Below are 56,106 nucleotides of genomic sequence, written 5' to 3'. Positions count from 1 at the left end.
AGGCGGGCATCCACCTCGGTGGAAATACGGCCCGGCACGACTTTGAGGATCTCTTGACCCACTGCTACCGCAAAACGGTCGCTGGCCAGGCCCACATCGCCATTGCAGTCCTTTACGCATTCGTCCAGCAGCTTGGCATAGCCTGGAATCGACGCGGCCTTGAGCAGCAGGGAAGGGTTGGTGGTGGCGTCTTGTGGCTTGAGCTTGGCGAGCGCCGAAAAATCGCCGGTATCGGCAACGACAGTGGTGAATTGCTTGAGTTGTTCCAGCTTGGAAGTCATGGGCGTGCTCTGTCCTATGGGTCTGATGACATTACCCGAGCACCGGCAGGCGCTCAAGGGCGCAAACGCGTTCGAGCGTTTGCGAGGGCGATAACCTGAAAACAGCCGTTTGAATCCTCGGCTCTGCTGCTCAATAGGAGGGCAAAATCGAGGGGAGGTTCAACTGGATTTTATGTGACCCGCTCCCTTGTCATTAAGCTATTGCTATGGGGAATATGCATGTTTTGAAGTTGTGAAAACTTTATTTTTATTGACGTTGATTGTTGCTGTTTCTACCTGTGCTATACCTGACTGGCAAACGCCAAAGTAAGCCGATAAAAACTCTTGTGACATCACCGTCAGCGGCGAAGTGCGTGTGCCTGTTCATTAAACCTGTTTGTTAGTTAGTTGCGAAACAAAGGAGAGATGTAATGAAACGGAATATATCAACGCTATTCGCTGCCATGGGTTTTATATGTTCCACCGCAGCATTTGCCGAGGTAACGGTGCAGCAGGCACTCAGTGCCGGTTGTTACGATACCCAGGAAATGCGCGCAATCATCGACACTGCCAAGGCCGGTAAACCGATAGGGAGCCGCACCCTTGAAAAGGAAAATGAACTGACCTCGACCTACGGAGGCAAGATCACCGATTCCAGAGTGACGGCGCCTGCCACCTGGGTGTATCGCGCGTATGAAAACGCAGACACCAACAATTGGCATGTCCAGAAGCTCAAGGAGGGCGTGATCTACGCCAAGGCCCAGAATGACCTGGAGAAGTTCGTTAAGCGAGGGGGGACGCCCAAAGAGTATTGGGCGGTCGACGGGCCGGACCTGCACCAGCCGGGTTTTAGCAGTGCCACCTACACGACAATGCGACTGCTCGCACTGCAATCGAGCGACACCCCGCAAAGCCAGTTTGTAAGTTTTGCACTGGACTACGCCACCACCGGAACCTTTGGAGAAGCGGTGTATGCACTCCAAGTGAATCCAGACTCGCCCATTCTAGGGCTGGTTAACTGCAAAACCGCAGGCGGTGAAGTTCAAGTCCAAATTCTGGGCGGTACGACATTCAATACGCTATATCGAAAACTTAGAACGGAGAGTGATTGGAAGCGATATGACCGCAATACCGGAAAATGGATAACTGTACCAAACGGAACAGTGCCGTAAAAATTTAGCGCTATAGCAAGGGCCCGCAGCTGAAGCCGAGCCCTTGCACAGTGTGGGAGGGGGCTTGCTCCCGATAGCGGCAGCTCAACCACCCAATCCCCAACTGACACTCACCGCCCTTCCAGCAACTCCCCAGCCTGATCCAACAAAGCCAGCGGGTCAGCCGCCTTATGAATATCCACTGACAACAACTGCCTGAACTTGCGCGCCCCCGGGAACCCGGTGCCCAACCCCAGCACATGCCGCGTAATATGATGCATCGTGCCGCCACTGGCCAAATGCTCAGCAATATAAGGCCGCAACTGCGCCAGCGCCTCGGCCCGGCTGATCACCGGCGCTTCACTGCCAAACAATTGCTGATCCACCTCGGCCAGCAAATACGGATTGTGATAGGCCTCGCGCCCAAGCATCACCCCATCAAACGTCTGTAAATGCTCCCGGCACTGCTCCAGTGTCTTGATGCCGCCGTTGAGATTGATCTCCAGCTCCGGGAAGTCCCGCTTCAACTGCGCCGCCACGTCATAGCGCAACGGCGGAATATCGCGGTTCTCCTTGGGCGACAACCCCTCCAGAATCGCAATCCGCGCATGCACCGTAAAACTGGTGCAGCCCGCATCCCTCACCGTCCCGACGAAATCACACAACTGGGCATAACTGTCGCGCCCATTGATCCCGATACGATGCTTCACCGTCACCGGAATCGACACCGCATCGCGCATCGCCTTCACACACTCGGCCACCAACGCCGGATGCGCCATCAGGATCGCGCCAATCATGTTGTTCTGAACGCGGTCGCTGGGGCAGCCGACATTCAAATTCACCTCATCGTAACCGGCCGCCTCAGCCATGCGCGCACACGCCGCCAGGTCGGCCGGGACGCTGCCGCCCAACTGGAGGGCAAGCGGATGCTCGGCTTCGTCGTGACGCAGGAAGCGCTCATGATCGCCGTGGAGGATCGCCCCGGTGGTGACCATCTCGGTGTAAAGCAGGGCGTGCTTGGAGAGCAGGCGCAGGAAGTAACGACAGTGTCGGTCGGTCCAATCCATCATGGGGGCGACGGAGAAGCGGCGAGACAGGATTTGCGGTGAAGCGGTATTCTGGGGCATCGGCTGGTCTGAGTGAGCAAGGCGTGGATGTTGAGTTTATCAGGAACGTAGCGAGCAGTACGGTGGAGCGTTTTAGATCGAAACTTTAGCTTGGTGGTCCTTTAGGAGGTAGGTATGAAAAAAACTCATTTTTTATAAAAATGTAGTATCAAAAAAAAAATTCATTCACTACTCTAGCGCTAGTGAAATGGCCGCTGAGAGGAATGGTGGCTATAACTAAGTTGGCTATATCAAGGAGCGAAATGTGGCAGCTATATCTGTAAGTCTGATAAATATGAAGGGTGGTGTTGGTAAGACGACACTCGCAGCTCAACTTGCACACGCAGCAGATACAAAACGTTTGAGGATTTTGGCAGTAGACCTCGACCCGCAAGCAAATTTAAGCCAAGCGTTAATGGGTGCTAGAGGGTACGTTGATCATCTAAATCAAAAGCGGCCAACAGTTGTTAATTTATTTGAACAGTATTTACCGCCAACCATTAGTACCCCCAGTCCGACTAAATGCACAATTAGTGATGTAATCATCAAGCAAGCGGGCTATTGGTCGAATACCATGTTGGACTTGATTCCTAGTAGGCTGGAATTGTCCAATACGCTGAAGAACCCAACCGGAAAAGAGAGGAAGCTAGCTAAAGCATTGAGTACTGTGGTAGACGATTATGATTTGATTATCATTGATTGTGCTCCTACGGAATCTATTTTGACGGATGCCGCATACCATGCTAGTAGGTATGCTTTGGTTCCGGTGAAACCAGAATTTTTGGCAACTATTGGTTTGCCATTATTGGCAAACTCAGTTATCGAGTTTAAAGCCGAAAACACAGATCATGCTTTGGATATATGTGGGATTGTTTTTAATCATTCATCTTCCTATTCAGATGGTCCTGAAACAGCGGCTTCGGTCAGAGAGGTAACCAACGAGGCATCTAAGCACGGTTGGCATATATATGATACGCATGTAAGATATTCGCGTTCTTATGCTAAAGCTGCCCGAGAGCGTACGCCGATTGCGTCGACTAGTCACGTTCGAACAAATGTTCCTAGGCAGTTCTCCGCATTTTCCCAAGAGTTTTTCAAATCTATTGGAATAGACTAATTCTATGACGCCTACCGAGATGTTAGATTTAGAGGTTTCGTTGCTTCTTTTGAAATATGGAAAGCAGCGAGTTTTACAGTCAGTTGCCAGGCGGGAAGGGGTGCCCGATATCGTTATTGAGCGAGAGCTCAAGTTGGGCCTATTTTCGAAAGTAAGCTCAGATAAGAGGAGAGCAGCTCCTTCTAAGCCATTTAGTATCGATTCGATTGTAACTGATAATAGCGAAAAGTCTTTGATCTTGCGTGACTTAAATGCAAAGTTTGAAAATCGAAGGTTTCTGCCAGAGTTCAAAGACGTAAAACGGTTTTATGAGCGTTACGGTGGGCGGTCAGCTTTGTTAAAATCGCGAGCCGCATCCCAAACCGGTTTATTTAAGATGTTGTCAAATTTCGAGTTGAGTGAGCTTAAAAAGTTGACTGTCGAACCTCCAGCTCAGAACGAGTTTTCAGATTTGGGTCTTATTTCAGATGAAATTTTAAGACATGGCAAAATTAAAACGAATGATCAGAAAGAATAGTGATTTTAATTTTTTAAGGATTTGTAATTAATTGTTTATGGAGAATTTCAGGGGGAGGGGGCAGATGTTTCTCATGGAAGTGGCGCAGAGGCTGCGCAGGCGGAACAAAATGAAAATGCGTTGGGAGCTTCGCCAATGATGTGACCGAACACTCTGAGAGTTGCATCTTAGATAGAGATTGTTATTTTTCACGCTCCAACGTGATACGAGCGGTGTCGCCGCCAGTGTAGCGAGCATTTTAAAGTGATCGCGCCTAACATATGCAGGATTATACCCTGTCAGTTGGATGCTGCCAACATTCTAGGGAAGTCGCACTCGGGCTGAGCTAGTTTGGAAACTAGTGAGAAGCACATCGGAAGTCGCTAGCGACCGAAGGGTTTCTAATAACTATATACTCAGCCTAGTTTCAGGTTTTTGGAGTGTTCTCTCAAATTGCTCACCTCGAATTTCGAGTCTAGCATCTAGCACGCCTGGCTGATACTTGGTCAGATTGTTCTCGTGTTCTATACTATCAAGCAACATTTCTGTTATGGGTATTCACGGTTTTTTGGTTTAACCAATTTGGCTAAAGAGTTGGACAGAGTTTTTTGGCATATTTTGGTACGATCAATTATGGCGGCGATCTATGGTGGAGTGCTATTGATGTCTTTTATCGTAGGTTGCGATTTAAAATTAACGGGTTGTAGCTGAGTGTGTGGAAGTTGGTTTTTAGTTTTTCTATACTAATTAAAGTTTTGTATCATAATCTGGTCATGATATTTCTATACGTCATAGCAATATCTATTTTTTTTGCTTGAAGCACTCCAGATCGCAGACTGCTTCAAGTAGAAACTAACTATAACTACCATTTTTGTCGGCTATCACATGTGAGCGATGGTCGGCACGATGAATTATTTCTTGGTCGGTAGTGCAGAAAAAGAAAAAAGACTTCGTTGACTCTTAAATTTGAGTATATCATTAGCCGTTATCGTATTTGCTTTTCTCCTCGCCCCACCACCTGGGGTAATGACCTCTATCTCTGAGCTCGCTATTATTGCAGCATGAACATCGTCGGAGTGTGCAGGAGTTTCATTGTAGATGCTTGCATAAAAGTCGCTGACGATAATTGCATCTCCGGACTCCGAAATTAATCTGGGGATGTCTTCCTGGAGCTCATTCTTTGCGTTCTCTCGATCTGCTTCTGCAAATAGATATAACGATCCGTCTTCTGTTGGATCATAAGAAAGCATTTTTAGCCCAGACCTACCGTAGTGTGCCTGAGCATTGCTATTGTCATGCAGGATGTTGTTATACACTTGGCGTGCTTTATATGAAGTTGCAAAGTGTATTAGCCAGTATTTCCATCCCGTAGGGTTATTAATCGAAAATGGGCTTACATACGGAGCGCACTCTTTGAATGCTTGGAAAACTAAACGCTCCGCAATGCTCAGCCAGGTTTTGTTACTCATCTGTCCTTCTAGAGACTTTAGGTCGCTTGCTTCTAAACCCACAGAAGATAACTGAGATAACACCATTTGTGGTTCTGATTTTCTTAGGAATGCTAATAGTGCCTCTATTGCAAATGTATAGAATATCTCTGCCGAGGGGTTGGATCTCGTTATGTCAACTATTGTCCTTCTGTCTACGTGGCTATGCCCACACTGGTCCAGATTAAACAATACGCTTCGGTAGCGTTTTTTTGAAAGTAACTCTTTTATTTTAGGGTAGACTTGTTCAAATGGCTCGCTGAAGTATTCGGTTTTTATTTTTAGATTGGCGCTGTTTTCAGAAATTTCAGCAAGCAAAGGAGCTAAGTTTTCTTTAAGTAATGCGGTTACATCTTTGTCGGCGTCATTTAGGACTAACAAGCACTCAATGGAGACGAGTCCAAGTCCTTGTACTGCACGTTTTATATTTATAGAATGGATTGCTTTTTTAAGTTCTTCTATAAAAATTACTGGAGAGCCAGCAGCGCCGCATTGGTAGCGGCCTCCGCCGGAGAAACCGTCGATAACAGCTAAGCGAAATAAAGTTTGCTGAGGTATCTGGCATCTTACAGTTAAATATTGAAAAAAGTACTCTTTCAATATTTTGTGTTTTTGCCGCGAGTGATCATCTAGGATAGCACCACTGCGCCACTCGTATCGTTTCTCTGCCATGCTCTCTAGAATTCCCTATCTGAATGAGGCTTGCTGCAAAGAGTCTATGATTGTTATAGGCATTTCATCCCATGTTCGCCCACGATACTCTCTACCATTATCTTTCTTGGATCTTTTAGTGTTGTCTTTGCCCCATGCTCCCCACTGCTTGAAGAAAAAAGCGGTTTCGCTAATTAGGCATTGTTCGTAGATCTCATCAATCCATCCTTCCTTGATCGGGCGGGCGTTACGACCGCTTTCACCTCCCACGATTGCCCAGTCAATTCCGTGTAGGTCTACACCTGCGACTGAGTTTATCAATGGTTCAAATGATATAAATCTAATTGCGGCGGGAACTTTGCGTAAGCTTTCAATTCTATCCAGTACTTCAGAACTTTCTACGCTAGTTCCGATCCATACGTTTGGAAGAATGGTCTTGATTTTTTTTGAAATTATCTTCTGCATGCGATCGGGGCGTTTGGTTAGTATCTGATAACTATGCCTAGGCGTTTCACGCATTACATTCCAGACGCGTAAAATAAATTCGTCACTAACTTGCTCATGGAACAAGTCACTCATAGAGTTAACAAAAATCTTCCGTGGTTTTTTCCAGGAATAAGGTATGGCTAAAGACTTTTCATCCTCTTTTACTACACCATTCCAGACAGTACGTTTACCTATCTGTCTGGTTAATCCCGAGTATTTATCAACATGCATAGACTCAAGTCGTTTTGCCATTTCCATGGCATAACAGTTTTTGCATCCATCGCTGATAATTGAACAGCCCGCGACAGGGTTCCATGTGGAATCGGTCCACTCGATTTGGGTCTCAGCCATCTCTACACACCTGCACGATCGATTTTTCATTTCAAAGGCGATGATTGTATCGCGGCAATCTTGAAAAGGTACCTTAGTAGGACTGCTGACAAATGCCTTTTTTAGCCGCCTCAGATGGCATTATGCCTCAACAGTTCCAAGGGGGATATTTAAAGACGGCAACCAGCAGCTCCCCAGGAAATATCCCACAATTTTCTCAGCTTGCCCCTCAGACCCCCATAGCTAACCTTTTCCGGCCGCTGCCAATCCAGCGGCCGGATGTGGAAGTCCGTACCAAGCTAAGACGCAATCGTCATAAACACCTGTCGGCGTTTTTTTACGTCTGTATCATGTGTTTCGGCGGCTGCGCGCGGGGCACTTCGGTGCGCCGGGTCCTTAGCCCTGGTCTTCCACACCTGCGTACAGCTGCCACCCTCATGTGGAAGTGAGTTTGGCAGTTCCTGAATAGTTAAGGAGCTTCGCCATGTACAAGGTCACGCCTAATCCGCCGTATGCTTCAAACGCTGCACCCAATGACGCCAAGCTTCATGCAGCGGCTCAACGAGCGATTCATCATTATTTGCCGGCTTCCGACGACGCAACCCCCACCGATCAACCACCCGGCAACCTATTCCTCGTCAGCCCCAACATCGACACCGAGACCCTCCTGGCCAACGCCTCCGAAAACCTGGAATCCGCCAACCAAATGGCCACCACCCTGGCCTTCGATCTCGAAGACCCCCACCGCGCCATCGTCTTGGGCATCCAGCAACTTATCGACCTGAGCGCGTTACTCGTTGACCGAGCCCAGGAGCAAGCTGCCCCTGCCGCCAGCAAAGCTAACGCCTGACAACTCTTCCCGCCGCCTTACCGCAAGGCGGCAGCCTGAACTCGTGTTGCCCCTTCATTATTTCCTGTGTCTTTGAGGTCTACGGCTCTTCAAGAAAGGACCCTTGAGCCTCAACTGAAAACACCAGCTCCGGATGCCCACAAATAAGTCAGCGAAACTCGCCCATGGCTATGCCCTGCGACTTGACGAACACCGCCGTACGCCGCAAAGCCGCACCTACATCCGGTTTGGCTATCCCATGCCTGCCTGCAAACTCCTCCACCGCCGCCGTATCAAAACGCGTGGTCTGAATGAAGTCCAAAGCCTCCACACTGGTATTCAAAAAACGCGCGACGGGAGGAATCTTCAGCAGCCATTTCAGCAATCGCAGCGGAATGTGATGCCTGGGAGGCTTCAAGCTGATGGCTTGTGCCACCTGTGCCAGAAGTTCGCGCAAGTTGGGCGTCTGGGCATCCAGTGCCAGCAGTTCCTGGCCTTTCATGGCCGGGTCAAAAGCACTGGCCACCACCAACTCGACCAGATAATCCACGGTGACCAGCGGCAGCCAGTGTTCGGCGGTGCCGGGCACGGCGGTCAGCTTTCCCTGCATAAGGCTTCGTATCAGCTCCATCAGTGGCTGACCTTCGAGGATATGACCGGTGCGGCTGTGGCCACACACCGTGGCGGGATGGACGACGGTCACGTCTGCGCCCTTGGCGGACATCAACTCCAGGGTCGCAAAGTGTGCCTCCAGCTTGCTCCCCTCGTAAGCGCCGACGCGCCGGTAGAGGGCGGGCCAATGGGTCAGCTCGGGATGATGAGGATCAATGCCTATGCGTTGCAGGTGTTCATGGTTTTTCAGCATGAAGCCGCCGATCATCACTAACCGGCTTTTTTGCTCCGCCGCCAATAGCGCCACGCGCTTGGCGCCTTCCACATTCACCGCACGTGAATGCTCCAACGAGAGCCCCCAGGCAAAGTGGGCGCCCAGGTGAAATACCACGCGGGCTTGCCTCAGCCTTTCGCGGTCGGCAAGGCTCAGCCCGAGGTTGTCCTGCTCCAGGTCGCCAGCCACGGCCAATACCCGGGACGCGTTCCCTCCCAATTGGTCGACTTGTTCGCGCAGTGCGGCAAGACGCTCTGGCCGGCGCATCAACACCTGTACGGTGTGACCTTTTGCACTCAGGTGCGCCACCAGATGTTGGCCGATGAAGCCGGTACCCCCTGTGACGAAGCACTCCACGCTCATTTCTATGTTCCTTGGGTCAGGTGAGAAATCAAGCGTAAACTGTCGACCCAACTCTACAGTCAAGTGTTGTTTTCATGAAAATAGGCGAACTTGAGGCGCGCAGCGGTGCCAGCCGCCATACGCTGCGTTACTACGAACAGATCGGCTTGATCTCAGCGCAACGGCGAACCAACAATTATCGTATTTATACCGAGCAAACCCTGCAGGACCTGGACTTTATCCAGCGTGCGCAAAGCATGGGGTTTTCCCTCGGGGAAATAGGCGAGATTCTCGATGCGCAGCGCAACCAGCTGATCGATTGTGCTGACGGCGCCAAGTTGATTGAAAAGAAGATGGCGCAGATCCAGCAGAAAATCGCCAACCTCCAAAGCATTTATCAGTATCTGGACCAAGAGCGCGCCAACCTCGAGGCCAGTGCGGCCAGGCAGCTTGAACTTCAGCGACTGAGCAACACTTCCCCTTCAACGCTTGGCGGCTAGATAGCGAAGGCGGCAACCTGAACCCCTGCTGTCGCGCAGTGAAATTTCATCATTCCCCGTGCCTTTGAAGTCTACGATCCTCTTCAAGAGAGGACCCACGCGCCTCCAGCCCACAGGGAACTGAAAACATGATCTCGAACCTCGTCAAAATCGTGATGGTTGCAGGCACGTTGCTGTTGAGCGCGTGTTCGTCAGGGTCGTCCGGCGTGAGTAGCGACCCGTGTTTCTCGGGCGGATGCCAGGCGTTTGGCGACCACAGCCCGAGCAAAGCCGCCAAGATGAATTTTGGCGGCAGTGGGCTGGGGAGCAGTTATGGGGAGTATGGGTCGGGGTTGTTGCATGATGATTGAGGAAGGCGGGGTCAGCCGTTAGTGTGTTGACTGACCCACTGCTCTCGGGAGCAAGCCCCCTCCCACCGTTGGCGTTTCAGTGGCCGCCTTTCATGCGGCGGGCGATGAGGTAGAGGCCCAGGCCGACCAGGGCGGTCGCCGCGCCGATGTAGCCGGTGCTTGTCCAGCCATAACCCGCCGTGATTGCCATGCCGCCGAACCACGGCCCCAGTGCGTTCGCCAGGTTGAACGCGGCATGATTCGACGCCGCCGCCAGGCTCGGGGCTTCGTGGGCGATGTCCATCAGACGGATCTGCAGCGGTGCCGCCAGGGCCACCATGGTGCCGACCAATCCCATGCTCAGCAGTACGCTCCACAGTGACGCCGCCGCGAAGGGGAAGAACAGCAACACGGCCATCGACCACACCAATATCAAGCCCACCGCACGAAACTGCAGGCGGTCAAACAGCTTGCCGCCGGCAATGTTGCCGATGATCCCGCCCACGCCAAACGCTGCCAGCCCGAACGGAATCCACTGTGGCGACACTCGGGTCACTTCGAGCATGGTCGGGGCGAGGTAGCTGAATACGCAGAACATCCCGGCAAACCCGATGGCGCCAATCGACAGCGCCATCCACACCTGCGGTTTGGTGAACGCGCGCATCTCCTTGCGCGGGTCGCTGCGTTGTTCATCGTGGCGGTGCGGCACGAATTGCCAGACCAGCGCGATGGTGCACAAGGCAATCACGCTGACCAGCCCGAACGCCGAGCGCCAACCCAGGTGCTGGCCGAGGAAGGTGGCGATGGGGTTGCCCAGCAGCATGGCCAGGGTCAGGCCCATCATCACGCGGGCGACCGCGCCGGCGCGTTTGTCGTTGGGCACCATGCTGGAGGCGACCACGGCGGCAATCCCGAAGTAGGCACCGTGGGGCAGGCCGCTGATGAAGCGGAAGGCCACCAGCGAGCCGAAGGTCGGGGTGAAGGCGGTGGCGAGGTTGCCCAGGGCATACAGGCCCATCAGTAACAGCAACATGTGTTTGCGCAGCAACTTGGCGCCGAGAATCGCCAGCAATGGGGCGCCGACCATGACGCCCAGGGCGTAGGCGCTGATGGCGTGGCCGACTTGCGGTTCACTCAAATTCAAATTGTGGGCGATATCGGGCATCAAGCCCATGATGGCGAATTCGCCGGTGCCGATCGCGAAAGCGCCCACGGCCATGGCCGCTTCCATTTTGGCGGCGCTACGCGCGGGCAGCACATGCCCGGGTGTTTGCTGGATAGTCATGGGTAACTCTAGTTGGGATGGAACGCACGAAGGAGAGCCGTCGATGCTACGCAAGCGGCGGCGAAACTGTCTAGAACAGCCTTTTGCGTAAACGTTCCAACCCTGTGACTCCACGTCGCGCCTGCCAGGCTTGACACGCGCGCGCCAAAACCGGCGATTTAGAGCTGTCAATTGGCCAAACGACGCATAAACACTGTTCAGCGTGATATTCTGCGCGCCGTCTTGGTCTAGTCTTGCCCTGGTGCGTACACCCGTATACGTCCCGGCGGTTGGCTGTCGCCCAGGTAGCTGAAGCCAATAATGATAAGAAGTCAGCGCAGAAGGGACATAACAGTGAGGCCGATCCAATCGGCCTTGTGTGCCCACCCTGCGGTCCTCATGTGATTGTGCGAACCCCGCGTTACGTTGCCTGACGTAGCGTGATCGAGGGTTGCCCAGGATCAGGGGCGGCGGGGCGGATGGCGTTTTATCATAGGTGCTACAGATGTTTAAGAAAGTAAACACTGCCCTGCTGGGGCTGGCTTTGTCGATGGGGATCACGTCCGTTCAAGCGGAAGAGGCAAAGAAAGTCGATGTGCTGCTGATCGGCGGCGGCATCATGAGTGCGACCCTGGGTGTCTGGCTCAACGAGCTGGAGCCGGGCTGGTCGATGGAGATGGTCGAGCGTCTTGATGGCGTGGCCGAAGAAAGCTCCAACGGCTGGAACAACGCCGGTACCGGTCACTCGGCCCTGGCTGAGCTGAACTACACCCCGGAAAACAAGGACGGCGTTGTTGAGATCCCGAAAGCGATCGAGATCAACGAAGCGTTCCAGATTTCCCGTCAGTTCTGGTCCTGGCAGGTCCAGCAGGGCGTGCTGAAGAACCCACGTTCGTTCATCAACTCCACACCACACATGAGCTTTGTGTGGGGCGATGACAACATCAAGTTCCTCAAGAAGCGCTACGAAGCCCTGAAGGCGAGCCCGTTGTTCGCCGGCATGCAGTACTCCGAAGACCCGGCGCAGATCGCCAAATGGGTTCCGCTGATGATGGAAGGGCGTGACCCGAACCAGAAAATCGCGGCCACCTGGTCTCCGATCGGTACCGACATGAACTTCGGCGAGATCACCCGCCAGTTTGTTGCCCACCTGCAAACCACGCCGAAGTTCGACCTGAAACTGTCGAGCGAAGTGCAGGACATCACCAAGAACGCCGACGGTTCGTGGCGTGTGAGCTACAAAAACCTGAAAGACGGCACCAAGACTGAAACCGACGCCAAGTTCGTGTTCATCGGCGCTGGTGGCGGTGCACTGCACCTGCTGCAGAAGTCGGGCATTCCTGAAGCCAAGGAATACGCAGGCTTCCCAGTGGGTGGCTCGTTCCTGGTGACCGATAACCCAGCCGTGGCCGAGCAGCACCTGGCCAAGGCTTACGGTAAAGCCTCGGTAGGTTCGCCGCCGATGTCGGTTCCGCACCTGGACACCCGCGTGCTGGATGGCAAGCGCGTGATCCTGTTTGGCCCATTTGCAACCTTCTCGACCAAGTTCCTCAAGGAAGGCTCGTACCTGGACCTGCTGACCAGCACCACCACCCACAACATCTGGCCAATGACCAAAGTCGGTATTCGTGAATACCCACTGGTCGAGTACCTTGCCGGCCAGCTGATGCTGTCGGACGACGACCGCTTCAAGGCACTGCAAGAGTACTTCCCGAACGCCAAGAAAGAAGACTGGCGCCTGTGGCAAGCCGGTCAGCGCGTGCAGATCATCAAGCGTGACGAAGAGCAGGGCGGCGTCCTGAAACTCGGTACCGAAGTGGTCAGTTCCGAAGACAACACCATCGCCGGCCTGTTGGGTGCATCGCCAGGCGCGTCCACCGCGGCTCCGATCATGCTGACCGTGCTGCAGAAAGTGTTCAAGGACAAGGTGGCGACCCCTGAGTGGCAGGCCAAGCTGCATCAGATCGTACCGAGCTACGGTACCAAGCTGAATGACAGCCCTGAGGCGGTTGCCAAGGAATGGGCCTACACGGCCGGCGTCCTGCAACTGACCCCTCCGCCAGCCATCCCGCAACTGGCCGCACCAAAGGCCACCGAGGCTGCCAAGCCTGCGGCTGAGCCGAGCAAGCCTGCATCCGACCTGGCGCTGTAAGCCAAGCCTGATGTAAACAGCCCGCTGAACCGGTGACGGTCAGCGGGCTTTTTTGTGCACGGGCGTTTACCGGCGGGTGCGTTCGACGGCAGGCAGTTCAACGGTACGTTCGGCCTTGGCCAGCGCGGCTTCCAGGCCCGCCTTATCAAGCGGGATGCAGTACGCGGGTTTACCCCGTTCAAAGCGCCAACTGTCATCCAGCCCGCCGGCATCCACAGCATCGAAGCCGAGTTCGTCGAGCAACCTAATCACCTGCGCCTTGGCGGCCGTGTCGTCCGCAGCGACCGGCAGGGCACGCCGGTCCGACGCACCGTGGGGGCGAGCGTCCTGGGTCAGGTCGGGGGCAAATATCGCGTTGAACACCTTCACCACCTGCGCGTGCGGCAGGTGCTCGGCGAGCAGCCGGCTGGTGGTGGTTTCAAAGCGGTCTAGCGCCGGGATATGCCCGTCACGGTTCGGGTAGTAGTTATTGGCGTCCATCACCACCTTGCCCTCCAGCCATTTCGCCGGGACGCTGCGGTAGTGCTCCAGGGGGATGGCCACCAGCACCACATCGCCAAATCGGGCGGCATCCTCCGCGCTGCCCACCTGCACGCCCGGAATACCGCTGGGCACGCTGCTCATGGTCTGCGGGCCACGAGAGTTGCTCAACATCACCTCATGCCCGGCGGCCAGGGCCAATTCGGCCACGGCCCGTCCGATAAAGCCTGCGCCTATTACGCCAATCTTCATGTCCTTGCTCCTGTGAACGGGGGAGCGGTTATGATGATTGGCAACCAACTGTCGATAAATGAGCATTTTGGTGTCGATGTTGTTACTGGGAGTAGGCAATGATGGACCGTCTTTCAAGCATGCACGCCTTTGTCATGGCCGCCGAGTCGGGCTCCTATGCACGTGCTGCCGAGCGTTTGAATATGTCGCCGCAAATGGTCGCCAAGCATGTCACCGCGCTGGAGCAGCGCCTGGGTGCGCGCCTGCTTAACCGCACCACACGCCGGCAAAGCCTGACGGAACTGGGGAGTGCGTACTACGAGCGTTGCAAGCACATCCTCACCGAAGCCGACGCCGCCGACTCGCTCGCGCAGATCATGAACGACACGCCGCGTGGCAAGCTGAGGATCACCGCCCCGGTAACGTTTGGCTCCTATAGCCTGATGCCACTGATCACGGCGTTCCTGCGTGACCACCCAGAGGTGGAAATCGACCTGCACCTGACAGACCGTTTCGTCGACCTGGTGGAGGAAGGTTATGAGGTGGCCTTTCGCATCGGCCCGCTGGCCACCACCAGCCTCACGGCGAGGCCTTTGGCACCTTATCGCCTGGTGGTCTGCGCGGCACCGGCTTACCTCGCGGCACGCGGTACACCGCTGATACCGGCAGACCTTGAGCAGCATGAATGCCTGGGCTACGCCTACTGGTCGCGCCCGGCAGATCGCAAATGGCTGTTTCACCAAGGTGCGGCCACTCACGAGGTGGCGGTCTCCAGCCGTTTGCGGATCAATGAAAGCCGGGCCTTGATGTCGGCTGCGCTGGATGGTTTTGGTATTGTCCTGGGCCCCGAGGATTTCTTGCGTACGGCGCTGGCCAGAGGCGAGCTGGTGCGTGTATTGCCGGCCTTCGACGCACCGAGTCGCCCGATGCACCTGGTCTACACCGCAAACCGGCAACGCACGGCCAAGCTACGGTGTTTTGTCGAAGCCGTGGTGCAACGTTTTGGCCCGCCTTAAGGTGCCCGCCGTTCAGCCCGCCGACAGACACTACCTGTTAAAAAGAACTCAGAGCCAAGCAGGAGCGAGGCTGTAGGAAGGGGGAATTTTCAGTGTGTTTGTGGGGCGACAACGCCCGAGGGTTTTTTATGTTGCTACGTTATGCGGCATTGGCGGCAGTCGTCGTCGCGGCGTCCGGGTGTGTGCAAGAGCGTGTGGTGCATGAGCGCGGGCAGGTACAACGTGAGTATGTCGAGGTCGTTGCGCCGCAACCGCCGCCGGTTCAAGTGATCGAGGTCGAGCCGCCGGCACGTTACGGCTATGTCTGGTCGCGCGGTTACTGGCGTTGGCAGGGCGGGCGTTACGTGGCGGTGCATGGCCACTGGGAGCCGGTTCGCGAAGGCTACCGCTATGTGCATCCGCACTGGGTGCAACGTAGTGACGGCTACCACTGGCAGGGTGGTGGCTGGGTCCGCTAAGCCTTGGCTAGCTCGGCTTCTGGGTGCCTAGAAGCCGAACCTCGCGCAGCAATGCGGCGCCGAGCTGGTCGGTGCCCAGTTCCCTGTATCCCACGGCCTTGATGTCGCCGTTTTCTTCGGCCTGGATGATGATCACCGGCGTTTCCTTGCCGGTGGCCTCGTCGACGTGCAAGGCGTACTGCGGGATATCCAGTTTGATCGGCGTACCCGCTGCCTTGCCTTTCACGTTGATCAGGAAGGCCGCACAGCCCGTATCGACATCTACGCTGGTGGCAGAACGGCCGCTGACGAAACAGCTTTGCGGCAGATCGGGCCAGGTGATGCTGTCGGCAATGGCCAGTGCAGGGGCCATGCTCAAGATTGCGAAAAGCAGCTTGCGCACGTGAGTGTTTCTCTTGATCAGGTCTGAACGCGGTTTTACCAAAGCCTGGGCGCTACCGCAACGCGATGGCTCAGTTCAGGCGTTTCATCCCGGTGGCCTTGGCTGCATCCAGATCAAATGTAGCGGTGTATTCACACCCTGCCGAATGGGCGCAGCGCTCGATCAGGCAGTCGGCAAAATCGGCCTTGCTCGCGGTGAATCGCCGCAGTGCCTGCCAAACGATTTCCGCCTGTTCGATGATCAATTCGCGGGTGCGCAACAGCGTCTCCAGAACCGTCACCAATTCACTTTTGGTGCATTGGTAGCAGCTTTGTAAAACCCACACCAATTCCACTACTGACACCAGGCCGACAAAGCCTGGCGAAAGCGTGGTGAGCGATTCGATCAACTCGCATGCCTTGGGGGATTGCACGGGGTCATCCTGGGTGACGTAGCGCACCAGCACATTGGTATCCAGGCCGATCATCCGGCTTTTGCTCCTTGCGTGGCGATGGCGCGGTTCATTTCTTCGATCGAGACCGCCTTGGCAGGTTTGCGGACCAGGCCCTTGAGGTCGTGTACGGTTTTGCTGGCGGCAATAATGGAAAACCGGCCGTCTTCCATTTCGACGAACTCTACGCGGTCTCCGGTTTCCAGCCCCAGGGCTGTTCTGACCTGGACCGGAATGGTGATTTGCCCTTTTGAGGTCAGTGTGGCGGTTGCCATATTGAATATCTCCATCGTTATGCTCCTTACCTTAGGGTAAGGAATTATGGAGGACAAGATCCGTTGGTCCATAGGTGCTCTGCTGGTGTGAGTTGATCGGGACAGTTAAAAAACCATAGCCCGATTTATTCGGTCGACACGCCCGAAAACGCCTGCAAAGAGATACAGCATATGACCGACCGCCTTTTCCCACGCGGGCATTGCGCCCTGGACCACGGCCGGGGTGGCCGAACTGGCGCACCCCGGCCCGCGGGTGGAAATCAAGGGTGTGGCGATGCTGCGCGGATTACTCAGCCAGCTTTTTATTGAACCACGCGATAACACGGCACATACGCCGCGCCACCCGGTAGTTTCATGCGGTGTTGGGCTACGAATGCCTTCAACAGCTCATCCAGCGGTTTCATGATGGCCGGGTCACCATGGATCTCGTAAGGACCGTTCTGTTCGATCAGGCGGATGCCTTTGTCCTTGACGTTGCCGGCCACGATCCCGGAAAACGCGCGGCGCAGGTTGGCGGCCAGTTCATGCGGCGGCAGCGCGTGGCTCAGTTGCAGGCTGGCCATGTTGGCGTGGGTCGGGTCGAACGGGCGCTGGAAGCCTTCGTCGATCTTCAGCAGCCAGTTGAAGTGGAACGCGTCGTTGCGTTCGCGGCGGAACTGCTTCACGGCCTTGAGGCCGGCGGTCATCTGCCGTGCCACTTCGGCTGGGTTGTCGATGATGATCTGGTAGTGCTTCTGCGCCGCCTCGCCGAGGGTGGCACCGACGAACGCGTGCAATTGTTCCAGGTAGGGCGCGGCGTGTTTCGGCCCGGTGAGGATCACCGGGAACGGCAGGTCCTGGTTGTCCGGGTGCATCAGGATGCCCAGCAGGTACAGGAACTCTTCGGCCGTACCGGCGCCGCCCGGGAAGATGATGATGCCGTGGCCGACGCGCACGAAGGCTTCCAGGCGTTTTTCGATGTCCGGCAGGATCACCAGCTCGTTGACGATCGGGTTCGGCGCTTCGGCGGCGATGATGCCGGGCTCGGTCAGGCCCAGGTAACGGCCGTTGATGATGCGTTGCTTGGCGTGGGAAATGGTCGCGCCTTTCATCGGGCCTTTCATTACGCCGGGGCCGCAGCCGGTGCACACGTCAAGGCTGCGCAGGCCCAGTTCGTGCCCGACTTTCTTGGTGTATTTGTATTCTTCGGTGTTGATGGAGTGGCCGCCCCAGCACACCACGATCTTCGGTTCGACCCCGGCGCGCAGCGTACGGGCGTTGCGTAGCAGGTGGAATACGTAATCGGTGATGCCTTGGGAGTTGCTCAGGTCGATGCGCTGGCTGTCCAGCTCGTTCTCGGTGTAGATGATGTCACGCAGGGCGCTGAACAGCATCTCACGGGTGCTGGCGATCATTTCGCCATCAACGAATGCGTCGGCCGGTGCATTCAGCAGCTCCAGGCGCACGCCGCGATCCTGCTGGTGGATGCGCACTTCAAAGTCTTTGTAGGCGTCGAGGATGGTCTTGGCGTTGTCGATATGCGCGCCGGTGTTGAGGATGGCCAGGGCGCATTGGCGGAACAGGGTGTAGATGCTGCCGGTGCCGGCTTCACTCAGTTGTTGCACTTCACGTTGGGACAGGGTTTCGAGGCTGCCCTTGGGGCTGACGGAGGCATTGATGACTTGACGTTGGGGCATTCTGATTCCTTGAAAGCACAGCCATCGCCTGCCACGGGAGCGGCGATGGCCTGAGAATGGTGGGCGCCCGAATTCGGTCGCACTGGACAGTTATTCTGGCCGCCTCACAGGCTGGGCGCAAACACCGTCCGGCACCATCATGCCGCAGAACTTACTGAATCAGCTTCCAGTTTTTGTAGAAAACCCGACGCAGGGTGAAGACCAGGCCGGCAAAGCCCGAGATCACGGCGTTGAGCACGCCCGGCAGCGGGGTCGGCCGCACGATGTCGATGAACAGGCAGTAGCGTTTTGCATCGTTTTTGTTGAAGGACGCATGCATCAGCGTGTCATCGAAAATAAACAGCGGGTCGTCGTGCCAGTAGTGCTTGTGCTTGCCCACCTGGATGTAGACGCCTTCATGGTGCGGTGCCGGTGCCATGTTGTAGAGCACGCGGAACATCATGCGCAGGGGGCCGAAGTGGAAGGAGGTCGAGCGGTTCTCGTTGAATACCGAGACGCCGATGGTCTTCACAAATGGCAGTTTCTTGCGCAACTGCGGGATATCCAGGGTGGTTTCGATCGGTCGGCCGTACCATTGGAAGAACAACATGCCGCGTTTCTTCTCGGCCATGCGCTCATCCAGATAGCTGATGATTTCATCCTTGTTGGCCATGGCGTCATCGATCACCTGCTGCAGGTCCTCACGCCAGGCCGGCGGCAGGTCGCGCATGGTGTAGACGTGGCGGTTGCGGCTGCTCAACAGGTCGAACAAGGTGTTGAACGGGGCCAATATCCACGTATTGCGGCCGTTGCCGATGAAATACTTCTTGATGGTGTCGCGGTCATACAGGCCGTTGCGCAGGAAATCGTACAGGCCGCAGAACACCACCAGCAGCAGGAATACCAGGCTGGTGCGCGGGAAACAGTAGATAAACAGCAGAACGCCAAGCACCCAGGCAACTGATACCAGCTTTTTGCGAACAGCACTTTTACTCATGAAACATGGCTCCGGACCCGAAACAAAACGAAACAATCCGTCATGATAGGACTTTATAGCGGCGCCTGGCGGTTTAAATATTGCGAATTTGTGAAGCCCCGGTACATTTTTTTACAAGTGCGCTGGCCTTTATGCATTGAATTTTGAGAACAGAAGATTTGCGTCTATCGTGACGCTTCGGTTTTTCGGACGTCATAGACCGGTACGATTGAAGTTGAATGGCCACCATTGGCCTTCGGCACCTTGGAAGAGGCAGAATTTTTATGATCATCAAACCGCGGGTTCGTGGCTTTATCTGTGTGACCGCTCATCCTGTTGGCTGTGAAGCGAACGTCAAACAGCAGATCGACTACGTAACCCAGCACGGCACCATTGAAGGCGGCCCAAAAAAGGTGCTGGTCCTCGGCTCCTCCACCGGTTACGGCCTGGCCGCGCGTATCAGTGCTGCGTTTGGTTGCGGCGCCGCCACCCTGGGCGTGTTTTTTGAGAAAGAAGGCGAAGACGGCAAGTTGAGCTCCGCCGGCTGGTACAACAGCGCCGCGTTCGAGAAGTTTGCCGTCGAAAAAGGCCTGTACGCCAAGAGCATCAACGGCGACGCGTTCTCCGACGAGATCAAGCGCCTGACCATCGAAACCATCAAGAAAGACCTGGGCAAGATCGACCTGGTGGTCTACAGCCTGGCCGCGCCACGCCGTACCGACCCGCAAGGCGTGGTGCACAACTCCACCCTCAAGCCCATCGGCAAGGCAGTGACCCTGCGCGGGATCAACACCGACAAAGGCGTTGTCGTCGACACCACCCTTGAGCCTGCCACTCAGGAAGAAATCGACGGCACCGTGAAAGTCATGGGCGGCGAAGACTGGCAGCTGTGGATCGACGCCCTGCGTGACGCCGATGTGCTGGCCGAAGGCGCCAAGACCACGGCCTTCACTTACCTCGGTGAGAAGCTGACCCAGGACATCTACTGGAACGGCTCTATCGGCGAAGCCAAGAAAGACCTGGACAAGAAAGTCCTGACCCTGCGTGACAACCTCGCTGCGCTGAAGGGCGACGCCCGTGTGTCGGTACTCAAGGCCGTGGTCACCCAGGCCAGCTCGGCCATCCCGATCATGCCGCTGTACCTGTCGCTGCTGTTCAAAGTGATGAAAGAGCAGGGCACTCACGAAGGGTGCATCGAGCAGGTCTATGGCCTGTTCAAGGACAGCCTGTACGGCAAAGAGCCTAAGCTGGACGCCGACGGCCGCCTGCGCGCCGACCTGGCCGAGCTGGAACCGAAAGTCCAGGACGCCGTGGCGGCCCTGTGGAACCAGGTCACTGATGAAAACGTCAACGAGATCAGCGATTTTGCCGGCTACAAGGCGGAATTCCTGCGCTTGTTCGGCTTTGAAATCGACGGCGTGGATTACGAAGCCGACGTGAACCCGACTGTGAAGATCAATGGCCTGATTCAAGCCTGAGACGCAGTCTGAAAGCGGGAGGGGGCGTACCCCTCCCGCTTTTCCTTGTCTGAAATTGGAAGTTTCCTACCTTCGCTCGCGCTCCCCCCCTTGCTCACAATCTGCCAGACTCCTACGGCTATCAAGCCACGCTAACGGAGGATCTGATGACGATTCGTGCAGTCGTTTTTGATTTTGGCGGTGTCCTGTTCGACTGGAGCCCGCTGCATCTGTACCGCAAGCTGATTGCCGACGATCAAGAACGGCAATGGTTTCTCGACAACATCTGCACCCAAGCCTGGAACACCGAGCAAGACGCTGGTCGTACCCTGGCGGAGGGCACCCGCAGCCTGATCAGCCAATACCCTCAACATGAACCCCTGATCCAGGCCTACTACGATCGCTGGCACGAGATGTTGCGCGGCCCGCTGCCGGAAGGCGTGGCGATTCTCGAAGCGCTGCATGCAGCCGGCATGCCGTTGTTCGGGCTTACCAACTGGTCCGCCGAAACCTTCCCGTATGCGCGCGCCAACTACCCGTTCCTGCAACGTTTTCGCGACATCGTGGTGTAGAACCGTAGACATCGTTTACATCTGAAACCGGGGACATCGTTTACACATTTGAAGCTTGGACGCGAGTCATTCCCCGTCCAAGCCTCCCCAAGGGATAGTCACACAGGTAAAGATCCCAGGCATCATCTTCAGTCTCTTTCAGCCCTATTCGCTCTCCAGCTAGCGCTTCGCTAACAAATACCAGCTTGCCCTTCCACATTATCGAACCGTTCTGCCTGACGCTTCGAACCAACATTTCCGCCGGGTATTCCAAATCCGGCAAACGGCCGGGATAGGGTCGACTAGATGGCACATACAGCTCTCCAGGACGTTTCATACCGAGTGCTTCATGAGGCCGCACGTAATTGAACTCATGCCTGAAGTGCTCCAGCAAAAGCTGCTGCTCTATCAAGTTTTTCCCTAACGGCAACTCAAGTTTCAAGCTACGGTGCATTCGCTCATGGCGACCATTCTGGGCGGGTCTTCCCGGCATCGTTCGTTCCGGATAGATACCTAATCGGATCCACCAAACTGCCAAGGTGGACATTCTTGCCAAGCCCGGAGAGGCGAAGGGAACACCGTTGTCAGTACGAATGACGTCCGGCATTCCATATTCCTGAAAAAGCCTCTCAAAGGCCTGTTTTACAGGCTTGGTCATGATCTTGGGATGGGCCCTGCACGCCAAAATCATGCGGGAGGCGTGGTCTGTAACGGTCAAAGGGAAGCACATCTGTGCGTCGAGCATCTTGAATTGCCCTTTGTAGTCAGCACACCACGTCTTATTGGGTTCGTTTGCTTCTCGCATTTCTCTGTGAGAGGTGCCGTGTCGGCGCTTGAAGCGCCGTTTACTGACTAACCCGAGCCGTTCAAGCCATTGACCTGCCGTACTTGGAGAGGGCCAGGCGGTGCAAGGGTCATCGATTCGTAATAGCTCGATAATCTTCTTCGGCCCCCATTTATCGTGAGCGTCTTTCATTGCCACGATGCGGGCCAATATCTCGTCGTCAGTTTTGTTTGGGCTGTGATGGGGACGCCGGGAAAGCTCGGCCAACGACTTTAAATCGCCGTCAACATGCCGAGAAATCCATTTATCCACGGTCGGCCGACTAACGTTGAAGCGGCGTGCCAGCTGGCTTTTTGTGTAATCGCCAGAAAGCCAGTCGACGACCAGCTTGATTCGTTGGTTCATAGGGGACTCTTGGTTCCAGGGCATGATCAGTTACCTCCTGATCATGCGTGATAGCCTGTAAACCATGTCCCCGGTTAGAAATGTAAACGATGTCCCCGGTTTGTACCTGGTGTCAGGCGAGTTGAAGCAGATCAAGCCGGATGCGGCGATCTATCACGCCAGCCTGGACCAGGTGCGTGCGCATCTGCCGGATATCCAGCCAGGCGAAGTGGTGTTTATCGATGATGTCGCCGGCAATGCCGAGGCGGCTGTTGCACTCGGCTGGCAGGGCATTCACCACGTGTCGGCCGAGCGCACGGCTGCGCGTCTGCGTGAGTTGGGTGTGGCGTTCTAGCGCGCCCACTTTTCCATGACGAAGTCGACGAACGCGCGCAGTTTGGGCAGGCGATAGCGATCCTGGCGGTAAAGCAGGTGCATGGGGCGGCAGGGCAGTTGATAGTCGGTCAACAGCGCCACCAGTTTTCCGGCCTGCAGGTCGGGTTGTACGAGGGCATCAGGCAGCATCACGATGCCCATGCCCTGGACCGCCGCCTGGTGCAGGCCTTGGGAGCTGTTGATCGTCAGCGAGCCGGACACGGCAACTTCCACTTCGCCTTCCTGGCCGGTCATTCGCCATAGCTTGTCGGCATTGCGCCAGTCGTCGGTCGAGGGGTAGGCGAACGCCAGGCAATCGTGCTGTCGCAGGTCCTCGGGCACCCGCGGCGTACCGCGTCGCGCCAGGTAAATGGGTGAGGCACAGAGGGTCAGGGTGTAGTCGCGCATGGGCCTGGCGATCAGGCTTGAGGGTTCCAGCTCGCCCAGGCGAATCGCCACGTCGAAACCGCTGTCGACCAGGTCCATCCGTTGATTGTTCAGGACCACGTACAGGTTGATCAGCGGGTAGCGTTGGGAAAACTCGCTCAAGGCCGGCGACAGTCGTTCGGTGCCGAACACCGGGGGGGCGGTGATGCGCAAGGTGCCTTTGGGGACGTCGCTATGGGCTTGTTCCGCCCACTGCTCCGAGTCAGCCACCAGCCCGAGCACTTCCAGGCAACGCTGGTAATACTGCCCGCCGAATTCCGTGAGGCTCTGTTTGCGCGTGGTGCGTTTGAGCAGGCTAACCCCCAGCCTTTGTTCCAGGGCGCGCAAGTGGTTGCCGACCATGGTGGTCGACATGCCGCAGGCGTGGGCGGCGGCGGTCATGCTGCCGGCCTCCACCACCTTCACGTACACCGTCATTGCCTGGAACAGATCCATTATCAAGCCCTGATTTAAAGTCCTTGCACGATTGCACAGTTTATCCAGCATGAGTGGCTAACGATACTGCATCCATCACAATGATGCACTGGAGCCTGCCACCATGACCGCCGCCTGCCTGATGGACACTTACCAACCCTTGGCCCTGAGTTTCACCCGTGGCCTGGGCACGCGCCTGTGGGACCAGCAGGGCCGTGAATACCTGGATGCGGTGGCCGGTGTGGCGGTGACCAATGTCGGGCACTCCCACCCGAAACTGGTGACGGCCATCCGTGAACAAGCCGGTTTGTTGCTGCACACCTCCAACCTCTACAGCATCGACTGGCAACAACAGCTGGCGCGGCGCCTGGCCCAGTTGTCCGGCCTGGACCGTGCATTCTTCAACAACTCCGGCGCCGAAGCCAACGAGACGGCGCTGAAGCTGGCGCGGCTGCATGGCTGGAAAAAGGGCATAGAGCAGCCGTTGGTGGTGGTGATGGAAAACGCCTTTCATGGGCGTACCCTCGGCACCATGGCGGCCAGCGATGGGCCATCGGTGCGCTTGGGTTTCCAGCGCTTGCCGGGGGATTTTCTCAAAGTGGGCTTTGGCGACATGGCGGCCCTGGAAGCGCTTACTCAACAGTTCGGCCCGCGTATCTCGGCCGTCTTGCTGGAGCCGATCCAGGGCGAAAGCGGCGTAATGCCTGCCCCGCGCGGCTACCTGAAAGCCCTGCGTGAGCACTGCACGCGCCAGGGTTGGCTGATGATGCTCGATGAAATCCAGACTGGCATCGGCCGTACCGGCACCTGGTTTGCCTTCCAGCATGAAGGCATTACCCCGGACGTGATGACCCTGGCCAAAGGCCTGGGCAACGGCGTGCCCATCGGTGCTTGCCTGGCGCGTGCCGCCGTGGCTCAGTTGTTCACCCCGGGCAGCCATGGCAGTACCTTTGGGGGGAACCCGTTGGCCTGCCGTGTGGGCTGCACCGTGCTGGATATTATTGAAGAGCAAGGCTTGCTGCAGAACGCCGCGCAACAGGGCGAACGCTTGTTGGCGCGGCTGCGGGTGGAGTTGAGCGAACACCCGCAGGTGCTGGCCATTCGCGGGCAGGGCTTGATGATTGGTATCGAACTGGCTCGCCCTTATCGCGACCTGGCCCAGCGCGCCGCCCAGGAACATGGGCTGTTGATCAACGTGACGCGGGGCAAGATCATCCGCCTGTTGCCGCCATTGACCCTGGCGGGCAAGGAGGTCGATATGATCGTGCGGGCGATCAGCCGCCTGTTGGCTTGAAATACCATCGGCCTGTGGGAGGGGGCTTGCTCCCGATAGCGGTGGGTCATTCAGCTTGTGTGTCGACTGAAGCACTGCTATCGGGAGCAAGCCCCCTCCCACAGGGGACCGTCGCCCTCTTCAAAGGTCGTGCCCGTTGAGCCACTCCTGGTTCAGGGTCTCGGTATCGCCCAGGTACTCCAGCAGCCACGCCATGGCCGGCGACAGTTTGTTCTGGGCCCAGGCCACGCACGATGGGCTGGCCGGGAACGGTCGGCGCAGTTGCAGCGCGACCAGTTCGCCGCGTTCGATCCACGGCAATACCTGATGCGCCGGCGCCATGCCCACGCACAGGCCGTCACGCAGGCAATCGAGCGCCGAGGCCCAGTTGGGGACCACCAGGCGCCGTTGGTTATCCAGGGTCCAGGTGTCGCGCTTGGGCAGGTTGCGCGAAGTGTCGGTCATGCACAGTGAGGCGAACGGGCGCAATTGATCGTCACTGAGCAAGCCCTCAATCGCCGCCAACGGGTGCCTGGCGCTGGCCACGCACAACCAGTTCAACAAGCCCATGTCGCGAAAGGTGAAGTGGCTGGCCACCGGCACCGCACTAGTGGCGCCGATCACAATGTCGGTGCGTTCATCGGCCAGGGCGTCCCACACGCCGTTATACACTTCGTACTCCAACAGCAATTCCACCTCGGGAAACTGCCGGTAAAAGTCCAGCACCAATTGACGGCAGCGCTGGGGTTTGACGATGGAGTCCACGGCGACTTTCAACTGGCCGCTCCAGCCATTCGCCACTTGCTGGCACAGACGCCGGGTGCCGAGCATTTTTTTCATCACACCACGAGCTTCGTCGATGAACAGCCGACCAGCCGGGGTCAGTTCGACATCGCGATGGCGTCGCACAAACAGCGGCACCGCCAGCCACTCTTCAATCTGACGCACCGTGTAGCTGATGGCCGACGGTACGCGGTGCAATTCCTGGGCGGCGGCGCTGAAGCTGCCATGGCGTGCCACAGCATCGACGACATCCAGGGAGTATTCGGACCACATGGGAATTGCCTTCAAAAATATTGATATGAGTGTCCAATTATTATCGCTTCACAGCAAAACTGTCAGCTTCATAATGGACGCCGGTCAACAAATAGTTTGATGGCAAGTTCTTAAAGGTTTCGATGAAAAATTCGTTGGGTTTTACTGGGTATCTGGCGGGGCTGAGCATGCTCGGTTATCTCGCCATGGATATGTATTTGCCGGCGTTCGGCGCCATGGGCGAGCAGTTGCAGATTGGTGCGGGGGCCGTGGGCGCCAGCTTGAGTATTTTCCTCGCCGGTTTTGCCGTGGGGCAATTGCTGTGGGGGCCGTTGTCTGACCGCCTGGGGCGCAAGCCCATCCTGCTCACGGGCCTTGGCCTGTTTGTGTTGGGCTGCCTGGGCATGTTCTGGGTCGAGACCGCGCCGCAGTTGCTGGCATTACGCTTTATCCAGGCGATTGGCGTGTGTTCCGCCGCCGTGAGTTGGCAGGCCCTGGTGATCGACCGCTATCCGGCTGACCAGGCTCACCGTGTGTTCGCCAGCATCATGCCGCTGATGTCGCTGTCGCCGGCCCTGGCGCCCTTGTTGGGGGCCGTGGTGCTGAATCACTTTGGCTGGCAGGCGATCTTCGGGGTCTTGCTGGGGGTGTCGCTGTTGTTGCTGCTGCCGACGCTGTTCCTGCGCAAGATGCCGACACATCAGACAGGGCAGGGTGAGCCTTCACGCCTTGGCTACGGCCAACTGCTGACCTCCCGTGTGTTCACCGGCAACGTGATGATCTTCGCCGCGTGTTCCGCCAGTTTCTTCGCCTGGCTGACCGCTTCCCCCTTCATCCTTGGCGGCATGGGCTATAGCCCGAATGACATTGGCCTGAGCTATGTGCTGCCGACCTTGGCGTTTCTGATCGGTGGCTACAGCTGCCGCAGTGCACTGCAGCGTTACCAGGGTAAAACCCTGCTGCCCTGGTTGCTGCTGGCCTATTGCATCAGCATGGCGGCGTTGTACCTGGTCGCTACGTTGACGGGGCCGACCCTCACCACGCTGTTGATTCCGTTCTGCCTGATGGCGCTGGTCAACGGTGCCAGTTACCCCATCGTGGTGGCGAATGCGCTGATGCCGTTTGCGGAAAATTCCGGCAAGGCGGCAGCCCTGCAAAACGCCCTGCAATTGGGGCTGTGCTTTCTCAGCAGCCTGCTGGTCTCGTCGATGCTTGAACAGCCGCTGCTGATTACCGTGATCGTGATGCTGGCGACCGCACCGCTGGCGGTGTTGGGTTACTGGCTGGCGCGGCGCAAGACGGATGATTCGGAATTGGCCAGTGCTTGAGCTGGGTTCCTTCCGTTAGAACGTCACTTCCATATTCAGCGTCGGCGTGGATGTGCGGCTACCCCTGCCGCCGTCTACGCCGAATTTGTTGTACCAGTACTCGTAGCCCACCCCGAGATACAGGTTTGGCTTGACGCTTTTGCCCGGCCGCACCGCCACCATCAGCGCCGTGCGCATCAAGGCTTCCGGGGCGGTGTCGCGGCCGTGGTAGTCCTCGCCTTTTTCCCCGACGTAATTGATGAAACCCTGGAATTTGGCCGCGTGGCTGGCGACTTCAAACGGGCGCATCCACGCAAGGTTGAGCATGTAGGTATCGTCGAAGGTGTGATTGGATTCTTTCGCGCCGGGGATGCCGGTGTGGTTCCTTTCCTTGTAGTACATCAGGCTCAGGTCCAGCACGCCGACGGTGTTGAATTTCAAGGTCGGGCCGATCACCAGCGCGCGCTTCCTGGCCGAGGCGAAGTTGTTGTTGCGGTTGGCATCGAAGCCCAGGGTCAATGCGTAGTCCTTGACCAACCCGGTGCCGAGCGGCACGTCGAATACCCGTGAAGCGTACAACTGGTGGCGGTAGACGGCATACACCTCACTGCCACCCTGGTCGGTGCCCTTGCGTGGATCGCGGCTGTCGGAAAGGAACACATCGAGATTCAGGTAGTTGCTGCCGTACTGGTAGCCGCTGGCGTGGGTGAAGCTGTAGATGCGCTTGCTGAAATCATCGGGGTTGTTCGGGTTGGTGAAGTGTTCACCGTAGCGAAATCCCACGCTGTTGTTCATCCATTCCAACGCCACGGCCTCCCCGCCGCCGAGGAGGGTGAGGGCAACGGTGGCGCCTTGCAGTGTTTTTTTCATTGTTATAGGTCCTGTGGCGTTCAGGCTCGTGACGGCCGGATTATTTTTGTAACGCCGTTGGAGGGTATCTTGTTCGATTGATTGTATACAACTCTATGGACATCCAGTCCTAACATTGCATACAGTGCTCGCACAACAAAAACAGAGAACCCCTCACCATGACTATCCCGAAGGCGTCATCGCAGCGGCCGGAAGATGAAAATCTCGGCGTCGCCGCCAACATGGCTTACGGCCTGCAGCACGTGCTCACCATGTACGGCGGCATTGTCGCGGTACCGTTGATCGTCGGTCAGGCAGCCGGGTTATCCCCGGCAGATATCGGTCTGCTGATCGCGGCATCCTTGTTTGCCGGTGGTCTGGCGACCTTGTTGCAAACCCTTGGCCTGCCGTTTTTCGGTTGTCAGCTGCCGCTGGTGCAGGGTGTGTCGTTCGCCGGTGTGGCGACGATGGTGGCGATTGTTGGCAGTGATGGCGCCGGTGGCGTGCCGGCGATTCTCGGGGCGGTGATGGCCGCATCGTTTATCGGGTTGTTGATCACCCCGGTGTTCTCAAGGATCACCAAGTTCTTCCCGCCGCTGGTGACGGGCATTGTCATCACCACCATCGGTCTGACCCTGATGCCCGTTGCGGCGCGGTGGGCCATGGGCGGCAATAGCCGTGCAGCCGATTTCGGCAGCATGGCGAACATCGGCCTGGCCGCGCTGACCCTGGTTCTGGTGCTGCTGCTGAGCAAGATCGGCAGTGCGACCATTTCGCGCCTGTCGATCCTGCTGGCGATGGTCATCGGCACCGTCATCGCGGTATTGCTTGGCATGGCGGATTTTTCCGGGGTGACCCAGGGGCCGATGTTCGGTTTCCCGGCACCTTTCCATTTCGGCGTACCGACTTTCCATGTGGCCGCGATCATCTCCATGTGCATTGTGGTCATGGTGACGTTGGTGGAGACCTCGGCGGATATCCTCGCCGTGGGCGAGATCATCGATACCAAAGTCGACTCCAAGCGTCTCGGTAATGGCCTGCGGGCTGACATGCTGTCGAGCATGTTCGCGCCGATTTTCGGTTCTTTCACGCAGAGCGCGTTCGCACAGAATGTCGGGCTGGTGGCGGTGACCGGTGTGAAAAGTCGTTTTGTGGTGGCCACGGGCGGGGTATTCCTGGTGGTACTCGGCTTGCTGCCCTTCATGGGGCGGGTGATCGCAGCCGTGCCGACCTCGGTACTGGGAGGCGCTGGTATTGTGCTTTTCGGTACCGTGGCGGCCAGTGGTATTCGCACCTTGTCCAAGGTCGACTATCGCAACAACATGAACCTGATCATCGTCGCCACTTCGATCGGCTTCGGCATGATCCCCATCGCCGCGCCGAGTTTCTACGATCACTTTCCTGCCTGGTTCGCGACGATTTTCCATTCGGGGATCAGTTCGTCAGCGATCATGGCGATTTTGTTGAACCTGGCGTTCAACCACTTCACCGCCGGCAACTCGGACCAGCAATCGGTGTTCGTGGCGGGGACGGAGCGCAGTTTGTGCTTCCACGATGTGGCGGCGTTGCGCGATGGGGATTACTTCAGTGGCGGCAAGTTATTTGACGCTGAAGGGAAGGAGATTCCGTTGGTGGCCGATGCCCCCAGGAAGGCCGTAAGACCTGAAGCCACCAACGTGTGATGTAGTGAGCGGGCTTGCCCCGCGCTGGGGGGCGAAGCCGCCCTAAACCTTGCCGCTGCGGTGTTTCAGGAAGACAGCGGTGTTTGGTTTTGGGGCGGCTTTGCCACCCAGCGCGAGGCAAGCCCGCTCACTACAAGGGTGGGGGCAAAGCCCGCTCCCACATTTGGATCTCAACTGGCTTTCAGTACGTTGTGCGGCACCGAACACGCCTCATCCAGGAACTTCACCACGGTCCCCATGCACGCCTGGCGTTCTTCCACGTGGGGCATGTGGCTGGAATCTTCGAACAGTGCCCAGCGCACGTCTGCGATTTCATCCAGGAACGGCTTGACCACCAGCGGCGTGGCCTCGTCGTGCCGGCCGGAGATCACCAGCGTCGGTACGTTGATCGCCGACAGGCGGCCGATCACGTTCCAGTCTTTCAAGCTTCCGATGACGTGAAACTCGGTCGGGCCGCTCATGGCGTGGTACACCGTCGGGTCTGAATCGACCTGGGCGAAGGTACGCGCCACTTCTTCCGGCCATGGGTTGACCCGGCATACGTGCTGGTCATAGAAAATCCGCGAAGCGGCCACATATTCCGGGTCCAGGTAGCTGCCGGCCTGTTCATGCTTGAGCAGGGTTTCATGCACGCCTTCCGGCAACAATTTGCGCAAGCGGTTGGCCTCGCTGACCCAGGTACGCATGCAGGTCGGCGAGTTGGCCGGGATAAAGGCACGCAGGCCCTTGGGTTGCAAGATCGCGTGTTCGCTGCCGAGCATACCGCCCCAGGATTGGCCGAGGATCGCGTAGTTATCGCTGATTTGCAGGTGGTCCAGCAGGTTGTTCAGCTCCTCGAGGAACAGGCTGATGGTCCAGAACGACGGGTCTTTGTCGGGCAAGTGGGTGGAGCGGCCATTGCCCAGTTGGTCGTAGTGAATGACCGCGTGGCCGCTGGCGGCGACGTCCTTGAAGGCGTCGACATAGTCATGGGTGCAACCGGGGCCGCCATGGATGACCACCAAGGGAGTGCGGCCGCTGCTCAGGTCGCCGGTGACGCGATACCAGGTCTGGTAGGCGCCAAAGGTTGCATAGCCTTCGCGGACTTTGTCGATGAATTCCATTTCGTACCCTGCTGTGAAAAAAAGGATCAGGGACACGATAGTCTGCACGCAAAATTTAGGTAACTAGCAAAACAGATAGGTTTTTGCCGGCGGCTCAATCTTCGAGCAGGCGGTAATGGGTGGCGCGTACCACCGCCTGCACACGGTTCTTGGCCCCCAATTTGTGCATGGCTGAAGTCAGGTGCAGGGTGACCACCGCCAATGAGCGGCTCAGTTGCTTGGCGATTTCGGCGGCGGTCAAGCCGTCGGCGGCCCATTTCAGGCACTCGCGTTCACGCTTGGTCAAATGGATGTGCGGGTAGGTGCGTAGCTCCTTGCTGAACAGCGGGTAGGCCGCCTCCTGCAGGGCATGGGTAATCAGGCTGAAATCCGTCAGGGTTTGCTGGGCATCCTTCAGCACCGTGTGTGCCTTTCCGGTGCGCAGGCCGGTCAGGGAGGCAAAACCGCCACGGGGCAAATGGATAGGCACGCTGACCCCGCAGGTCAGTTGCTGTTCATGCAGGTAGGACGATACCGGCGCGTGGCAGGGGTCGATGATTTTCTGCAAGGCCGTCTCGGCTTTTGCCTCGTAGGACCAGACAAACGGCGACACCGTGCTCAGTGCCAGATGCTGCACCGGGTCAATCTGGTAAAACCCTTCGCTGCACCACAAGGCCTGCCAGTCGTTGGGCGTGTTGCGCAGTTGCAGCACCGAGGGGGTGATGAGCGTGCCATTGAGGTCGATGGGCACCGGGGTGTAGTCATACACCAGTGCATCGAAGCCCAATTGTTGGGCGAGGATGAAAGTGTTGTCCATCTGTTCATCCAGGCTCCTGCCCGGCATGAGGCGATTATTGAAGGCGGTCAGCTTGGCCAGCATCCGTTCTGCTCCCGAATTCATTTGAATCTCGACTTGCTGCAAGTAGAATGCCACGCCCCGGCGAAGGACTGCCAGGCCAAACCTATAAGAAATACCAGGTTATGGCCGCGTGGCATCCTCGGTAGTGTTGGCCTGATCAGCGGCCGCTACCCGCCAGGCCGATACAACACAAGGAATGTATGCATGTGGCGTGAAATTGCCCCCGACCAGCAGTACAACGTGCAAGTCGATGGCCATAACCTCGTGGCCTACAGCTTTGGGGACGGCGATGAGGTGCTCTTGTGTCTCAACGGCGGTCCCGGCTTGCCGTGTGATTACTTGCGCGACGCCCATGGCTGGCTCAAGGACCATAACCTGCGAGTGGTTGCATTCGACCAGCTTGGCACGGGCGCATCAGCCAGACCGACCGATGTTTCCCTGTGGGAAATCCGCCGTTATGTGGAAGAAGTCGAAACCGTGCGCCAAACCCTGGGTCTGGGCCGTGTGCACTTGCTGGGGCATTCCTGGGGCGGCTGGCTGGGCATCGAATACGCCATTCACTACCCCGATGCGCTGAAAAGCCTGATCCTGGAAAACACCGTCGGCGACATCCCGCACCTGTCCCTGGAGCTTGACCGCCTGCGCGGTGCTCTGGGCAGCGAAACCGTGGCCATGATGCAGCGCCACGAAGCCATGGGCACCCTCGAGCACCCGCAGTACCAGGCGGCAATCACCTTGCTCAACTACCGCCACGTGTGCCGCCTGGACGAATGGCCCGAGCCGGTCAAGCGCTCCCTCGGCGACTGGAACATGGGCCCGTACGAAACCATGCAAGGCCCCAACGAGTTCCTGTATATCGGCAATCTCAAGGACTGGAACCGCATCCCCGAGATGGCCGAGTTCAAGATGCCGATATTGATCACCACCGGCCAGCATGACGAGCTGACCCCGGCCTGCGCGATGCGCATGAAGCAAGCCGCCAGGCACGCCGAGTTGCACGTTTTTCCCAACAGCAGCCATATGCCGTTTTATGAGGAGCCCCAAGCGTACTTCCCGGTGTTGCTGGACTTCCTCGCTCGCCACCGAGGCTGACGGATGAACCTGGCGCGCTATCGCTTTGTGCTCTCCCGGCCGCTGCAATTGCTGCCGGTGTTGTTCGGCATCAGCCTGATCACCTTCGTGCTGGTGCGTTCCATTCCCGGCGACCCGGCGCGGGCCTTGCTCGGCTCGCGCAGCACGCCGGATGCGCTGCTGAAAATCCGCGCCCAGTACGGTCTTGATCAGCCTCTGTGGCTGCAGTATTTCTACTTCCTCAAGAACCTGCTCAAGGGCGATCTCGGCCAGTCGTTGTTGTACAAGGTCGATGCCCTGAAGCTGATCGTCACCCGCATCGAACCGACCTTGGTACTGGTGCTGGGCAGCGTGGTGCTGGCGCTGCTGATTGCGCTGCCGCTGGCGACGCTGGCGGCACGCAATAAAGGCGGGTGGGTGGACAACCTGATCCGCGTGTTCACGACGGTCGGCCTGGGCATGCCGGCATTCTGGCTGGGCTTGATGTTGATCCTGTTGTTGAGTGTGCAGTGGGGCTTGTTCCCGGTGTCCGGCTATGGGCGGACCTGGCTGGATAAGGCTCACCATATGCTGCTGCCATGCCTGACCATCGCACTGGCGCTGTCGGCGGTGCTGGTACGCAACCTGCGGGCGAGCATGTTGATGGAGCTGCAGGCCGATCACGTCACCGCCGCGCGCGCGCGTGGACTGTCGGAGGCGGCCGTATTTCGCCGGCATGTGCTGCCCAATTCGCTGGTGCCGGCGGTCAACCTGCTGGCCGTCAACATCGGCTGGCTGATCAGCGGCACGGTGGTGATCGAGAGCCTGTTTGCGATTCCGGGCATTGGCCAATTGTTGGTGCGCGGGATCTTTACCCGCGATTACATGGTGGTGCAGGGCGTGGCTATGGTGCTGGCCTGTGCGACGGTGGTGGTCAACTTCCTTGCCGATGTGGTGACGGTGGCCCTCGACCCGCGAGTGAAGATGCAATGAGCAGTCGCCCACTGATCGCTCCGTGGCGCGTGCGCCTGCGTTTTGGTTTTCGCAATGGTCGGCTGACTGCGGCGTGGGGCCTGTTGATACTGTTCGGCTGGTTTGCCCTGGCGCTGTGCGCACCCTGGGTTGCGCCGTATGACCCGATTGCGCAGCACACTGACCTCAGTTTGCTGGCGCCGAGCCTGGCCCATCCGTTCGGCACGGACAACTATGGCCGAGACATCCTTTCACGGGTGATCTGGGGCGCGCGCATCGACTTGCAATTGGCCGTCGTCGGGGTGATTTTTCCATTCATGATCGGCACATTCATCGGCGCGGTTTCCGGCTATATCGGCGGGCGCTTCGACAGCGTTTGCATGCGCGTGATCGACGTGATCCTGGCATTCCCGTTCCTGGTGTTGATGCTGGCGATCATGGCCATCCTCGGCCCGGGCCTGAAGAGTTTTTATATCGCCATGGCGCTGGTGGGCTGGGTGTCGTATGCGCGGCTGATCCGCTCGCAGATCCTGGTACTCAAGGAAAGCGACTTTGCCTTGGCCGCCAAGAGCCTGGGCTTCGGCCATGGGCGCATCCTGTTCAGGCACCTGCTGCCCAACGCAATGTTCGGTTCGATCGTGTTTTCCATGTCTGACGCAGTGCTGGTGCTGCTCAACGGTGCCGCAGTGAGTTACCTGGGCCTGGGCGTGCAGCCGCCGACGGCTGAGTGGGGGACGATGGTGGCCGAAGGGCAAGCGTTTATCACCACCGCGTGGTGGATCTGCACCTTTCCGGGGTTGGCCATTGTGACGCTGGCCATGGGCTTCAGCCTGTTGGCCGATGGCGTGGCGCAAGTGTTGGGGGATCGCTCATGAGCCTGTTGCAGGTCAAGGATCTCAGCGTGATCGCGCATAACGCCGGGCGGGATGTCGCGCTGGTTGATCGCGTGTCTTTCGGTTTGGCTGAAGGCGAAGTCCTCGGCCTGGTGGGGGAGAGCGGTTCCGGCAAGACCCTGACGTGTCGCGGGTTGATGCGGTTGCTGCCGTCGCCCAGCCTGCGTGTGCAGGGCGGTAGCGTGCGCTTGGCCGGGCAGGACTTGTTGTCATTGGACGATGCCGGGATGCGTGCCGTGCGCGGTGGCCAGCTAGGCATGATCTTCCAGAACCCCAGCAGCCACCTGGACCCCTTGATGCGTATCGGCGAGCAGATAGGCGAAGGCATCCGCTTGCATCAAGGTGCATCGAAAAAAGACGCCCGCCGGCAAGCTATCGAGGTGCTGCGTCAGGTGGGCATTCCCGATCCCCAGACGCGGGTCGACAACTATCCTCACGAGTTTTCCGGCGGCATGCGCCAGCGCGCGATGATCGCCGTGGCGTTGGGCTGCAACCCGAAAGTATTGATTGCCGATGAGCCGACCACCGCTCTGGATGTGACGGTGCAGGCGCAAATCCTGCGCTTGTTGCTGGACCTGCGCGACCAGCGTGGCCTGTCGATCATCATGATCACCCATGATCTGGGGGTGGTGGCGCAGACCTGTGACTCCATCGCCGTGATGTATGCCGGGCGCCTGTGCGAGCACGGCAGCAAGTACGACTTGCTGGCCCATCCGCAGCATCCTTACACCGCCGGCCTGATCGATTGCCAGCCGGCCCACAGCAGCGGCCACGCCTTGCTGCGCACCATCCCCGGCCAGCCGCCTTTGCTGGATGCATTGCCGGACGGTTGTCGCTTCAACCCGCGTTGCCCGCAGGTGGGCGCGTTGTGCTTCGAGCGGCTGCCCGAAGGCGCGCAAGTGGCGTGTCACTATCCGTTGGGAGGCCGTCCGTGAGCCTGTTGCAGATCAAGGATCTTGAGGTGCGCTTTGCCGCATCCGGTACGGGGTTGTTCGGCCTGAACCGGCAGTGGGTGAGGGCGGTCAACGGGGTTTCGCTGAACCTGGCCGCCGGCGAGACCCTCGGTTTGGTGGGCGAATCCGGCAGCGGAAAAAGCACCCTGGGGCGCGCGATCCTGCACCTCAACCCGATCAGTGCCGGCCAGGTGTTGTTCGATGGCATCGACATGGCCCACGGCAGCGCCATTGACATTGCGCGCTTGCGCCATGAAACCGCGATGATCTTCCAGGACCCGTACGCCGCGCTGAACCCGCGCCACACGGTGGGCGAAACCCTTGCCGAAGTGCTGCGGGTACAGCGCAAAGTCGCACCGGCCGGGATTCCACGCCGCGTTGATGAACTGCTCGAGCTGGTCGGCCTGCGCCCCGAGCTGGCCAGCCGCAAGCCCGGCTCCCTCAGCGGCGGCCAGTGCCAGCGCGTCGGTATCGCCCGCGCCCTGGCGGTGGAGCCGCGCTTGATCATCGCCGATGAGTGCGTGGCGGCATTGGATGTCTCGATTCAGGGCCAGATCATCAACCTGTTGCTGGAACTGCAGCAGCGCATGAACCTGGCGATCCTGTTTATCGCCCATGACTTGGCCATCGTGCGGCGCCTGTGCGACCGCGTGGCGGTGATGTACCTGGGCAAGATCGTCGAAGAAGGGCCGGTGGAAGCGGTGTTCAGCGCGCCGCGCCATCCGTATACCGCGGCATTGATCGAGGCGATTCCCGAGATCGACCCGCATCGGCCGTTGCCTGCGCAGCTTCTGCCGGGCGAGCCGCCCAGCCCGTTGAATTTACCGGCCGGTTGCGCCTTTCACCCGCGTTGCCGCCATGCCCGGACGGAGTGTTCCGTGGTGTTGCCGCCGACCCATTTCCTGCACGAGCATCGGTACAGTTGCGTGCTTGAACAGCCCTTGAACCTTTCCTGCCATTCATGAACAAGGAGTTATGGACATGCAATCCCGTCACTTGAAGTTGCTCGCCGCCGCTACGCTCACCGCGTGGTCCCTGACAGCCGGGTTGGCACACGCCGCCGGCGTGCTGACCATTGGCTGCCGTGAAGACAGCACCACGTTCGACCCGATCAAAAGCGCGCAAAACCGCGACACCTGGGTATTCGCCAACGTCTACGACACCCTGGTGCGGGTGGATAACCTGGGCACCAAGATGGAACCGGGGCTGGCCGAAAGCTGGGACATTTCCAAGGACGGCCTGACCTATACGTTCAAGCTGCGTGATGCGAAGTTCTCCGATGGCTCGTCAATCACCGCCGACGATGCCGCGTTCAGCCTGTTGCGTATCCGCGACAATAAAGCCTCGCTGTGGAGCGATCCGTTCAGCCTGATCAATACCGCCAAGGCAACGGACGCCAAGACCCTGGTGGTGACCCTGAAAACACCGGCCGTGGCTTTCCTCTCGCAATTGGCGTCGCCGACCGTCTCGATCCTGTCGGAAAAGGCCATGACCCAGATGGGCGAAGACGCTTACTCGGAAAAACCGGTGACCTCGGGCGCGTTTACCGTGGATGAGTGGCGCAAGGGCGATCGGGTGATCCTGAAGAAAAACCCGAACTTCTGGCAAGCCAAGAGCGTCAGCCTGGATGGCGTGGAATGGGTGTCCGTGACCGATGACAACACCCGTATGCGCATGGTGCAGAACAACGAGCTGGACACCGCGATCTTCGTGCCGTTTTCGCGGGTGGAAGAGCTGAAAAAAGACCAGAACGTCGTGATCCACTCCGACCCGTCCACCCGTGAAGACCACCTGCTGATCAACCACGCCCACGGCCTGCTGGCCAAGCAGGAAGTGCGCGAGGCGCTGGACATGGCCATCGATAAGCAATCGTTGGTCAAGACCGCTACTTACGGTCAAGGCACCGTGGCCTATTCCTACATCCCGAAAGGCTCGCTGTACCACTACGCCAACAACCTGCAGCGCCCGTACGACCCGACGGCGGCCAAGAAGCTGTTGGAGCAGGCCGGCGCCAAGGACTTGAAGCTCAACTACGTGGTCAATGCCGGCAACGAAGCCGATGAGCAGATCGCGGTGATCATCAAGGACCAACTGGCCAAGGTCGGCGTGACCGCCAACCTGCAAAAGGTCGACCCGACCCAGAGCTGGCAGATGCTGGTGGACGGTGACTACGATATCTCGGTGATGTACTGGACCAACGACATTCTCGACCCGGACCAGAAAACCACCTTCGTCCTGGGCCACGACACCAACCAGAACTACATGACCCGCTACAAGAACGACAAGGTCAAGGACCTGGTGGCGGCGGCACGTATCGAGGCGGACCCGGCCAAGCGTGAGCAGATGTATGTCGAACTGCAGAAGTTGGCGAAACAGGACGTCAACTGGATCGACCTGTACTACAGCCCGTACATCAACATCTCACGCAAGAATGTGAGCAACTTCCTGCAAAACCCGTTGGGCCGCTTCACCCTCGAAGAAGTGGTGAAAAACTAAAGAGCACCGCAATAAAAAATGTGGGAGGGGGCTTGCTCCCGATGGCGGTGGGTCAGCAAAGAAATAGCTGACTGACACACTGCTATCGGGAGCAAGTCGAATCGTCGCACCGCCCCTCCCACATTTTGCTTTCCCGGCGTTTCAGTTACTGCGCATCGAACGCCTGGCCATTGATGCCGGCACTGTCCGGCCCCATCAGGTACAGGTACACCGGCATGATCTCTTCCGGTGCAGGCCGTTCCATCGGGTTCTCCCCTGGGTACGCCTGGGCCCGCATGCTCGTGCGTGTGCCGCCGGGGTTGATGCTGTTGGCGCGGACTGCGGCCACGTCTTCCAGCTCATCGGCCAGGGTCTGCATCAAACCTTCAGTGGCGAATTTCGACACGCCATAAGCGCCCCAATACGCCCGACCCTTGCGCCCGACACTGCTGGAGGTGAACACCACCGAGGCATCCTGGGACAGCTTGAGCAGCGGCAGCAGGGTGCTGGTCAGCATGAACATCGCATTGACGTTCACGTGCATCACCCGCATGAAGTTCTCGCCGGACAACTGCTCGATCGGCGTGCGTGGGCCGATGATCGAAGCGTTGTGCAGCAGGCCGTCGAGGTGGCCGAATTCCTTTTCGATCATGGCCGCCAGTTCATCGTATTGATGGGGCAGGGCGGTCTCCAGGTTGAACGGAATCACCACCGGCTGAGGCTGGCCTGCGGCTTCGATTTCGTCATACACCTGGGCCAGGTTGGCTTCGGTCTTGCCCAGCAGGAGCACGGTAGCGCCATGGGCGGCATAGGTTTTCGCCGCCGCCGCGCCGATCCCGCGACCGGCGCCGGTTACCAGGATGACCCGGCCTTTGAGCAGGTCCGGTCGTGCAGAGTAATCAAACATAAACAACCTCGACAAAAGTTAACTGGCTGCCAACGCCGATCCCCTGTGGAAGGGGCTTGGTGGGAGGGGCGGTGCGACGATTCGACTTGCTCCCGATGGCGGCGGTCCAGTCAATGAATGTGTTGAATGACACACTGCAATCGGGAGCAAGTCGAATCGTCGCACCGCCCCTCCCACATTGATCTTCAGCAAGTCATCAATCAGCAACTGCACAGCGCGTTATCCAGTACCTTGCGCAGTTCCAGCGGGTGATCCACTACCACATCGGCACCCCAGTGACGTGGGTTATCGTCCGGGTGGATATAGCCGAATGTGACCGCTGCGGTGCGGGTGCCGGCGTCGCGGCCGGACTCGATGTCACGCAGGTCATCGCCCACGAACAGTACGCTGGCCGGGTCCAGGTCGAGCATCTTGCACGCCAGGATCAAGGGTTCCGGGTCCGGCTTGCTGTTCTTCACGTGGTCCGGGCAAATCAGCAGTGCCGAACGTTCGGCCAGGCCCAATTGCTGCATGATCGGCTCGGCAAAGCGCAGCGGCTTGTTGGTGACCACACCCCAGATCAGCTTGGATTTTTCGATGTCATCCAGCAGCTCGCCCATGCCGTCGAACAGTTTGCTGTGGATTGCACAGCCCTTGAGGTAGCGCTCGAGGAATTCCAGGCGCAGTTCTTCAAAACCAGGCGACTCCGGGTCCATCGAGAACGTCACGGCGACCATTGCCCGTGCACCGCCGGAGATTTCATCGCGAATGTGCTGGTCATTGATCGGCGCCAGCCCACGGTCGGCGCGCATGGCCTGGCAGATGGCGATAAAGTCCGGCGCCGTGTCCAGCAGGGTGCCGTCCATATCGAAGAGAACTGCTCGCAACTTCACAGGCTTACTCCTCGCGCAGGGTCTGGATCATGTAGTTGACGTCAACGTCGTTGGCCAGCTTGTAGTGCTTGGTCAGCGGGTTGTAGGTCAGGCCGATGATGTCCTTGACGGTCAGCCCGGCCTGGCGGCTCCAGGCGCCCAGTTCGGAGGGGCGGATGAATTTCTTGAAGTCATGGGTGCCGCGTGGCAGCAGCTTCATGATGTATTCGGCGCCGATGATCGCGAACAGGTAAGCCTTGGGGTTGCGGTTGATGGTGGAGAAAAACACCTGGCCGCCCGGCTTGACCATACGAAAGCACGCGCGGATCACGGAAGACGGGTCTGGCACGTGCTCCAGCATTTCCAGGCAGGTGACCACGTCGAATTGCTCCGGCATCTCTTCGGCCAGGGCTTCGGCGGTAATCTGGCGATATTCCACGCTGACGCCGGATTCCAGTTGGTGCAGTTGAGCCACGGCCAGCGGGGCTTCGCCCATGTCGATGCCCATCACGGTGGCGCCGCGCACGGCCATCGCTTCGCTGAGGATGCCGCCGCCGCAACCGACGTCCAATACTTTCTTGCCGGCCAGGTTGACGCGTTCGTCAATCCAGTTGACCCGCAGCGGGTTGATGTCGTGCAAGGGCTTGAATTCGCTTTCGCGGTCCCACCAGCGGTGAGCCAGGGCTTCGAATTTGGCGATTTCGGCGTGGTCGACGTTGCTCATGGTGAATCCTCTAAAACTGATAAATCGGTTTGCAGGCTTTGAACGCAGGGGTTCAAAACCGACGTTATTCGTGTCGCCCGCTGATGCGCCGGCCCCACTCGATCGCCGAGGCGACCAGTTCCGGTTCGTTCATACGGGTCAATCGCCGGTCGTCGAGCAACTGCTTGCCGGCGACCCAAAGGTGTTTCACACAATCGCGCCCGGTGGCATATATAAGCTGTGAGACCGGGTCATAGATCGGTTGTTGCGCCAGGCCGGACAGATCGAAGGCCACCATGTCGGCGGCCTTGCCGACTTCCAGCGAGCCAATTTCGCTCTCCAGGCCCATGGCCCGGGCGCCGTTCAGGGTGGCCATGCGTAGCGCGCGATGGGCATCCAGGGCGGTGGCCGACCCGGCGACCGCCTTGGCCAACATGGCGGCAGTGCGAGTTTCACCCAACAGGTCCAGGTCATTATTGCTGGCGGCGCCGTCGGTGCCGATTGCTACATTGATACCGGCTTGCCACAGACGTTCCACCGGGCAGAAGCCGCTGGCCAATTTCAGGTTCGATTCCGGGCAGTGGATGATGCTGGTGTTGCTTTCTACCAGCAAAGCCAGGTCATCTTCGCTGATTTGCGTCATATGAACGGCCTGGAAGCGCGGGCCCAGCAAGCCCAGGCGGCCCAGGCGCGCCAATGGGCGTTCCCCGGTCTGGTCCACGGCCTGCAGCACTTCGGAGGCGGTTTCGTGTACATGCATATGGATCGAAGCATCCAGTTCTTCGGCGATTATGCGGATTTTTTCCAGGTTCGCATCGCACACGGTGTAGGGCGCGTGGGGGCCGAAGGTGATTTTGATGCGCGGATGATGCTTGAGGTCGCCGAACAGCTCGATCCCCTGGCGAATCGCCTCATCGGCGCTGGCGGCACCGGGAATCGGGAAGTCGAGGATTGGAATGGCGATCTGCGCGCGCATCCCGCTGTTGTGTACGCAGTCGCTGGCGACCTTGGGAAAGAAGTACATGTCGGAGAAGCAAGTGATGCCGCCCTTGAGCTGCTCGGCAATGGCCAGGTCGGTGCCGTCGCGGACAAAGGCTTCGTCGACCCATTTGGCCTCGGCGGGCCAGATGTGCTTTTCCAGCCAGGTCATCAACGGCAGGTCGTCGGCCATGCCGCGAAACAGGCTCATTGCCGCATGGCCGTGGGCGTTGATCAGGCCTGGGCTGAGCAACATGCCCGGCAGTTCACGCGTCTCTTTGCTGGCGAGTTTCAAGGCGGCTTCGCGAGGCCCGATAAAAGCGATTCGCCCGTCGCGAATGCCCAGGCCATGTGCCTTGAGCACCACGCCGGCGGGTTCGACGGGTACCAGCCAGCTTGGCAGTAACAGTAAGTCGAGGGGGGCGGCAGTGGCGGTCATCGCGGGCTTCTTCCCAGGCAACTATAAAAGAAGGGCGAAGTATACCCGAGCGTCCTGGCTGGCGGATCGCTATAATCGGCGGCTTTTGTTCATGAGTGCGGGGTAAGGGATGCGCGACCGACTGTTGGCTGCCGAGAAAGTAAAGGCCATCGATTGGCGTGATGGCGCGCTGCATCTGCTCGATCAGCGTGCGCTGCCGTCCCGGGAAAGCTGGGTAACCTGTACCACGGTCGATGAGGTGGCCCAGGCCATTCGCTCAATGGTGGTACGGGGCGCGTCAGCGATCGGCATCAGTGCTGCCTATGGGTTGGTGCTGGCCGCCCGCTCTCGACTCGCAGAGGGCGGTGACTGGCAGGCTGCGTGGGAAGAGGACTACGCACTGTTAGCCGATTCGCGCCCCACCGCGGCGAATTTGTTCTGGGCCCTGCAGCGCATGCGTGACCGTCTGGATCGCCTCAAAAAGCCTGCCGATCCTTTGGCGGCGCTGGAGGCCGAGGCCATTGCGATTCATGAGAGCGACCGGGAAGCCAATCTCGTCATGGCCCAGCTGGGTGTCGAGCGGATCCGCAGGCACCAGGGCAACGCCCAGGCGATCCTCACTCATGGCAATGCCGGTGCCTTGTCGACAGGCGGTGTGGGCACGGCGCTGGGGGTGATTCGCGCGGCGTTCCTGGAGGGGCTGGTCGAGCAGGTCTACGTCAACGAAACCCGCCCCTGGCTGCAGGGGTCGCGGCTGACTGCCTGGGAACTGGCGGGCGAGGGCGTTCCGGTGACGGTCAATGCCGACTCCGCCGGCGCGCATATTCTCAAGACCAAAGGCGTGACCTGGGTCGTCGTCGGTGCCGACTGCATTGCCGCCAATGGTGATGTGATCGGCAAGATCGGCACTTATCAGCTGGCGGTATGCGCCATGCATCATGGTGTGCGCTTCATGGTGGTGGCCCCCAGTTCCACCCTCGACCTGATGATGGCGACGGGGGAGGATGTCGCCCTGGAAGAGCGTGATCCGGACGAGTTGCGTGACATCGTCGGGCAGCGCTTAGAGGTGGATACGTACAATCCGGTGTTTGATGTGACGCCGGCCGACCTGATCGATGTGATCGTGACGGAAAAGGGCATCGTCGAGCGGCCGGATGCGGCGAAGCTGGCGAAGTTGATGTGCCGCAAGCGTCTGCATTGACGAGGGATGGCCCCCGATTGGCCCTGGAAGTCAATAAAAGCCTCGGATTTACCCTCAAAAAATAACCCCAACCCAGCTCTGAGCCCCTCTCGTCGCCCTCAAGCCTGTCATCCGTCAACTTACTACGCTCCATGCGCATCAGGGGGATAGGTGCGTGGCGGCGATTGTGATAACATCCGGCGGTTTCCAGGGCCACCCCGAGGGGTGGCCTATAACGCGCAGATCCGTGTCATAACTCGTTGATTTGTCGTAAGTCGTTGTCAGGCACCCTGTCGGCAGCGGCGAGCTTCGTTCGTCCCATATGGATGTGACGAGGTTTCACCCGAAAAAGGAATCAGGCTTCTCATGGGCGAACTGGCCAAAGAAATCCTCCCGGTCAATATCGAAGACGAGCTGAAACAGTCCTACCTCGACTACGCGATGAGCGTAATTGTCGGTCGGGCACTGCCTGATGCGCGCGATGGCTTGAAGCCCGTGCACCGGCGTGTGCTGTTCGCGATGAGCGAGCTGGGTAACGACTGGAACAAGCCGTACAAGAAATCTGCCCGTGTTGTCGGTGACGTGATCGGTAAGTATCACCCTCACGGCGACACTGCGGTGTACGACACCATCGTTCGGATGGCCCAGCCGTTTTCCCTGCGCTACCTGCTGGTAGACGGCCAGGGTAACTTCGGTTCGGTCGATGGCGACAACGCCGCGGCGATGCGATACACCGAAGTGCGCATGACCAAGCTGGCGCACGAGCTGCTGGCCGACCTGCACAAAGAAACCGTGGACTGGGTGCCGAACTACGACGGCACCGAAATGATCCCGGCTGTCATGCCGACCAAGATCCCCAACCTGCTGGTCAACGGTTCCAGCGGTATCGCCGTAGGCATGGCCACCAACATCCCGCCGCACAACCTCGGTGAAGTCATCGACGGTTGCCTGGCCCTTATCGACAACCCTGAGCTGACCGTCGATGAGCTGATGCAATATATCCCCGGTCCGGACTTCCCGACCGCCGCGATCATCAACGGTCGCGCCGGTATCATCGAAGCCTACCGCACCGGTCGTGGCCGTATTTACATGCGTGCCCGTTCGATCATCGAGGACATCGACAAGGTCGGTGGCCGTCAGCAGATCGTCATCACCGAGCTCCCGTACCAGTTGAACAAGGCGCGTCTGATCGAGAAGATCGCCGAGCTGGTCAAGGAGAAGAAGCTCGAAGGCATCACCGAGCTGCGCGACGAGTCCGACAAGGACGGTATGCGCGTGGTGATCGAGTTGCGTCGTGGCGAAGTGCCTGAGGTGATCCTCAACAACCTCTACGCCCAGACCCAGCTGCAAAGCGTGTTTGGTATCAACGTCGTGGCCCTGATCGATGGTCGCCCGCGCATCCTGAACCTCAAGGATCTGCTGGAAGCGTTCGTGCGTCACCGCCGCGAAGTGGTGACCCGTCGTACCGTGTTCGAGCTGCGCAAGGCCCGTGAACGCGGGCATATCCTGGAAGGCCAGGCGGTTGCGCTGTCGAACATCGACCCGGTGATTGCGCTGATCAAGGCTTCGCCAACGCCGTCGGAAGCCAAGGAAGCGCTGGTCAGCACGCCTTGGGAATCCAGCGCCGTGGTGGCCATGGTCGAGCGCGCCGGTGCCGACTCCTGCCGTCCCGAGACCCTGGACCCGCAATACGGTCTGCGCGAAGGCAAGTACTTCCTGTCGCCGGAACAGGCCCAGGCCATCCTGGAACTGCGGCTGCACCGCCTGACGGGCCTGGAGCACGAGAAGCTGCTGGCCGAGTACCAGGAGATCCTCAACCAGATCGGCGAACTGATCCGTATCCTCAGCAGCGCCGTGCGCCTGATGGAAGTGATCCGCGAAGAGCTGGAAGTGATCCGTGCCGAATACGGCGACGTGCGCCGCACCGAAATCCTCGATGCCCGCCTCGACCTGACCCTGGGTGACATGATCCCGGAAGAAGAGCGCGTGGTGACCATCTCCCACGGCGGCTACGCCAAGACCCAGCCTCTGGCTGCGTACCAGGCCCAGCGTCGTGGTGGTAAAGGTAAATCGGCTACCGGCGTCAAAGATGAGGACTACATTGCTCACCTGCTGGTCGCCAACAGCCACACCACGCTGCTGCTGTTCTCCAGCAAGGGCAAGGTGTACTGGCTGAAAACCTACGAAATCCCGGAAGCTTCCCGCGCCGCCCGTGGTCGCCCACTGGTCAACCTGCTGCCGCTGGACAGTGATGAGTACATCACCACCATGCTGCCGGTCGAGGAATACACCGAAGGTCACTTCATCTTCATGGCGACCGCCAAAGGCACCGTGAAGAAGACCCCGCTGGAATCCTTCAGCCGTCAGCGCAGCGTGGGCCTGATCGCCCTGGAACTGGATGAAGGCGACGTGCTGATCTCCGCAGCCATCACCGATGGCGAGCGTGAAGTGATGCTGTTCTCCGACGGCGGCAAGGTGACGCGTTTCAAGGAATCCGACGTTCGCGCCATGGGCCGTACCGCCCGCGGTGTGCGCGGTATGCGCCTGCCGGAAGGGCAGAAGCTGATTTCGATGCTGATCCCGGAAGAAGGCAGCCAGATTCTCACTGCCTCCGAGCGTGGTTATGGCAAGCGCACGGCCATCAGCGAGTTCCCTGAGTACAAGCGTGGCGGCCAGGGCGTGATCGCCATGGTCAGCAACGAGCGTAACGGCCGTCTGGTCGGTGCGGTCCAGGTGCTCGATGGGGAGGAGATCATGCTGATTTCAGACCAGGGCACCCTGGTACGTACCCGTGTGGCTGAAGTCTCGAGCCTGGGCCGTAACACTCAGGGCGTGACCCTGATCAAGCTGGCCAAGGACGAGAAACTGGTCGGCCTGGAACGTGTCCAGGAGCCGTCGGAAGTCGAAGGCGAAGAGTTGGAAGGCGAGGAGTTTGATGGCGAAGTGATCGCAACCGGCGATGACAACGTCGACGAGCCAACCCTCGACGCTGCCGCAGACGACGAAGAACCGCAGGAATAAGCGGACATACAGGGGGCGGATGAAGATTCGCCCCCTTGTTGTTTGTCCGGATGGAAATATCGACAACCATGGAGATCCCTTGTGGGAACGGGCTTGCTCGCGAAGGCGGACTGACATTCACTCCAGATGTCGGCTGTTGGATCGCTTTCGCGAGCAAGCCCGCTCCCACACCGGGTCCGGTGTCGGCTGATATGTTTGCGTGACTACCACCAGATCAGAGTGAGATTGGATGTGAGCAAGAGAGCCTATAACTTCTGTGCCGGTCCCGCGGCGCTTCCTGAAGCAGTCCTGCAGCGTGCGCAGGGTGAACTCCTCGACTGGCATGGAAAAGGCCTCTCCGTGATGGAAATGAGCCATCGCAGCGATGAGTTCGTGTCCATCGCCACCAAGGCCGAGCAGGATCTGCGCGACTTGCTGGACATCCCATCCAACTACAAAGTGCTGTTCCTGCAGGGCGGCGCGAGCCAGCAGTTCGCCCAGATCCCACTGAACCTGCTGCCCGAAGAGGGCACTGCCGACTATATCGACACCGGTATCTGGGGGCAGAAGGCCATTGAAGAGGCCTCCCGTTACGGTCACGTCAATGTAGCGGGCACCGCCAAGCCTTACGACTACTTCGCCATTCCGGGTCAGAACGAATGGAAGCTGTCGAAGGATGCTGCCTACGTGCACTACGTCGCGAACGAAACCATCGGTGGCCTCCAATTCGACTGGGTGCCGGAAGTGGGCGACGTACCGCTGGTGTGCGACATGTCCTCGGATATTCTTTCGCGCCCGATCGATGTGTCCAGGTACGGCATGATCTACGCCGGCGCGCAGAAGAACATCGGCCCAAGTGGCATCCTGGTCAACATCGTCCGCGAAGACTTGCTGGGTCGTGCCCGTTCGGTGTGCCCGACCATGCTCAACTACAAGGTCGCGGCGGATAACGGCTCGATGTACAACACCCCGCCGGCCTTCGCCTGGTACCTGTCGGGCCTGGTGTTCGAATGGCTCAAGGAGCAGGGCGGCGTGGCGGCCATGGCCAAGCTCAACGAAGAGAAGAAGCGCGTCCTATACGACTTCATCGACGCCAGCGGCCTGTACAGCAACCCGATCAACCTGACTGACCGCTCGTGGATGAACGTGCCGTTCCGTCTGGCTGACGACCGTCTGGACAAGCCGTTCCTGGCCGGTGCCGACGAGCGCGGCCTGCTGAACCTCAAGGGCCACCGCTCGGTGGGTGGCATGCGCGCCTCCATCTACAACGCTGTCGACATCCACGCGATCAACGCACTGGTTGCCTACATGGCAGAGTTCGAAAAGGAACACGGCTAATGTCTGAACAAGAGCTCAAGGCCCTGCGCGTCCGCATTGACAGCCTGGACGAGAAAGTCCTGGAACTGATCAGTGAGCGTGCGCGCTGTGCCCAGGAAGTGGCACGGGTGAAGATGGCGTCCCTGGCGGAAGGCGAGGTGCCGGTGTTCTACCGTCCCGAGCGTGAGGCCCAGGTACTCAAGCGCGTGATGGAGCGCAACAAGGGCCCGCTGGGCAATGAAGAAATGGCGCGATTGTTCCGCGAAATCATGTCTTCGTGCCTGGCCCTGGAGCAGCCGCTGAAAGTGGCCTACCTGGGGCCTGAAGGCACCTTCACCCAAGCGGCGGCCATGAAGCACTTCGGCCACGCGGTGATCAGCAAACCGATGGCGGCCATCGACGAAGTGTTCCGCGAAGTGGCGGCCGGTGCGGTGAATTTTGGTGTAGTACCGGTGGAAAACTCCACCGAAGGTGCCGTCAACCACACGCTGGACAGCTTCCTTGAGCACGACATGGTGATCTGCGGTGAAGTCGAGCTGCGTATTCACCACCACCTGCTGGTGGGCGAGAACACCAAGACCGACAGCATCAGCCGTATCTACTCCCACGCCCAGTCCCTGGCCCAGTGCCGCAAGTGGCTGGACGCCCATTACCCGAATGTCGAGCGTGTTGCGGTGTCCAGCAATGCCGAAGCGGCCAAGCGGGTCAAGGGTGAGTGGAACTCGGCGGCCATCGCCGGTGATATGGCGGCGGGCTTGTATGGTCTGACGCGCCTGGCCGAGAAGATCGAGGACCGCCCGGACAACTCCACGCGCTTCCTGATGATCGGCAGCCAGGAAGTGCCGCCGACCGGCGACGACAAGACCTCGATCATCGTCTCCATGAGCAACAAGCCGGGCGCGCTGCATGAGCTACTGGTGCCGTTCCACGATAACGGGATTGACCTGACGCGCATCGAGACGCGCCCTTCGCGCAGCGGTAAATGGACCTATGTGTTCTTTATCGATTTCGTCGGCCATCACCGCGACCCGCTGGTCAAGGGCGTGCTGGAGAAGATCAGTCAGGAAGCCGTGGCACTCAAGGTGCTGGGCTCTTACCCGAAAGCGGTTTTGTGAGGCTTTAACATGAGTGGCAACTTTCTCGCCCTGGCGCAGCCGGGCGTGCAACAACTGTCGCCTTACGTTCCGGGCAAGCCTGTGGACGAGTTGGCGCGTGAGTTGGATCTGGACCCCTCCAATATCGTCAAGCTGGCGAGTAACGAGAACCCATTGGGCCCAAGCCCTAAAGTGCTGGCGGCGATTCGTGAAGAGCTGGCCGAGCTGACGCGTTATCCCGACGGCAACGGCTTTGCCCTCAAGTCACTGTTGGCGCAAAAGTGCGGTGTCGAACTGAACCAGGTGACCCTGGGCAACGGTTCCAACGATATTCTTGAGCTGGTCGGCCGCGCTTACCTGGCTCCGGGCTTGAACGCCGTGTTCAGTGAGCATGCGTTTGCGGTCTATCCGATCGTCACTCAGGCGGTGGGCGCTGATGCGAGAGTGATTCCGGCCAAGGACTGGGGGCATGATCTGCCGGCCATGCTGGCGGCGATCGATGCGCAAACGCGTGTGGTGTTTATCGCCAACCCGAACAATCCGACCGGCACCTGGTTCGATGCCCAGGCGTTGGAAAACTTCCTGCAAGATGTGCCTGCGCACGTGCTGGTGGTACTGGACGAGGCGTATATCGAGTACGCCGAAGGCAGCGACCTGCCGGACGGCCTGGATTTCCTGGCAGCCTATCCGAACCTGTTGGTCTCGCGCACGTTCTCCAAGGCTTACGGCCTGGCCTCGCTGCGGGTTGGCTACGGCCTGTCCACGGCGGTGGTTGCCGATGTGCTGAACCGCGTGCGCCAGCCGTTCAACGTCAACAGCCTCGCCCTGGCGGCAGCCTGTGCGGCGGTAAAGGATGTCGAGCACCTGGAAGAAGGCCGCCGCATCAACGAAAGCGGCATGCTGCAGTTGCAGGAAGGTTTCCGTGAGTTGGGCCTGGGCTGGATTCCATCCAAGGGCAACTTCATTTGCGTCGATCTGGCTCAGGTGGCCGCCCCGGTATTCCAGGGCTTGCTGCGCGAAGGCGTGATCGTGCGTCCGGTGGCCAACTACGGCATGCCGAACCATTTGCGTATCACCATCGGTTTGCCGGCTGAAAACAGCCGCTTCCTGGAGGCGTTGGCCAAGGTCTTGGCCCGTGGTTGATGTCACCGCATTGCAACCTGTTGTGCCTATGATCGGTCGCCTGGTGGTGGTGGGCCTGGGGTTGATCGGGGGCTCCTTCGCCAAGGGCCTGCGTGAAAGCGGGCTGTGCGGCGAAGTGGTCGGTGTGGACCTGGACCCGCAATCGCGCAAGCTCGCGGTTGAGCTGGGGGTGGTCGATCGCTGTGAGGCGGACCTGGCGCTCGCGTGCCAGGGCGCCGATGTGATCCAGCTCGCCGTGCCGATCCTGGCGATGGAGAAGTTGCTGGCGGTGCTCGCCGGTATGGATTTGGGGCAGGCTATCCTGACGGACGTCGGCAGTGCCAAGGGTAATGTGGTGCGCGCAGCGCAACTGGCCTTTGGCGGTATGCCGGCGCGCTTTGTGCCGGGCCATCCGATTGCCGGTTCCGAGCAGAGTGGGGTAGAGGCGTCCAATGCGCAGCTGTTCCGCCGCCACAAGGTGATCCTGACGCCGCTTGAGCAAACCGATCCGGCAGCCCTGGCTGTAGTCGATCGTCTTTGGCGCGAGCTGGGTGCGGATGTCGAACATATGCAGGTCGAGCGCCACGACGAAGTGCTGGCGGCAACCAGTCATTTGCCCCATCTGCTGGCTTTTGGCCTGGTGGACTCTTTGGCCAAGCGTAACGAGAACCTCGATATTTTCCGTTACGCCGCGGGTGGTTTCCGTGATTTCACGCGCATTGCCGGCAGTGACCCGGTGATGTGGCACGACATCTTCCTGGCCAACCGCGAAGCGGTGCTGCGCACCCTTGACACTTTCCGCAGTGATCTCGACGCCTTGCGCGACGCGGTTGATGCGGGGGATGGTCATCAATTATTGGGCGTGTTTACCCGCGCGCGGGTGGCGCGTGAGCATTTCAGCAAGATCCTGGCTCGCCGGGCTTACATGGATGCGGCTGTGAACACTGATGAGCTGACGTTTCTGGCCGACCCGGGCGGCCGCTTGAGCGGCAGTATCCGGGTGCCGGGCGACAAGTCGATTTCCCATCGGTCGATCATGCTGGGTTCATTGGCTGAAGGCGTGACGGAAGTCGAAGGTTTCCTTGAGGGCGAAGATGCCCTGGCGACCTTGCAGGCTTTTCGTGACATGGGCGTGGTCATTGAAGGGCCGCACCATGGGCGCGTGACCATTCATGGTGTCGGCTTGCATGGCCTGAAGCCTGCGCCGGGGCCGATCTACCTGGGGAATTCGGGGACGTCGATGCGCCTGCTGTCCGGGCTGCTGGCGGCGCAAAGCTTCGACAGTGTGTTGACGGGTGACGCCTCCCTGTCGAAGCGCCCAATGAGTCGCGTGGCCACGCCGCTGCGGGAGATGGGCGCGGTAATCGAGACCGGGCCGCAAGGCTGTCCGCCGCTGACCATTCATGGTGGTCAGGTGCTCAAGGGCGTGGCCTATTCAATGCCAATGGCCAGTGCGCAGGTCAAGTCCTGCCTGCTGCTGGCAGGTCTGTATGCCGAGGGTCAGACTTCGGTGACCGAGCCGGCGCCAACCCGTGATCACACCGAGCGCATGCTGCGCGGTTTTGGCTATCCGTTGTCGGTGGCAGGGGCTACGGCATCGGTAGAGTCGGGCCATGCGCTGGTTGCAACCCGTATCGAAGTGCCGGGGGATATTTCCTCGGCGGCGTTTTTCCTGGTGGCGGCTTCGATTGCCGAGGGTTCCGAGCTGTTGCTGGAGCATGTCGGCGTCAATCCGACGCGTACCGGGGTGATCGATATCCTGCGGTTAATGGGGGCGGACATCACCCTGGAAAATCCGCGTGAAGTCGGTGGTGAACCGGTTGCTGACCTGCGTGTGCGTTCGGCTGCACTCAAGGGGATCGAGATTCCCGAGGCGTTGGTGCCGCTGGCTATCGATGAGTTTCCGGTGCTGTTTATCGCGGCGGCCTGCGCCGAAGGGCGAACCGTGTTGCGCGGTGCGCAGGAGCTGCGCGTGAAAGAGTCTGATCGCATTCAGGTCATGGCCGACGGTCTGCTTGCGCTGGGGGTGAAGTGTGAACCGACCCCCGATGGGATTATCATTGACGCAGGTTTGATGGGTGGTGGTGAAGTGCATGCCCAGGGCGATCATCGGATTGCAATGGCGTTCAGTGTGGCTTCCTTACGGGCGGCCGCACCGATTCGTATCCGTGACTGCGCCAACGTTGCTACATCTTTTCCGAATTTTCTTACATTGTGTGCCCAAGTCGGCATCCGTGTTGCCCAAGAGGCTCAATTGTGAATATCAAAGCACCGGTGATTACCATCGACGGGCCAAGTGGCTCGGGCAAAGGCACGATCGCTGGCATCCTGGCCAAGCGGCTGGGCTGGTGCCTGCTGGATTCCGGCGCGCTGTACCGCTTGCTGGCGTTTGCTGCACGCAACCATGGCGTCGACCTGACCAACGAAGAATCCTTGAAGCTGCTGGCGGCGCACCTTGATGTGCAGTTCGTCGGCGCGACGGAGGGGCATCCCCAGCGGATCATCCTGGAAGGGGATGATGTGACCGACGACCTGCGTAACGAGCAGGTAGGTTCCTGGGCCTCCCAGGTTGCCGCGTTGCCGGCAGTGCGTGATGCATTGCTCCAGCGCCAGCGGGCGTTTCAAGAGCCCCCGGGCCTGGTGGCCGACGGCCGTGACATGGGCACGGTAGTATTTCCCGAGGCGCCGCTGAAGATTTTCCTGACTGCCAGCGCCGAGGAGCGGGCTCGTCGGCGCTACTTGCAGTTGAAGGGAAAAGTCGATGGTGTTAGTCTGTCGAGTCTGCTAGATGAGATCCGTGCGCGCGATGAGCGTGATACCCAGCGTGCAGTAGCCCCGCTCAAGCCGGCGGCTGATGCAATACAGCTGGATTCCACGGAGTTGTCCATCGAGCAGGTGCTGGAACGCATCTTGAGTGAAATCGCCATTCGCGATATCGCCGGGTGACCAAGAAGGCTGCAGGGGACCAGTCATAGTCCTGTAGTGCTTCTTTTAATTGAAACTGACCCACACCGTCTGGGGTGTGGAGATGGGCGTATTCTTCGCCCTTATCAACAGGAATTAAAATGAGCGAAAGCTTTGCGGAACTCTTTGAAGAAAGCCTAAAAACCCTGAACCTTCAGGCAGGCTCCATCATCACCGGTGTTATCGTTGATATCGATTACCAAGCTCGCTGGGTAACCGTTCACGCTGGTCTGAAGTCTGAAGCTCTGATCCCGCTGGAACAGTTCTACAACGATGCTGGTGACCTGACTATCAATGTCGGTGACGAAGTTCACGTTGCTCTGGACTCGGTTGAAGACGGTTTCGGTGAAACCAAGCTGTCCCGTGAAAAAGCCAAGCGCGCTGAATGCTGGATTGTTCTCGAAGCAGCCTTCGCAGCTGAAGAAGTGGTCAAGGGCGTTATCAACGGTAAGGTTAAAGGCGGCTTCACTGTCGACGTTAACGGCATCCGTGCGTTCCTGCCAGGTTCTTTGGTCGACGTTCGTCCAGTGCGCGACACCACGCACCTGGAAGGCAAAGAACTCGAATTCAAGGTCATCAAACTCGACCAGAAGCGCAACAACGTTGTCGTTTCCCGTCGCAGCGTCCTGGAAGCAGAGAACTCCGCCGAGCGTGAAGCTCTGCTGGAATCCCTGCAGGAAGGCCAGCAAGTCAAAGGTATCGTCAAGAACCTCACCGATTACGGCGCATTCGTCGATCTGGGTGGCGTCGATGGCCTGCTGCACATTACCGACATGGCTTGGAAGCGTATCAAGCATCCTTCCGAAATCGTCAATGTTGGCGACGAGATCGATGTCAAGGTTCTGAAGTACGATCGTGAGCGTAACCGCGTTTCCCTGGGCTTGAAGCAGCTGGGCGAAGATCCATGGGTTGCTATCAAAGCTCGTTACCCAGAAAGCACTCGCGTAACCGCGCGTGTAACCAACCTGACCGACTACGGCTGCTTCGCTGAGCTGGAAGAAGGCGTGGAAGGCCTGGTACACGTTTCCGAAATGGACTGGACCAACAAGAACATCCACCCTTCGAAAGTCGTACAAGTCGGCGACGAAGTGGAAGTTATGGTTCTGGACATCGACGAAGAGCGTCGTCGTATCTCCCTGGGCATCAAGCAGTGCAAATCTAACCCATGGGAAGATTTCTCTGGCCAGTTCAACAAGGGCGATAAAATCTCCGGCACCATCAAGTCGATCACCGATTTCGGTATCTTCATTGGTCTGGACGGCGGCATCGACGGCCTGGTTCACCTGTCCGACATCTCCTGGAACGAAGTGGGCGAAGAAGCTGTTCGTCGTTTCAAGAAGGGCGACGAGCTGGACACCGTTATCCTGTCGGTTGACCCAGAGCGCGAGCGCATCTCCTTGGGTATCAAGCAACTGGAAAGCGACCCGTTCTCTGAATACGTTCAGGACAACGACAAAGGCGCGATCGTTAAAGGCACTGTGAAAGAAGTTGACGCCAAAGGCGCCATCATCGTTCTGGCCGACGACATCGAAGCGACTCTGAAAGCCTCCGAAATCAGCCGTGACCGCGTTGAAGACGCGCGCAACGTTCTGAAAGAAGGCCAGGAAGTAGAAGCCAAGATCATCAGCGTTGACCGCAAGAGCCGCGTGATCCAGCTCTCCATCAAGTCGAAAGACGATGCTGAAGAGAAAGAAGCGATCCAGAACTTGAAAGCTGCTCCAGAAGCTGAAAGTACTGACACCACCATGGCGGCACTGCTGCGCCAGGCAATGGCTAAGCAGAACTAAGTTCTGTAAAGCTATAGAAAAAGGGCGACTTCGGTCGCCCTTTTTTGTGCCTGAAATTCGTTGAATCAACAACAGAGAGTTGAGGTCTACAGCTCAGGATGGGAACTGGCTATAGTTTTCAGGAGTATGACTGTTCTGTTGTTTTTTCAATAAGGAATTAAATGAAGAGGCTGATCGTAGTGCTTGCGGTAGCGATGCTCGTGGGGTGTTCTGCCACCAGCGCCAAGACTCACGCCAAGCGCGGGGTGAGTGGCATAGAGATCGACTGCTCAGGGCTTGGTTCTGGCTGGGACAAGTGCGAAAAGCGCGCTGCGCGCGAGTGTAAGGCGCAAGGCTACAAGGTCGTCACTCGGTCCAGTGATGCCAAGGACGAAGAGGGTGACTACCTGTTTGGGTGGAACCCTGCCGGCGCGGTAACGCGTACCATGCTGGTCATCTGCAACTGAGGTCGTAAGGTGTGTTTGCAGGTATCCGTACCTGGATATAAGTCATCGTATGGGCTGTTCAAATTCATCAAGTCATGCTAAAACCTTCGGAGCGCTTTTCCTAGCTGCTTGAAAAAGAAGGGAAAAATATGACGAAGTCGGAGTTGATCGAACGTATTGTCACCCATCAAGGGCTGCTCTCATCCAAGGATGTGGAGTTGGCCATCAAGACCATGCTTGAGCAAATGTCCCAGTGCCTGGCTACCGGAGATCGTATCGAGATCCGAGGCTTTGGCAGTTTCTCATTGCACTACCGTGCGCCGCGTGTTGGCCGTAACCCAAAGACCGGTCAGTCCGTCAGTCTCGACGGTAAGTTTGTTCCCCATTTCAAACCGGGCAAGGAATTGCGCGATCGGGTGAACGAAGAAGAGGAAGAAGGCGTCTGAGTCTTTTTGGGGTTAGGAGAAGGTTATGCGTGGGTTTAAGCGCGTTGTGCTGCTATTGGTTGTACTGGTTGCAGTCCTAGCTGTCTTGGGTTTTGTGCTGGAAAACCAGCAAGGTGTTTCTCTCTCATTCCTAGGCTGGGCAACTGTGCAGATGCCGGTAGCGGTATTTGTCGTGTTGGCATTGATTGCTGGGATGCTGATAGGGCCGCTATTGGGGGTTGTGGTTGGTGGTCGCCGACGTAAAGCGGTGCCTGCGGAGCGTGGCTAAGAGCGATTCTTTTGCTTTTATGCGTTCGGCATGTCGGGCTTAGGCGCCGTCTGTCAGAAAATCTTCTTCATGCATTTTGATTGTCGCGCGGTCTCGTGATTTTGCCGGGCTGGTAGGTTGCTAGTCGGGTCGCGATATTGTGCGCTTGTCTCCTCGCTTGATGTCTCTCTTTGCTCCGGGCCTAGTTTTCCTACAAGCTTATGAACTGTATCTCTCGCCAGTCAGGAATCATCCTACGGCTCTGTCAAGACTTGTAATATGTCAGGGAGATGGCAGAATGGAATCTGTTCTCGATAACGGGCATTTTGTGCGCTCAAAATTTGGCAGAGACGCCGGGTTTTGACGGTCATATAACTAAAATAATAAATACATAAAATTGTCTGCATAACGAGCCCGCAGTTTCTCTTTGAAGGCAGGTTTTTGTTGTGAGTAGTAGTTTTCGCGCGCCCTCGCTTTATCCCTCTGACGAAATAAATCTCGTCGCGCTTTTTCAGACTGTCAAGCAGCAAAAAAAG

At 58.3% G+C, this 56,106-nt stretch carries 53 protein-coding genes and 2 pseudogenes (2 of these 55 cut by a window edge); 33 read left to right on the top strand and 22 right to left on the bottom strand.

The window, feature by feature from the left end:
* A protein-coding gene (gene tal / locus MJP36_RS22375) for a transaldolase (protein WP_244384027.1) crosses the window boundary here: on the bottom strand, positions 1–281 show its 5' portion. The gene continues 646 nt to the left of window position 1, outside the view; only the first 281 of its 927 coding nucleotides appear in the window; it begins with the start codon at positions 279–281; its stop codon lies beyond the left edge, outside the window.
* A 410-nt stretch (positions 282–691) separates the two neighbouring features.
* On the opposite strand from tal, the gene MJP36_RS22370 reads away from it, so the two are divergent.
* The gene (locus MJP36_RS22370; RefSeq protein ID WP_244384026.1) at positions 692–1,432 is read left to right on the top strand and encodes a hypothetical protein; all 741 of its coding nucleotides are present in this window, start codon (positions 692–694) and stop codon (positions 1,430–1,432) included.
* A 110-nt stretch (positions 1,433–1,542) separates the two neighbouring features.
* On the opposite strand, the gene dusA is transcribed toward MJP36_RS22370, so the two are convergent.
* Positions 1,543–2,538: a tRNA dihydrouridine(20/20a) synthase DusA gene (dusA, locus tag MJP36_RS22365; protein ID WP_244384025.1), complete on the bottom strand. Its 996-nt coding sequence runs from the start codon at positions 2,536–2,538 to the stop codon at positions 1,543–1,545.
* 244 nt (positions 2,539–2,782) lie between these two features.
* Here dusA and MJP36_RS22360 point away from each other — a divergent pair, with 244 nt between their 5' ends.
* Positions 2,783–3,634 (top strand): ParA family protein, encoded by an 852-nt coding sequence (locus MJP36_RS22360; protein WP_244384024.1) that lies wholly within the window; start codon positions 2,783–2,785, stop codon positions 3,632–3,634.
* 4 nt (positions 3,635–3,638) lie between these two features.
* Positions 3,639–4,151: a hypothetical protein gene (locus tag MJP36_RS22355; RefSeq protein ID WP_244384023.1), complete on the top strand. Its 513-nt coding sequence runs from the start codon at positions 3,639–3,641 to the stop codon at positions 4,149–4,151.
* 890 nt (positions 4,152–5,041) lie between these two features.
* Here MJP36_RS22355 and MJP36_RS22350 read toward each other — a convergent pair.
* Both MJP36_RS22350 and MJP36_RS22345 read right to left on the bottom strand, forming a co-directional pair.
* Positions 5,042–6,289, bottom strand: a complete 1,248-nt coding sequence (locus tag MJP36_RS22350; RefSeq protein ID WP_244384022.1) for a three-Cys-motif partner protein TcmP — start codon at positions 6,287–6,289, stop codon at positions 5,042–5,044.
* Positions 6,290–6,304: 15 nt separating this feature from the next.
* Entirely contained in the window at positions 6,305–7,105 is an 801-nt protein-coding gene (locus tag MJP36_RS22345; RefSeq protein WP_244384021.1) for a DUF5131 family protein, read from the bottom strand.
* 463 nt (positions 7,106–7,568) lie between these two features.
* Here MJP36_RS22345 and MJP36_RS22340 point away from each other — a divergent pair, with 463 nt between their 5' ends.
* Positions 7,569–7,934, top strand: coding sequence for a DUF6124 family protein (locus MJP36_RS22340; RefSeq protein ID WP_244384020.1), 366 nt, complete (start codon positions 7,569–7,571; stop codon positions 7,932–7,934).
* A gap of 148 nt (positions 7,935–8,082) precedes the next feature.
* Here the strand turns inward: MJP36_RS22340 and MJP36_RS22335 are convergent, their stop codons facing one another.
* Positions 8,083–9,162: an SDR family oxidoreductase gene (locus tag MJP36_RS22335; RefSeq protein WP_244384019.1), complete on the bottom strand. Its 1,080-nt coding sequence runs from the start codon at positions 9,160–9,162 to the stop codon at positions 8,083–8,085.
* A gap of 74 nt (positions 9,163–9,236) precedes the next feature.
* Between MJP36_RS22335 and MJP36_RS22330 the strand changes: the two genes are divergently transcribed.
* Positions 9,237–9,641, top strand: coding sequence for a MerR family transcriptional regulator (locus tag MJP36_RS22330; protein WP_060753175.1), 405 nt, complete (start codon positions 9,237–9,239; stop codon positions 9,639–9,641).
* Positions 9,642–9,769: 128 nt separating this feature from the next.
* A complete protein-coding gene (locus MJP36_RS22325) occupies positions 9,770–9,991 on the top strand; it encodes a hypothetical protein (RefSeq protein ID WP_060753176.1) in 222 nt (73 codons plus the stop codon).
* A gap of 76 nt (positions 9,992–10,067) precedes the next feature.
* Here MJP36_RS22325 and MJP36_RS22320 read toward each other — a convergent pair whose 3' ends face one another.
* Positions 10,068–11,255 (bottom strand): MFS transporter, encoded by a 1,188-nt coding sequence (locus tag MJP36_RS22320; protein WP_090366124.1) that lies wholly within the window; start codon positions 11,253–11,255, stop codon positions 10,068–10,070.
* Positions 11,256–11,739: 484 nt separating this feature from the next.
* Between MJP36_RS22320 and mqo the strand changes: the two genes are divergently transcribed.
* Positions 11,740–13,386: a malate dehydrogenase (quinone) gene (gene mqo / locus MJP36_RS22315; protein WP_090366123.1), complete on the top strand. Its 1,647-nt coding sequence runs from the start codon at positions 11,740–11,742 to the stop codon at positions 13,384–13,386.
* Between the two features lie 66 nt (positions 13,387–13,452).
* On the opposite strand, the gene MJP36_RS22310 is transcribed toward mqo, so the two are convergent.
* A complete protein-coding gene (locus tag MJP36_RS22310) occupies positions 13,453–14,118 on the bottom strand; it encodes an NADPH-dependent F420 reductase (RefSeq protein WP_234016617.1) in 666 nt (221 codons plus the stop codon).
* Positions 14,119–14,216: 98 nt separating this feature from the next.
* Here MJP36_RS22310 and MJP36_RS22305 point away from each other — a divergent pair, with 98 nt between their 5' ends.
* Entirely contained in the window at positions 14,217–15,113 is an 897-nt protein-coding gene (locus tag MJP36_RS22305; RefSeq protein ID WP_244384018.1) for a LysR family transcriptional regulator, read from the top strand.
* A gap of 128 nt (positions 15,114–15,241) precedes the next feature.
* Positions 15,242–15,571, top strand: a complete 330-nt coding sequence (locus MJP36_RS22300; protein WP_244384017.1) for a hypothetical protein — start codon at positions 15,242–15,244, stop codon at positions 15,569–15,571.
* A gap of 7 nt (positions 15,572–15,578) precedes the next feature.
* Here the strand turns inward: MJP36_RS22300 and MJP36_RS22295 are convergent, their stop codons facing one another.
* The 5 genes from MJP36_RS22295 to MJP36_RS22275 all read right to left on the bottom strand — a co-directional run bounded on the left by MJP36_RS22295 (position 15,579) and on the right by MJP36_RS22275 (position 19,310).
* Positions 15,579–15,923: a hypothetical protein gene (locus tag MJP36_RS22295; RefSeq protein WP_161548877.1), complete on the bottom strand. Its 345-nt coding sequence runs from the start codon at positions 15,921–15,923 to the stop codon at positions 15,579–15,581.
* 100 nt (positions 15,924–16,023) lie between these two features.
* Positions 16,024–16,419 (bottom strand): PIN domain-containing protein, encoded by a 396-nt coding sequence (locus tag MJP36_RS22290; RefSeq protein ID WP_244384016.1) that lies wholly within the window; start codon positions 16,417–16,419, stop codon positions 16,024–16,026.
* Positions 16,416–16,673: an AbrB/MazE/SpoVT family DNA-binding domain-containing protein gene (locus MJP36_RS22285; protein WP_060753183.1), complete on the bottom strand. Its 258-nt coding sequence runs from the start codon at positions 16,671–16,673 to the stop codon at positions 16,416–16,418. Before MJP36_RS22285 ends, MJP36_RS22290 begins: the two co-directional genes overlap by 4 nt.
* Positions 16,674–16,960: 287 nt before the next feature.
* Complete coding sequence (ppnN, locus tag MJP36_RS22280) at positions 16,961–18,334, bottom strand: nucleotide 5'-monophosphate nucleosidase PpnN (RefSeq protein WP_060753184.1); 1,374 nt, start codon at positions 18,332–18,334, stop codon at positions 16,961–16,963.
* A 151-nt stretch (positions 18,335–18,485) separates the two neighbouring features.
* Positions 18,486–19,310: an aspartyl/asparaginyl beta-hydroxylase domain-containing protein gene (locus tag MJP36_RS22275; protein WP_060753185.1), complete on the bottom strand. Its 825-nt coding sequence runs from the start codon at positions 19,308–19,310 to the stop codon at positions 18,486–18,488.
* 263 nt (positions 19,311–19,573) lie between these two features.
* Between MJP36_RS22275 and fabV the strand changes: the two genes are divergently transcribed.
* Positions 19,574–20,767: an enoyl-ACP reductase FabV gene (fabV, locus tag MJP36_RS22270; protein WP_244384015.1), complete on the top strand. Its 1,194-nt coding sequence runs from the start codon at positions 19,574–19,576 to the stop codon at positions 20,765–20,767.
* A gap of 146 nt (positions 20,768–20,913) precedes the next feature.
* Positions 20,914–21,315: pseudogene (locus MJP36_RS22265) on the top strand (HAD family hydrolase); the annotation flags it as partial.
* 43 nt (positions 21,316–21,358) lie between these two features.
* On the opposite strand, the gene MJP36_RS22260 reads toward MJP36_RS22265, so the two are convergent.
* A complete protein-coding gene (locus tag MJP36_RS22260) occupies positions 21,359–22,510 on the bottom strand; it encodes an integrase core domain-containing protein (protein WP_060753173.1) in 1,152 nt (383 codons plus the stop codon).
* Between the two features lie 82 nt (positions 22,511–22,592).
* Here MJP36_RS22260 and MJP36_RS22255 point away from each other — a divergent pair.
* Positions 22,593–22,820 (top strand): annotated as a pseudogene (locus MJP36_RS22255) (HAD-IA family hydrolase); the annotation flags it as partial.
* On the opposite strand, the gene MJP36_RS22250 reads toward MJP36_RS22255, so the two are convergent.
* Positions 22,817–23,722, bottom strand: a complete 906-nt coding sequence (locus tag MJP36_RS22250; protein ID WP_161548796.1) for a LysR family transcriptional regulator — start codon at positions 23,720–23,722, stop codon at positions 22,817–22,819. The pseudogene MJP36_RS22255 and the gene MJP36_RS22250 sit on opposite strands and share 4 nt — an antisense overlap.
* Before the next feature lie 103 nt (positions 23,723–23,825).
* On the opposite strand from MJP36_RS22250, the gene MJP36_RS22245 reads away from it, so the two are divergent.
* Positions 23,826–24,995, top strand: a complete 1,170-nt coding sequence (locus MJP36_RS22245; RefSeq protein WP_244384014.1) for an aspartate aminotransferase family protein — start codon at positions 23,826–23,828, stop codon at positions 24,993–24,995.
* 120 nt (positions 24,996–25,115) lie between these two features.
* On the opposite strand, the gene punR is transcribed toward MJP36_RS22245, so the two are convergent.
* Positions 25,116–26,030 carry a DNA-binding transcriptional activator PunR gene (gene punR, locus MJP36_RS22240; RefSeq protein WP_244384013.1) on the bottom strand — a complete coding sequence of 305 codons (915 nt, stop codon included), beginning with the start codon at positions 26,028–26,030 and terminating at the stop codon, positions 25,116–25,118.
* Between the two features lie 122 nt (positions 26,031–26,152).
* Between punR and punC the strand changes: the two genes are divergently transcribed.
* Positions 26,153–27,337 carry a purine nucleoside transporter PunC gene (punC, locus tag MJP36_RS22235; protein WP_244384012.1) on the top strand — a complete coding sequence of 395 codons (1,185 nt, stop codon included), beginning with the start codon at positions 26,153–26,155 and terminating at the stop codon, positions 27,335–27,337.
* A gap of 15 nt (positions 27,338–27,352) precedes the next feature.
* Here the strand turns inward: punC and MJP36_RS22230 are convergent, their stop codons facing one another.
* Positions 27,353–28,186, bottom strand: a complete 834-nt coding sequence (locus tag MJP36_RS22230) for a nucleoside-binding protein (protein ID WP_161548800.1) — start codon at positions 28,184–28,186, stop codon at positions 27,353–27,355.
* Positions 28,187–28,344: 158 nt separating this feature from the next.
* Between MJP36_RS22230 and MJP36_RS22225 the strand changes: the two genes are divergently transcribed.
* Positions 28,345–29,847: a nucleobase:cation symporter-2 family protein gene (locus MJP36_RS22225; protein WP_244384011.1), complete on the top strand. Its 1,503-nt coding sequence runs from the start codon at positions 28,345–28,347 to the stop codon at positions 29,845–29,847.
* Between the two features lie 170 nt (positions 29,848–30,017).
* Here MJP36_RS22225 and MJP36_RS22220 read toward each other — a convergent pair whose 3' ends face one another.
* On the bottom strand, positions 30,018–30,950 hold the full coding sequence (locus tag MJP36_RS22220; protein ID WP_244384010.1) for a proline iminopeptidase-family hydrolase: 933 nt from the start codon (positions 30,948–30,950) through the stop codon (positions 30,018–30,020).
* A 94-nt stretch (positions 30,951–31,044) separates the two neighbouring features.
* On the bottom strand, positions 31,045–31,809 hold the full coding sequence (locus MJP36_RS22215; protein ID WP_104995858.1) for a LuxR family transcriptional regulator: 765 nt from the start codon (positions 31,807–31,809) through the stop codon (positions 31,045–31,047).
* Positions 31,810–31,992: 183 nt separating this feature from the next.
* Between MJP36_RS22215 and MJP36_RS22210 the strand changes: the two genes are divergently transcribed.
* Genes MJP36_RS22210 through MJP36_RS22185 form a run of 6 tightly spaced genes read left to right on the top strand, consistent with a single transcriptional unit; the run spans position 31,993 to position 38,152 of the window.
* Positions 31,993–32,880, top strand: coding sequence for a proline iminopeptidase-family hydrolase (locus MJP36_RS22210; protein ID WP_060753196.1), 888 nt, complete (start codon positions 31,993–31,995; stop codon positions 32,878–32,880).
* 3 nt (positions 32,881–32,883) lie between these two features.
* A complete protein-coding gene (locus MJP36_RS22205) occupies positions 32,884–33,831 on the top strand; it encodes an ABC transporter permease (RefSeq protein ID WP_090366104.1) in 948 nt (315 codons plus the stop codon).
* Entirely contained in the window at positions 33,828–34,685 is an 858-nt protein-coding gene (locus MJP36_RS22200) for an ABC transporter permease (protein WP_244384009.1), read from the top strand. Before MJP36_RS22205 ends, MJP36_RS22200 begins: the two co-directional genes overlap by 4 nt.
* Positions 34,682–35,638 carry an ABC transporter ATP-binding protein gene (locus MJP36_RS22195; RefSeq protein WP_244384008.1) on the top strand — a complete coding sequence of 319 codons (957 nt, stop codon included), beginning with the start codon at positions 34,682–34,684 and terminating at the stop codon, positions 35,636–35,638. The genes MJP36_RS22200 and MJP36_RS22195 overlap by 4 nt, the downstream gene beginning before the upstream one ends.
* Positions 35,635–36,621 carry an ABC transporter ATP-binding protein gene (locus tag MJP36_RS22190; protein WP_244384007.1) on the top strand — a complete coding sequence of 329 codons (987 nt, stop codon included), beginning with the start codon at positions 35,635–35,637 and terminating at the stop codon, positions 36,619–36,621. Before MJP36_RS22195 ends, MJP36_RS22190 begins: the two co-directional genes overlap by 4 nt.
* Positions 36,622–36,637: 16 nt before the next feature.
* The gene (locus MJP36_RS22185) at positions 36,638–38,152 is read left to right on the top strand and encodes an ABC transporter substrate-binding protein (protein ID WP_244384006.1); all 1,515 of its coding nucleotides are present in this window, start codon (positions 36,638–36,640) and stop codon (positions 38,150–38,152) included.
* A 145-nt stretch (positions 38,153–38,297) separates the two neighbouring features.
* Here the strand turns inward: MJP36_RS22185 and MJP36_RS22180 are convergent, their stop codons facing one another.
* From MJP36_RS22180 to MJP36_RS22165, 4 genes are all read right to left on the bottom strand, one after another.
* Entirely contained in the window at positions 38,298–39,038 is a 741-nt protein-coding gene (locus MJP36_RS22180) for a YciK family oxidoreductase (RefSeq protein WP_104995863.1), read from the bottom strand.
* A gap of 200 nt (positions 39,039–39,238) precedes the next feature.
* Complete coding sequence (gene mupP, locus MJP36_RS22175; protein WP_060753203.1) at positions 39,239–39,910, bottom strand: N-acetylmuramic acid 6-phosphate phosphatase MupP; 672 nt, start codon at positions 39,908–39,910, stop codon at positions 39,239–39,241.
* A gap of 4 nt (positions 39,911–39,914) precedes the next feature.
* Entirely contained in the window at positions 39,915–40,613 is a 699-nt protein-coding gene (gene ubiG / locus MJP36_RS22170; RefSeq protein WP_060753204.1) for a bifunctional 2-polyprenyl-6-hydroxyphenol methylase/3-demethylubiquinol 3-O-methyltransferase UbiG, read from the bottom strand.
* Between the two features lie 64 nt (positions 40,614–40,677).
* Positions 40,678–42,009, bottom strand: a complete 1,332-nt coding sequence (locus tag MJP36_RS22165) for a TRZ/ATZ family hydrolase (protein WP_060753205.1) — start codon at positions 42,007–42,009, stop codon at positions 40,678–40,680.
* Between the two features lie 109 nt (positions 42,010–42,118).
* On the opposite strand from MJP36_RS22165, the gene mtnA reads away from it, so the two are divergent.
* From mtnA to MJP36_RS22105, 12 genes are all read left to right on the top strand, one after another.
* On the top strand, positions 42,119–43,189 hold the full coding sequence (mtnA, locus tag MJP36_RS22160) for an S-methyl-5-thioribose-1-phosphate isomerase (protein ID WP_244384005.1): 1,071 nt from the start codon (positions 42,119–42,121) through the stop codon (positions 43,187–43,189).
* Positions 43,190–43,534: 345 nt separating this feature from the next.
* Positions 43,535–46,189 (top strand): DNA gyrase subunit A, encoded by a 2,655-nt coding sequence (gene gyrA, locus MJP36_RS22155; RefSeq protein ID WP_060753207.1) that lies wholly within the window; start codon positions 43,535–43,537, stop codon positions 46,187–46,189.
* Positions 46,190–46,420: 231 nt separating this feature from the next.
* Entirely contained in the window at positions 46,421–47,506 is a 1,086-nt protein-coding gene (gene serC, locus MJP36_RS22150; protein WP_060753208.1) for a 3-phosphoserine/phosphohydroxythreonine transaminase, read from the top strand.
* On the top strand, positions 47,506–48,600 hold the full coding sequence (gene pheA, locus MJP36_RS22145; RefSeq protein WP_003218812.1) for a prephenate dehydratase: 1,095 nt from the start codon (positions 47,506–47,508) through the stop codon (positions 48,598–48,600). Before serC ends, pheA begins: the two co-directional genes overlap by 1 nt.
* Positions 48,601–48,609: 9 nt before the next feature.
* Positions 48,610–49,722 (top strand): histidinol-phosphate transaminase, encoded by a 1,113-nt coding sequence (gene hisC / locus MJP36_RS22140; protein WP_244384004.1) that lies wholly within the window; start codon positions 48,610–48,612, stop codon positions 49,720–49,722.
* 28 nt (positions 49,723–49,750) lie between these two features.
* Positions 49,751–51,961 (top strand): bifunctional prephenate dehydrogenase/3-phosphoshikimate 1-carboxyvinyltransferase, encoded by a 2,211-nt coding sequence (locus tag MJP36_RS22135; protein ID WP_244385657.1) that lies wholly within the window; start codon positions 49,751–49,753, stop codon positions 51,959–51,961.
* Entirely contained in the window at positions 51,958–52,647 is a 690-nt protein-coding gene (gene cmk / locus MJP36_RS22130; RefSeq protein WP_003172653.1) for a (d)CMP kinase, read from the top strand. The genes MJP36_RS22135 and cmk overlap by 4 nt, the downstream gene beginning before the upstream one ends.
* Positions 52,648–52,766: 119 nt before the next feature.
* A complete protein-coding gene (rpsA, locus tag MJP36_RS22125; RefSeq protein WP_060753210.1) occupies positions 52,767–54,452 on the top strand; it encodes a 30S ribosomal protein S1 in 1,686 nt (561 codons plus the stop codon).
* A 161-nt stretch (positions 54,453–54,613) separates the two neighbouring features.
* Complete coding sequence (locus MJP36_RS22120; RefSeq protein WP_060753211.1) at positions 54,614–54,898, top strand: hypothetical protein; 285 nt, start codon at positions 54,614–54,616, stop codon at positions 54,896–54,898.
* 128 nt (positions 54,899–55,026) lie between these two features.
* Positions 55,027–55,323, top strand: a complete 297-nt coding sequence (gene ihfB / locus MJP36_RS22115; protein ID WP_003189779.1) for an integration host factor subunit beta — start codon at positions 55,027–55,029, stop codon at positions 55,321–55,323.
* Between the two features lie 25 nt (positions 55,324–55,348).
* A complete protein-coding gene (locus MJP36_RS22110; protein WP_161548810.1) occupies positions 55,349–55,591 on the top strand; it encodes a lipopolysaccharide assembly protein LapA domain-containing protein in 243 nt (80 codons plus the stop codon).
* A gap of 425 nt (positions 55,592–56,016) precedes the next feature.
* A protein-coding gene (locus MJP36_RS22105) for a Wzz/FepE/Etk N-terminal domain-containing protein (RefSeq protein WP_161548811.1) crosses the window boundary here: on the top strand, positions 56,017–56,106 show its start. It continues 1,188 nt past the right edge of the window; 90 of the gene's 1,278 nt are visible here — the first part of the coding sequence; it begins with the start codon at positions 56,017–56,019; the stop codon falls past the right edge of the window.

This window comes from Pseudomonas palleroniana (genome assembly GCF_022836895.1).
GTDB classification, from domain to species: domain Bacteria; phylum Pseudomonadota; class Gammaproteobacteria; order Pseudomonadales; family Pseudomonadaceae; genus Aquipseudomonas; species Aquipseudomonas palleroniana.
The sequence above is the reverse complement of the archived record's forward strand: the minus strand, read 5'-3'. Positions and strand labels throughout refer to the sequence as shown.

Excerpts from the sequence above, each read along its gene's own strand:
- MJP36_RS22370 (WP_244384026.1), top strand. The coding sequence starts at position 692 with ATGAAACGGAATATATCAACGCTATTCGCTGCCATGGGTTTTATATGT.
- dusA (WP_244384025.1), bottom strand. The coding sequence starts at position 2,538 with ATGCCCCAGAATACCGCTTCACCGCAAATCCTGTCTCGCCGCTTCTCC.
- MJP36_RS22355 (WP_244384023.1), top strand. The coding sequence starts at position 3,639 with ATGACGCCTACCGAGATGTTAGATTTAGAGGTTTCGTTGCTTCTTTTG.
- MJP36_RS22350 (WP_244384022.1), bottom strand. The coding sequence starts at position 6,289 with ATGGCAGAGAAACGATACGAGTGGCGCAGTGGTGCTATCCTAGATGAT.
- MJP36_RS22345 (WP_244384021.1), bottom strand. The coding sequence starts at position 7,105 with ATGGCTGAGACCCAAATCGAGTGGACCGATTCCACATGGAACCCTGTC.
- MJP36_RS22340 (WP_244384020.1), top strand. The coding sequence starts at position 7,569 with ATGTACAAGGTCACGCCTAATCCGCCGTATGCTTCAAACGCTGCACCC.
- MJP36_RS22335 (WP_244384019.1), bottom strand. The coding sequence starts at position 9,162 with ATGAGCGTGGAGTGCTTCGTCACAGGGGGTACCGGCTTCATCGGCCAA.
- MJP36_RS22330 (WP_060753175.1), top strand. The coding sequence starts at position 9,237 with ATGAAAATAGGCGAACTTGAGGCGCGCAGCGGTGCCAGCCGCCATACG.
- MJP36_RS22325 (WP_060753176.1), top strand. The coding sequence starts at position 9,770 with ATGATCTCGAACCTCGTCAAAATCGTGATGGTTGCAGGCACGTTGCTG.
- MJP36_RS22320 (WP_090366124.1), bottom strand. The coding sequence starts at position 11,255 with ATGACTATCCAGCAAACACCCGGGCATGTGCTGCCCGCGCGTAGCGCC.
- mqo (WP_090366123.1), top strand. The coding sequence starts at position 11,740 with ATGTTTAAGAAAGTAAACACTGCCCTGCTGGGGCTGGCTTTGTCGATG.
- MJP36_RS22310 (WP_234016617.1), bottom strand. The coding sequence starts at position 14,118 with ATGAAGATTGGCGTAATAGGCGCAGGCTTTATCGGACGGGCCGTGGCC.
- MJP36_RS22305 (WP_244384018.1), top strand. The coding sequence starts at position 14,217 with ATGATGGACCGTCTTTCAAGCATGCACGCCTTTGTCATGGCCGCCGAG.
- MJP36_RS22300 (WP_244384017.1), top strand. The coding sequence starts at position 15,242 with ATGTTGCTACGTTATGCGGCATTGGCGGCAGTCGTCGTCGCGGCGTCC.
- MJP36_RS22295 (WP_161548877.1), bottom strand. The coding sequence starts at position 15,923 with ATGGCCCCTGCACTGGCCATTGCCGACAGCATCACCTGGCCCGATCTG.
- MJP36_RS22290 (WP_244384016.1), bottom strand. The coding sequence starts at position 16,419 with ATGATCGGCCTGGATACCAATGTGCTGGTGCGCTACGTCACCCAGGAT.
- MJP36_RS22285 (WP_060753183.1), bottom strand. The coding sequence starts at position 16,673 with ATGGAGATATTCAATATGGCAACCGCCACACTGACCTCAAAAGGGCAA.
- ppnN (WP_060753184.1), bottom strand. The coding sequence starts at position 18,334 with ATGCCCCAACGTCAAGTCATCAATGCCTCCGTCAGCCCCAAGGGCAGC.
- MJP36_RS22275 (WP_060753185.1), bottom strand. The coding sequence starts at position 19,310 with ATGAGTAAAAGTGCTGTTCGCAAAAAGCTGGTATCAGTTGCCTGGGTG.
- fabV (WP_244384015.1), top strand. The coding sequence starts at position 19,574 with ATGATCATCAAACCGCGGGTTCGTGGCTTTATCTGTGTGACCGCTCAT.
- MJP36_RS22260 (WP_060753173.1), bottom strand. The coding sequence starts at position 22,510 with ATGCCCTGGAACCAAGAGTCCCCTATGAACCAACGAATCAAGCTGGTC.
- MJP36_RS22250 (WP_161548796.1), bottom strand. The coding sequence starts at position 23,722 with ATGGATCTGTTCCAGGCAATGACGGTGTACGTGAAGGTGGTGGAGGCC.
- MJP36_RS22245 (WP_244384014.1), top strand. The coding sequence starts at position 23,826 with ATGACCGCCGCCTGCCTGATGGACACTTACCAACCCTTGGCCCTGAGT.
- punR (WP_244384013.1), bottom strand. The coding sequence starts at position 26,030 with ATGTGGTCCGAATACTCCCTGGATGTCGTCGATGCTGTGGCACGCCAT.
- punC (WP_244384012.1), top strand. The coding sequence starts at position 26,153 with ATGAAAAATTCGTTGGGTTTTACTGGGTATCTGGCGGGGCTGAGCATG.
- MJP36_RS22230 (WP_161548800.1), bottom strand. The coding sequence starts at position 28,186 with ATGAAAAAAACACTGCAAGGCGCCACCGTTGCCCTCACCCTCCTCGGC.
- MJP36_RS22225 (WP_244384011.1), top strand. The coding sequence starts at position 28,345 with ATGACTATCCCGAAGGCGTCATCGCAGCGGCCGGAAGATGAAAATCTC.
- MJP36_RS22220 (WP_244384010.1), bottom strand. The coding sequence starts at position 30,950 with ATGGAATTCATCGACAAAGTCCGCGAAGGCTATGCAACCTTTGGCGCC.
- MJP36_RS22215 (WP_104995858.1), bottom strand. The coding sequence starts at position 31,809 with ATGCTGGCCAAGCTGACCGCCTTCAATAATCGCCTCATGCCGGGCAGG.
- MJP36_RS22210 (WP_060753196.1), top strand. The coding sequence starts at position 31,993 with ATGTGGCGTGAAATTGCCCCCGACCAGCAGTACAACGTGCAAGTCGAT.
- MJP36_RS22205 (WP_090366104.1), top strand. The coding sequence starts at position 32,884 with ATGAACCTGGCGCGCTATCGCTTTGTGCTCTCCCGGCCGCTGCAATTG.
- MJP36_RS22200 (WP_244384009.1), top strand. The coding sequence starts at position 33,828 with ATGAGCAGTCGCCCACTGATCGCTCCGTGGCGCGTGCGCCTGCGTTTT.
- MJP36_RS22195 (WP_244384008.1), top strand. The coding sequence starts at position 34,682 with ATGAGCCTGTTGCAGGTCAAGGATCTCAGCGTGATCGCGCATAACGCC.
- MJP36_RS22185 (WP_244384006.1), top strand. The coding sequence starts at position 36,638 with ATGCAATCCCGTCACTTGAAGTTGCTCGCCGCCGCTACGCTCACCGCG.
- MJP36_RS22180 (WP_104995863.1), bottom strand. The coding sequence starts at position 39,038 with ATGTTTGATTACTCTGCACGACCGGACCTGCTCAAAGGCCGGGTCATC.
- ubiG (WP_060753204.1), bottom strand. The coding sequence starts at position 40,613 with ATGAGCAACGTCGACCACGCCGAAATCGCCAAATTCGAAGCCCTGGCT.
- MJP36_RS22165 (WP_060753205.1), bottom strand. The coding sequence starts at position 42,009 with ATGACCGCCACTGCCGCCCCCCTCGACTTACTGTTACTGCCAAGCTGG.
- mtnA (WP_244384005.1), top strand. The coding sequence starts at position 42,119 with ATGCGCGACCGACTGTTGGCTGCCGAGAAAGTAAAGGCCATCGATTGG.
- gyrA (WP_060753207.1), top strand. The coding sequence starts at position 43,535 with ATGGGCGAACTGGCCAAAGAAATCCTCCCGGTCAATATCGAAGACGAG.
- pheA (WP_003218812.1), top strand. The coding sequence starts at position 47,506 with ATGTCTGAACAAGAGCTCAAGGCCCTGCGCGTCCGCATTGACAGCCTG.
- hisC (WP_244384004.1), top strand. The coding sequence starts at position 48,610 with ATGAGTGGCAACTTTCTCGCCCTGGCGCAGCCGGGCGTGCAACAACTG.
- MJP36_RS22135 (WP_244385657.1), top strand. The coding sequence starts at position 49,751 with ATGATCGGTCGCCTGGTGGTGGTGGGCCTGGGGTTGATCGGGGGCTCC.
- rpsA (WP_060753210.1), top strand. The coding sequence starts at position 52,767 with ATGAGCGAAAGCTTTGCGGAACTCTTTGAAGAAAGCCTAAAAACCCTG.
- MJP36_RS22120 (WP_060753211.1), top strand. The coding sequence starts at position 54,614 with ATGAAGAGGCTGATCGTAGTGCTTGCGGTAGCGATGCTCGTGGGGTGT.
- ihfB (WP_003189779.1), top strand. The coding sequence starts at position 55,027 with ATGACGAAGTCGGAGTTGATCGAACGTATTGTCACCCATCAAGGGCTG.
- MJP36_RS22110 (WP_161548810.1), top strand. The coding sequence starts at position 55,349 with ATGCGTGGGTTTAAGCGCGTTGTGCTGCTATTGGTTGTACTGGTTGCA.